Below are 57,267 nucleotides of genomic sequence, written 5' to 3' on the forward strand. Positions count from 1 at the left end.
TGACCCGATTTTTGCCACTGATTGCGGTATTGGCCCTGAGTGGCTGCGCGACGTCCGAAACCACCTACCTCAACAACGGCGAACAAGGCCTGGCCATTGATTGCTCCGGGGAAGCCAATTCCTGGGCGGCCTGCTATGAAAAGGCCGATGCCTCCTGCGCCGGTACCGGTTACCGCATCGTGGGCACCGACGGCACGCCGGCCCCCGAAGAAAGCGACAAGACCCTGGGGGTCGACGTCGGCAACTACAAGAACCGCAGCGTGGTGGTAGTCTGCAAGTAAGGCGCCCTGCCCCTACCTATTGAATGGAGTTAGCTTCTCAGCCGGAAATGCACGCGGTCGCGGCATTGCGTACATCAAAGGGGCGCAGCGGCACGTTGGAGATACGCTCATGGAGCTTGATCCCGCTGCCGCCGGAGCGCTCTTCGATATCGAATACGGCGGCCGGCCCCGATGACAGTTTCTGCGGCACGATCACCCGCACACCGTCTTTCTGTGGTTCGATCTGCAGGGCGCCGCGGCTGCCGGCGAGTTTTTCGCTCAGGCATTGCGCGTATTCATGAGGTTTCTTGCCGGAAATCACGTTCATGGTGGGCAGGGTCTCGTTGATGTCCGAGACACTTGCGCAACCACCTGTCGCCAACGCCATTGGCAGGACCCACACACCCCACTTCATACGAAACCTCCGATAAAGACCCTCCGACAGCGCAGAGGCGATTTTTCTCCGGGCCCGACAGCATTTATCGCTGAAAGAATGCCGGATAACCGTTTTTAATTGTCAAAGCGGGCTTAGACAGCCAGATAATAACGTCTGCGGGCTGATAAACTGCGCCCATTGCCCACTGCTATCGTTTTGATTTTGTAGAAAAAGCCCTTCTGGAGGCGCCCATGAAATTTATCCACCAGCGCGAGCACCTCAACGAAGACGACATCGTCGTCATTCAATGCTCGCAGATGTGCAACATCCGTTTGATGAACGACGCCAATTTCCGCAGCTTCAAGAATGGCGGCCGTCACACCTACCACGGTGGCGCGTTCGACACCTTCCCGGCCCGCATCACCGCGCCGAGCACCGGTTTCTGGAACATCACCATCGACACGGTCAACCGCCGGGCAATCAGCGTTACCCGCAAACCGACCCTGACCCATTCGATCAAGATCATCCGCCGCTCCAGCTCCAAACTGAGCTGAGTGACGTCCCCGCTCTTGAACAGAGCGTCAAACAGACAGGTATGACCGTGGCCCAGACAACCAAATACGTCATCAAATACAAGCTCAATGGCGAACGCCGCTTCGAATTCGCCCAACTGGAAAACGGCACCGAGGAAGAAGCGAAGGCGGCACTGGACGCTTTGCACGGCCAGGGCGAAGACGTCATCAGCGACATCAGTGTGAGCAAAGCGCTGTAACGCCATCCGCACGTTGAAATTCGGCCGCAAGCACCGGAGTGTCCGCATCATCAGAGCTTTCTAAACTGGTCCCTCAATCATGTGAGGCCCGGTAATGAGCGAGAATTACCTGAACAGACTGGATTGGCCTCTGCTTGAACAGCAACTCGATCAGGACGGCTGCGCGGTCATCCCGTCGCTGTTGAGCCACAAGGCGTGTGATGACATCAGCGCCTTGTACGCCCAATCCGAGCCTTTTCGTTCGCAAGTGATCATGGCCCGTCATGGTTTCGGTCGAGGCGAGTACAAATACTTCCGATACCCGCTACCGGACCTCGTGGCCCGGCTGCGCACTTCGCTGTACCCGCGATTGGTGCCGATCGCCAATCGCTGGCATGAGCAGATGGGCTTGCCGGGCCGGTTCCCTGACACTCATGAAGCCTTTCTCGAACGTTGTCATGCCGCTGGTCAGGAACGACCGACACCCTTGTTGCTGCAATACGGGCCGCAGGACTACAACTGCCTGCATCAAGATCTGTACGGCGAACACGTCTTCCCGCTGCAAATAGCGATTCTTCTGTCAGAACCGGGTGAAGATTTCACCGGTGGCGAGTTCGTGCTGACCGAGCAGCGCCCGCGCATGCAGTCACGCCCGCAGGTCATCGGCCTGAAAAAAGGTGACGGCTTGATCTTTGCAGTCAATCAGCGCCCGGTCAAAGGTGCGCGCGGTTACTATCGAGTGACCCTGCGCCACGGCGTCAGTCGCCTGCACAGCGGAAAACGGCATACCCTTGGCATTATCTTCCACGACGCATCATGAACCCCATGAATCCGACCACCTTTGACCTGTTTGCCGACGAAGTGCCCGAGCAGCAACCTCGGCGCGAGCGGATCGGCGAACAATCCTGGGTCTTGAGAGGCTTTGCCCTGCTCTGGCTGGAGCGCTTGTTGCCTGAACTAAAGGCGGTACTTGCGACTGCGCCGTTTCGGCAGATGGTCACGCCGGGCGGTTTCACCATGTCGGTCGCCTTGAGCAGCTGCGGTACATGGGGCTGGACCACCGACCGCAGCGGTTATCGTTATACCCGCAACGATCCGGAGACTGGCCGGCCCTGGCCACCCATGCCTGAAGTGTTCCTCCAACTGGCGCAAGCAGCGGCGCGGGAAGCAGGGTTCACGGAGTTCGTGCCGGACTCCTGCCTGATCAACCGCTATATCCCCGGTGCGAAAATGTCGTTGCATCAGGATAAAGACGAACAGTCCTACGCGGCGCCTATTGTTTCGGTGTCACTGGGGTTGCCGGCCATGTTCCTGTTCGGCGGCTTTGAACGCGGTGATAAAAGCCAACGGGTGCCGTTGTTGCATGGCGACATTGTGGTCTGGGGCGGTGTCGATCGCTTGCGTTATCACGGCGTCCTGCCGATCAAGGATGGCCAGCACCCGCATTTGGGTCAGCAGCGAATCAACTTCACTTTTCGCACGGCTGGATGATGCATTGGAGTTTGACCGCAAGCGCCGGAGTGTGGGCGTACTGGCGAGTGGTTAATCTGCGACAAACGGGTCAACGGATATAAAGCCATGACAAGCCAATCGACAAAAATCAGCACCGAAAACGATCCACGCTGGGCCGCTGTTGTCGCCCGCGATCCACAGGCGGACGGGCAGTTTGTCTACGCGGTGAAAACCACCGGGATCTACTGCAATCCCAGCAGCCTGGCACGCTTGCCCAAGCCGCAAAATGTCGAATTCTTCGAAACCGCCGAGCTGGCTCAAGCGGCGGGTTATCGTCCAAGCAAACGCGCGGCGAAGGATCAGAGCGAGATGGCCGCCCGGCATGCCGCCACTGTGGCCGCCGCGTGCCGTCAGATCGAAATCGCCGAAGAGCTTCCTGCACTGAACGAGCTGGCGGAGGCCGCGGGCCTGAGCAGCTTTCACTTCCATCGGGTGTTCAAGGCCGTCACCGGCCTGACGCCCAAGGGTTACGCCGCGGCCCATCGCTCACGCCGGGTACGGGAGCGGCTGGCGGATGGCGGTTCGGTCACTGACGCCTTGTACGATGCCGGCTTCAACTCCAACGGGCGTTTCTATGAGGCGGCGGATCAGGTGCTGGGCATGAAACCCGCCGATTACCGCGCCGCCGGCCAGAACAACGACATTCGTTTTGCCGTCGGCCAGTGTTCCCTCGGGGCGATTCTGGTGGCGCAAAGCGAGCGCGGAGTGTGCGCGATCCTGTTGGGTGATGATCCGCAGCAACTGGTCTGCGATCTGCAGGACAAGTTTCGCCGGGCCAATCTGATCGGTGCCGATCAAGCCTTCGAACAGTTGATCGCCAGGGTCGTGGGTTTTATCGAAGCCCCGGCCCTGGGCCTGGACTTGCCACTGGATGTGCGCGGCACGGCGTTTCAGGAACGGGTCTGGCAAGCCTTGCGGGAAATACCTGTCGGCAGCACCGCCAGTTACGCCGATATCGCTCAGCGCATCGGCGCGCCGAAAGCGGTTCGCGCCGTGGCACAAGCCTGCGGCGCCAACAGCCTGGCGGTGGCGATCCCCTGCCACCGCGTGGTGCGCAGCGATGGCAATCTATCGGGGTATCGCTGGGGGGTGGAGCGTAAACGGCAGTTGCTCGATCGAGAAAGCACCACCTCCCCCTTGCAGGAGAAGCCGGTCGACGCTCGATTGCTCGCGATGGACTCAAGAACGCCGCGTTGAGCCAATATATACACGTAATCGTTAACGACCATCGCGAGCAAGCTCGCTCCTACAGGGGGGGTGTGCCCAATCAGCGGTTCACATCCACCACAACCCGCCCACGCAATTGCCCGGCCAGCAGGCGTGGAGCGGCATCAATGGCCTCACTCAAGCCGATTTCGTGGCTGATCAACGGCAGCAGATTGAAATCCAGATCCTGCGCCAGGCGACGCCACGCTTCCACGCGCTTGGCTTTGGGTTGCGTCACACTGTTGATGCCGGCGAGGGTCACGCCTCGCAAAATGAACGGAGCGACCGAAGCAGGGAAATCCATGCCCTGGGCCAGGCCACAGGCGGCGACGGTGCCATTGGCATTGGTGCTGGCACAGGCGTTGGCCAGGGTGTAGCTGCCGACCGAGTCGATGACTGCCGCCCAGCGTTCCTTGGCCAGTGGCTTGCCAGGCTCGGACAGTGTGGCGCGATCGATGATTTCGCTGGCGCCCAATTGCTTGAGGTAGTCGTGCTCCGAGGTACGCCCCGTGGACGCGACCACCCTGTAACCGAGTTTGCTCAACAGTGCGATGGCGAAACTGCCCACGCCGCCATTGGCGCCTGTGACCAGCACTTCGCCTTGCTCGGGCGTCACACCGTTATGTTCCAGCGCGAGGATGCACAACATCGCCGTGTAACCGGCGGTGCCGATGGCCATGGCTTGCGCAGCGCTAAATGCCGTGGGCAGCGGAATCAGCCAATCGCCATTCAGGCGCGCTTTCTGCGCCAGGCCGCCCCAATGCCCTTCGCCTACACCCCAGCCATTGAGCAGGACCTGGTCACCGGCCTTGTAATCCGGATGCCCGCTGACTTCGACAGTCCCCGCCAGATCGATCCCTGGCACCATCGGGAATTTGCGCACCACCGGGCTGCTGCCGGTAATCGCTAGGCCATCCTTGAAATTCAGCGTGCTATACGCCACACGCACAGTCACGTCGCCCTCGGGCAGTTGATCGTCGTTGATCTGTTGCAGGGTGGCCCGGTAACCGCTGTCGTCTTTGTCGATCAAAATGCCATTGAACATGATTGCCTCCGGTGGGTTCACCTGTTTCGTGTGATTTAAATACCACATCGCAAAAAAATGCCGCACTCGACTTTAAGCCAATTCATGACACTACCGAGGCTGTAAACAAAACATGACTGGTCTTGGGTCAGCCATGCTGCTACAAATCCTGATCTACCGTCCCTGCCCGATTCCACCGTCGGAGAACACCCAAAATGAGCCAATGGCCAGACACCCGCATTCTTGACCTGCTAGGAATCGAACTGCCCATCATCCAGGGACCGATGGCCGGCGCCACCAACGCTTCCATGGTCATCGCGGCGAGCAACGCCGGTGGTCTGGGCTCCATGCCGGCAGCGATGCTGAGTATCGAGCAATTGCGCGAGGAGCTGAAAACCATTCGCCAACACACTCAGCGCCCGATCAACGTCAACTTCTTCTGCCATCAACCGCCGGAGGCCGACGAGCAACGGGCGCAAGACTGGAAGAGTCTGCTGGAACCCTACTACCGCGAATTGGGCGTTGACTTCGATGCGCCGACACCGGTGTCCAATCGTGCGCCGTTCGATGCCGCGGGCTGCGAAGTGATCGAGGAATTGCGCCCGGAAGTCGTGAGCTTCCACTTTGGCCTGCCGGAAAGATCCCTGTTGGACCGGGTAAAAGCCACTGGGGCAAAAGTGCTGTCCTCGGCCACCACGGTCGAAGAAGCCATCTGGCTTGAGCAGCATGGCTGTGACGCGATCATCGCCATGGGTTACGAAGCGGGTGGACACCGCGGGATGTTTCTCAGCGATGACCTGAACAGTCAGGTCGGGACTTTCGCACTGGTGCCGCAAGTCGTCGATGCGGTGAAAGTGCCGGTGATTGCCGCCGGCGGCATTGCCGATGCGCGCGGTGTGGCGGCAGCGTTCATGCTGGGCGCTTCGGCGGTGCAAGTCGGGACAGCGTATCTGTTTACCCCGGAAGCCAAGGTCAGTGCGTCGCATCACAAGGCGTTGCGTACAGCGAAAGAAAGTGAGACTGCCGTCACCAACCTGTTCACAGGGCGTCCCGCGCGCGGAATTCTCAATCGGGTGATGCGCGAACTCGGGTCGATGAGCGCCAAGGCACCGGCCTTCCCGCTGGCCGGTGGTGCGCTGATGCCGTTGCGGGCCAAAGGTGAAGCGGACTTCAGCAACCTCTGGGCCGGGCAGGCGTTCACCCTGGGGGTTGAATTAACGACTGCGGAACTGACCCGGCGGCTGGCCGAGGAAGGCTTGGCGAAATTACTTCGCCGCTGAACAAGCTCCCTCGCCACAAAAGCACAACCTCGTTAAGAGTTTTCTTACTTCAGATCAGCCAAGTTCCGTTCACAGGTATTTCGCTATATATTTAAATACATAGCGATTCCCCCCCGTGCAATATTCGCCTGTAACGGAGCCGTTTCATGACCCTGCGTGCCTCACGTTTTGCCCCCATCTTGCTGACTGTATTCGCCTTCGGCTCTGCCCAGGCCGATGAAGTCCAGGTGGCTGTCGCCGCCAACTTCACCGCGCCGATTCAGGCGATTGCCGCCGATTTCGAAAAAGACACCGGCCACAAACTGGTGACTTCGTTCGGCGCAACCGGTCAGTTCTATACCCAGATCAAGAATGGCGCGCCGTTCGAAGTGTTCCTGTCGGCGGACGACACCACCCCGGAAAAACTGGAAAAGGAAGGTGACACCGTCAAGGGTTCGCGCTTTACCTACGCCATTGGCACCCTGGCGCTTTGGTCGGCCAAGGAAGGCTATGTCGATGCCAAGGGCAATGTCCTGAGCGACAACCAGTACAGGCATCTGTCCATCGCCAACCCGAAAACCGCGCCTTATGGCCTGGCAGCCACTCAAGTACTGGCCAAACAAGGCCTGACCGACACGGTCAAGGACAAGATCGTTGAAGGCCAGAACATCACCCAGGCCTACCAGTTCGTGTCCACTGGCAACGCCGAGTTGGGCTTCGTGGCCTTGTCGCAGATCTACAAAGACGGCAAAGTCACCGGCGGCTCGGCCTGGATCGTTCCGGCCGACTTGCATAACCCGATCAAACAAGACGCGGTGATTCTCAACAAGGGTAAGAACAACCCGGCCGCCAAGGCACTGGTTGATTACCTCAAGGGTCCGAAAGCCGCTGCTGTCATCAAATCCTACGGTTACCAACTCTAAATGACGCTCACGAGTGCCGATTTTTCCGCTATCTGGCTGACCCTGAAACTGGCGTCCATGACGACCGTCATCCTGTTGGTGATCGGCACTCCGCTGGCGTTGTGGCTCTCGCGCACTCAATCCTGGTTGCGCGGTCCGGTCGGGGCGATTGTTGCCCTGCCCCTGGTGTTGCCGCCCACGGTGATCGGTTTTTATCTGTTGCTCGCGCTCGGCCCGAACGGGTTCGTCGGCCACTTCACCCAGTCACTGGGGCTTGGCACCCTCACCTTCAGTTTTGCCGGGTTGGTCATCGGCTCGGTGCTGTACTCGATGCCGTTCGTGGTCCAGCCGCTGCAAAACGCCTTTTCCGCCATTGGCACTCGTCCGCTGGAAGTGGCCGCGACGTTGCGCGCCAATCCCTGGGACACCTTTTTCAGTGTGACTCTGCCCCTGGCCCGTCCCGGCTTCATCACTGCGGCCATTCTGGGTTTTGCTCACACCGTCGGCGAGTTCGGCGTGGTGCTGATGATCGGCGGCAACATTCCCGACAAGACCCGTGTGGTTTCGGTGCAAATCTACGATCACGTCGAAGCCATGGAATACGCCCAGGCCCATTGGTTGGCCGGGGCAATGCTGGTGTTCTCCTTTGCGGTCCTGCTGGCGCTGTACTCCAGTCGCAAAACCAAAGCGGGCTGGAGCTGATCGATGATTAAAACGCGCCTGACGTTGAGTTACCCGGGGTTCGTCCTGGATGTCGATTTGCAGTTGCCCGGCCGTGGCGTTACGGCTCTTTATGGACATTCCGGTTCGGGCAAGACCACCTGCCTGCGCTGCATCGCTGGACTGGAACGGGCCGATCAGGGCTTTATCCAGGTCAATGACGAAGTCTGGCAGGACAGCGACAAGAAGCTTTTCGTCGCACCGCACAAACGTGCGCTGGGTTACGTGTTTCAGGAAGCCAGTCTGTTCCCGCATCTGTCGGTGCTGGCCAATCTGGAATTCGGTCTGAAACGCATCCCGAAACACCAGCGCCAGGTCGACATGGCCCACGCGACCGAATTGCTCGGGATCGGCCACCTGCTCGATCGCCATCCGCAACACCTGTCGGGTGGTGAACGGCAACGCATTGGCATCGCCCGCGCCCTGCTTACCAGCCCGAAACTGTTGTTGATGGACGAACCGCTAGCGGCGCTGGATGCCCGACGCAAAGGTGAGATCCTGCCTTACCTGCAACGGCTCCACGATGAACTGGACATCCCCGTGCTGTACGTCAGTCATTCCCAGGATGAAGTGGCGCGCCTGGCCGACCATATTGTATTGCTCAGCGACGGCAAGGCGCTGGCCAGCGGTCCTATCGGCCAGACCCTGGCCCGCCTCGACTTGCCCTTGGCGCTGGGCGATAACGCCGGCGTGGTGATTGAAGGTTGCGTCAGCGCCTATGACGCTCACTATCAGTTGCTGACCCTGCAACTGCCCGATACGGACCTGAAAATTCGCGTGGCACACACGCCGATGGCGGCGGGCCAGGCGTTGCGCTGCAAGGTTCAGGCGCGTGACGTGAGCTTGAGCCTGCACAGTGTCGAACACAGCAGCATCCTCAATCGCCTGCCGGTCACCGTGGTCAGTGAATTGGGTGCCGACAACGCTGCCCACGTGCTGGTGCGCCTGGATGCGGCGGGCACGCCACTGCTGGCGCGCATCACGCGCTTTTCCCGCGACCAGTTGAACATACATCCCGGCCAGCAACTCTGGGCGCAGATCAAGGCCGTGGCCGTCCTGGCCTAGGCGTAGCAGCACGGGTAAACGCGCTGGCACGACTGCTGAGGCGTGAGGTCAATGGCTGTAACGCCCCCGGATTCCTCGCCCAGGACAATCGCCATGCCCGATGCGCTGCCGCCCGATTTGCGTTATGTCGATGACACCCTGCCCGGCATCAGCCGCAAGAAACTGCGCGGCAAGTTCTGCTACTTCGATCCGGCTGGCCAGCGCATTACCGATCCGGACGAGATTCAGCGCATCAATTCCCTCGCGGTGCCGCCAGCCTACACCGATGTATGGATCTGCGCAGACCCTCGGGGGCATCTGCAAGCCACCGGCCGCGATGCGCGCGGTCGCAAGCAGTACCGCTATCACCCGCGCTGGCGAGAAGTACGCGACAGCGACAAGTACTCACGTCTGCGGGATTTCGGCCTGGCCCTGCCGAAACTGCGCAAGCAGCTGGAAGCGTTATTGGCCGCACCAGGTTTGAGCCGAGACAAGGTCATGGCCACCGTCATCACCTTGCTCGATGCCACGCTGATCCGGGTTGGCAACACTCAATCCGCACGGGACAACCGCTCCTACGGCCTGACCACCTTGCGCAGTCGTCATGTGGAAATCAACGGCAGCGCGATCCTGTTCCAGTTTCGCGGCAAAAGCGGCGTCGAACATCAAATCACCGTGAAGGATCGGCGCCTGGCGCGGATCATCAAGCGCTGCCAGGACATTCCGGGGCAAAACCTCTTTCAATACCTCGATGAAAACGGCGAGCGGCACACCATCACGTCCAACGACGTCAACAGTTACCTGCAAACCCTGACCGGTGCCGACTTCACCGCCAAGGACTATCGCACCTGGGCCGGCAGTGCCCTGGCGCTGGCGGTGTTGCGCAAATTGCAGTGGCAGCCGGAATCGGAGGCGAAACGGCATGTGGTGGAGATGGTGAAAAACGTTGCCAGACAGTTGGGCAATACCCCAGCGGTGTGCCGCAAATGCTACATCCATCCGGCGGTACTCGAGAGCTTTGTGCTGGGTGCCCTGGCCGAATTGCCCCGGCCGAGAACCCGCAAAGGCTTGCGCGCCGAAGAAGTCGGCCTGGCGATGTTGCTGGAGAAACTGGCATCTGAACCGACGAACTGACCCGCCTATTTTTTGCACGATTACAAATGACTTCTATAGTTGATCTGTACACGAATCAGCTGCGGTGAAGCCATGGAAGACATATTCGTCGTCAAGCGTTGCAACAAGATCATCATTCATGGCCGCCGGGCCGGAGAAACCGGTCACCCCCCCCCCGATGCCGCTGTCTGGTACCGCATAAACGATACCCGCACCAACGGTTTCATAGGTGACGGCTACGATCTTGAAGAAGACGCCCAACGCGTCTGCCGCCAGCTGAATGCCAGATCACAAGTCACGGCCCGACAAGGCTGAAGAGCCTTTGCGGGCCATTTTACGGGTCTATACTGAAAAGAGCTGAAGGATCAGCCCCCATCGGTAGAAAGCTCGCTCCCAGCGGGCTTTTTACTGTGCTGCCAGGTGCCTTCAACGGAGGTGTTTCCCATGTCCGAAAAAGAGTCCATCACCACCCTGCTTACCCTGCTTGATTCCCGTCAGGTTCGCCTGGCTGCGGCATGCAAGGAAATCGCTGATTGGGTCGATCATCAAGGCGGACATCCGACTGCCCTGAGGATTCGCGATCGCCTGAATGACATCGAAAAGGATACACCGCTGATCCGCAACACCTTGTCGTCGCTCAAACCTGTCGACCCACCGCTGCCACGGTTCAGATGAATCGATCCGGACAGTCGATGCGAAGATACGGTCTGACAGTGCAGGCATGATCGGCGACATTCTCGTCACCGAGTGTGTGCCTGCCCGATCATTTCGTGCTTCACCCCCAACCCAGCCAGGCGCTGGGATTTTTTTGTACCAAGACAGGCAACGAACGTCACCACTCGCGTGGGGTCCAACGATCACACGTCACGAGGAGACGTCCCGATGGTTACTCACTTCAAAGTCAGCGGGCATCTGGCCTGCGGTCACAAAGGCAACAACCTCACCTCGACCCGTGAACTCAACCGGGTCAAATGCAGAAGCTGCCGAAATACCGAAGCGTACAAAGAGGCGCGCAAAGCCCAACGCAACGCTGCCCGACGCGCCGCGCGCAAAACCAAAGCCACCCAAACCGTTACTGACTGGCGCCAGAGCTGGACCGAGCGCCTGACCGCCCTGCCCGGGTTGCAAAGACTGCCCCGTGGCTTTACCGGCCAACCTTTCGTATGACCGACGACTTGGGCGGTCGAGTCGATTCGACCCGACCGCCCGAGGCGTGCGAACCGGAAAATGGATTGAACAAGGCCGCTGCTATTGAGTGGTTGTATTGACGCAAGCTGGCTAAAGGATCTCGCGCAATGTCATGCGCTTGAAGGCCTCGACCAATCCCCGTCCTTCCTCAGGCGCGCAGGAGATCGCCAGGCGCATGGTCGCCTCACCCAAGCAGCGGCGTCGGCAAACTGGTGCTGTTGTCGGGTCGCGGTGAGCTCGAAGCGGAACAGGCCGAACGCGTGGTGCAAAACAGTGGCGTCGACTGGACCATCCTGCGTGGCAGCTGGTTCTGTCAGAATTTCAGCGAAGCGCACTTTCTCGAACCGATCCTGCAAGGCGAGCTGGCCTTGCCCGTCGGCGACATCGCCGAGCCTTTTGTCGACGTGGAAGACATCGCCGAGATCGCGGTCGCCGCGCTGATCCAGCCCAGGCATTGCGGCCAGTTCTATGAGCTGACCGGACCGAGAGCACTGACCTTTGCCGGCGCCGTTACCGAGATCGCCCGGGCGACAGATCGCGATATCAGTTTCGTCGCAGTACCGCCGGACGCCTATCGCCAGGCACTGGAGCAGGAACAGTTGCCGACTGAGTTGATCGACCTGGTGTTGTATCTGTTCACCACGGTACTCGACCGTCGCAATACGCCCGTTACTGATGGCGTGCAACGAGCACTGGGACGGCCGGCGCGAGACTTTTCCGATTATGTCCGACGCACCGCTAAGACGGGGATCTGGAACCATGAGGGTTGAGTGCCGACGTACTGCATTGGCGACAATCAGCTTCCTCGACTAGGGTCACCTTCGTGTCGAACTGCGATGCCTTTATTGGCAGGAGCCTGATAAGGAGGAAACAATGTCATCCATTCGTAGTGCGGAACAAACCTATCGCCAGTGGTCCAGCCCGATCCTGCTCGAACTCAAGGAGCGAGAACATCAACTGGCCCCGTCAGACCGCGAGGCGCTGCAAAATATTCTGCTGGAAAGGAGGCTGATTAATAGCGGCAATCCTAACGGCAGCGATCGACGCAAGACAGAACCTGGCACTGGCGGTTGAGTCGGAAATCGTAGAAAGCACGTAGACCAAAAGCCCGGCTAAACACCGGGCTTCTTGTTTTCCGCTCGTCAGGCGCGCAGCACCTTTCCCCTCACCGCTCTTCCAACGCTATACACCCCTTTGCTTGGAAGACTCAAATGATGAACAGAAAAATGGCTGCGCTCACGTTGGCGGGTCTGATGTCGAGCTGCTCGTTCTTTACGCAGGCTGCCGAGACGACAAAGCAGGGATCCGCTGTTCCCCCTGCTGCGATTCCCGGACTCAACCAGGCTCAGGGCGCTGAGTCCAACGAAGAAAAGGCCGATAAAATTGGCGAGGAAGCGGCAGGCTCAAATTCCGGAGCCGATTCACAAGCCCTGGAAAAAGAGGCGGAGTCCTCGAGTAACTCGAAGGACGACGGGGAAAAACAAGGGAAGTAGCAACTCGGAAGGCCGAGTACTCTCACCGCTCGACCCGCTCTATAATGCTCCCTGACTTCTGCACTCCTGTAGGGAGTTTTTCCTTGTCTGCGATTTACTGAGCAACCTTCTCCGCGCATCCTGGGCTAGTCTTTCCTCTCTTGAGCAAAATCGAACGATCACTCCTTTTTCCATTGCCTTTTGAGGGTTCGTAAACGTGAAAGGCAAATTGATTGGCACTACTGTCGTCGTGACCCTTTTGGCTGCCGTGACTTACGGGGTGAGCACGTGGGAGGCCAGCAAGAATCGGCGGCAGGAAGCACTGTGCAAGGTTGCACAAGAGCATCTCAAGACCGTGCAGATCGAAGCACGCGCCATGGCAACCGGTTTGTCCGTCGAAGGCTATGCCGAAGCGGAAAAAGCCGAGGTGGGCAAACTCATCACCGCGCTGGATACCGCCAACACCAAAGAGGAAGTGGAAGCAGTCATCACGGAGCACTCCGCCACGGTCCAGGCACAGGTTGCCGCAACGGATGCGGAAGTGAAATCCCGGGGCGACCAACCCTTTCTCGGGCAACAGCTCAAGGAACAGCGAATAACGACTGACGTGAAGCTGGAAATCCAGCGCGCCGAGAAAGCGGTCAGTACGGCGTGTGAATGAGGTGTGGGCGGTATTTGAAACTCTGAAAATAACGTCACGCATTTGCCTCACGATCAAGGACGTCCGCATTCCATTGATTGATACTCTTGCGAGCTGTAGTGGTCTAATGAAACCGGACACCCATTTAGACGAGAATGCTCGCCAGATCGAGGTGTCAGATGACCAAACAACGCCCTTCCTTTTCTGCTGAATTCAAACGCGAGGCTGCCGACCTCGTACTCAAGCAAAACTACAGCGACATCGAAGCCAGCCGGTCACTCGGCATTGGTGAGTCGGCACTGCGCCGCTGGGTTGACCAAGTTCAGAAAGAGCGCCAAGGCGTCACCCCTCAGAGCAAGGCGCTGACCCCGGAACAACAAAAGATTCAGGAGCTGGAAGCCCGGATCGCTCGACTTGAGCGATGGTACGGGAAGCCTAGTTTATCTTGCCGTTGGCTGACCTATAAAAAGGCCGTCATTGCGACGGCCTAGTTTCTCAGGATCGGAATTATTCGCCGCGATGGCTTTCCATGTCAGCAATGACCTGTGCAGATACGTCGAACACGAGGTGGTGGTTGTCGAACAGATCGTCCTGATCCGACACGAGGTCGACGGCGATATGCCCGCAGTTGAACATCAGCAATAGTTGATCGCCGTCCGGCAGCGTGACGATACGAATAGCTTCGGCTTCACCAGTGGTAGAGATGATGGCTTTGGCGATAAGCAGACGCGTGTGTGAATCAATGTGTAGGACTGGCATGGCGGTGTGCTCCACACTTAGCAGGAATTTGGCGGGCGCCCCTGCAAATGGGAAATCGGCGCACCTTTGAGTGTAGCGCACCGTCGGGAGTTCGGATCAGCGCCAGGAGTAGTTGATGCTTACTGTGGCAGTGGTAATTCATGTCGCCCCCTTGGACTACCGGGACGGCATCGTTCATGCTTCATGATTTTTCAATGTTGGGATTTGGGCATGTTGGAAAGGTAAGTTGTCATCAAATTCACTTGGGCAGGCGTGGTGAGGGTTCTATGTTTGTCGCCAGCCGGAGTGGTGCCCTTCTGCCTCTTGCTTTACGTGCCTTAGGGCAGCGCAAACACCCCAGCTTGGGTTCAGGCTGTCGGCTCTATTGCTGCGATTATTGCCGCGTGGCTGATTCCTTATCAGCACGAACAGGTACGAACACGAAAGCAGAAGGAAGACTTGCTTGCCTCTGTGGCTTGGTTGGCATTACGTGTGAAGAACTCCTTCGATCACATGGCGGACGTGATTGGCAGGTCAGAATCGAGGGCACGGGATAATTGGTTGTTCCTGGCACAACCCAACGATTGGGTAATACATCGGGATGCTGCTCGCGAATTTCCGCTCACGGGCTTCACAAGCGACGAAATAGCGTTGTTGCTTTCTCTTCGCTCGATAACAGAATTTGGTGCGTCGTGCGCCGAAACACTCAGAGCGTGGGACTTCGATGACAGCCCACATCTGGCCCACGATTTCCCACATAACGAAGGGATCGTATTTCATCGACCGCAGATTGATTGGGTTTTGCGCAATCTTTCACGGAATGCACCGGGCTAAGACCCTGCCTGACGGAAAGGGGACAAAACGCACTTTCTTACGAGATGCCACATTTCCTATGACAAACAACATTTTCTAAGAACAAGCGTTAGATCTTATGGAGCACACGGTTAATGTGTTCTCACTGCGCGTCCCTGGACCAAAACGTGTCCAGTTTAGGCGGTCATTTGTTTATCGGCATGTGGAGAAGACGGTACATCAAGCGCTGGTGCAGAAGCTTGCTCGGATGGTGAGCAGCCTCCATGCCGCACGGCTGCTCTTGGAGGAAGGATTTGTTCAAGAGCAGGCTGCTCTGCAACGAATTCTTGACGAAATCATTGAAGATGTTTCGTTTCTCTCCTTCTCGGTAATATCGGGAAATTCAGAACCGTCACACAAGAATTATCTTGAGTGGTTCTTTCAGGAGGAATTTGATCCCAATGACGCCGTCGTGTCGTCCAAGGCACGGCCATCGGTGCCGAGGCAAAAGATTCGGGCGTACTTGGATCGATGCGTAAGCGGCCCAAAAGGCTCAAGCAAGGACCTGGACGCATACAAAACTGTGAGCAAGGCATATTCTGGTTTCGTCCATGCCGCGTCACCGCAAATCATGGATATGTATGGCGGGGCTCCACCGAGGTTCCACATGCGCGGCATGCAAGGAACCGAGAGACAAGCGGAGCACAGTGCAGACCTTTGGAACTGCTTTTATCGGGGCATCATGGCTTGCTGCTTGTCAGCAAAGGCCTTCGGTGAAGAAGAACTATTTGTCTCGATTCGAAAATTCGAAGCTGAATTTTTGCGAGAAACCGGTAACGATTACCAGTCGAATGAGTGGCCAAGATGTAGGCCCCTGCCCTCAGTCTAAGCGGTCCTACATGAAGGTAGCCGCCGTGTGTTTAACAGACACGCAACAGACACGAAAACCGCCCGCCCAACAAAAAAGGCCTACGCCGCTAAGCGTAAGCCCTTGATATTCATGGTGCCCGAAGCCGGAATCGAACCGGCACGCCCTTACGAGCGGGGGATTTTAAGTCCCATGCGTCTACCAGTTTCGCCATTCGGGCGGTAGCGCGGTGAATCAGAGGGGGGAAATATATACATCCCGTCCCGGTGAAGCAAGGTCGGGAGTGCGATTTTCAAGACTAAATCTTGCTGATTCCGAAAAATAAAAAACTTCGCAAATCATGGACCTACGAAGTTTTCTTGCAGTGATCGACAAAGTCGGTACCAAATCGCTGCCGGGAGATTTTGCAATCCAGCGACAAATCCCCGTATTTCAATAGCCTGGCACTTACACTCCCCCCCGCACCGTCAAGAAACAAGTCCTCGCCGAACACAGGTATCGTCGCCACTTGTCAGTGGAATCGACATAGGTATAAACCTTTGGGCGAGGGAGTGATTCAACTGGTTATCAAGAACGGGTTCCCGACGGAAATAGCGACTCTGGCCAACGCCTATACTTTAACTATCATGGGCGTCGGTAGCGACGATATTTCGCAATGCAACGCCTGCCCCATTATCCTTTTCATTATCTCTAACCCGTTTGGATTGGCGTCGGCAGGCCATTGTCGAAGCCTTTTAAGGCCATATGAATGAAGTCTTCCGCGAAGCGCTCACCCAATGCCCCGCAGCGCAAGGAGTTGACACCCAGCACCCTTCCATTTGCCGTGGTCGGGATCGGTGCCTCCGCTGGCGGACTGCAAGCGCTCAAGTCGTTTTTTGAACACATGCCCGCTGACAGCGGCATGGCATTTGTCATTATTCTTCATCTATCGCCTAATCACGAAAGCGTCGCGGACCGGATTATCCAGGACGTCACCCAAATGCCGGTCCGCCAAGTGACTGACACGATTGGCATTGAAAAAAACACCGTGTACGTCATCTCTCCGGCCCATGACCTGAAGATGAACGATGGTTATCTTTCGGTGACATCCTCGGATCGCTTGCCTGGATCACACATTGCCATTGACCTGTTCTTTCGGGACCTGGCGGATGTACACAAGGAGCGGGCCTTTTGCGTGGTGCTCTCGGGCACTGGCTCCGATGGCGCGGTCGGTCTGTCGCGGATCAAGGAGCAAGGCGGTATCACGCTGGTCCAGGCCCCGGAAGATGCCGAGTTCGACGGCATGCCGCGGGCAGCCATCGACACGCAAATGGTCGATCTGGTGCTGCCTGTCGTGGAGATGCCGCAAAAATTGCTGGAGCTTTGGCGCAACTCGCAAGCCATCACCCTGCCGACCGCCAATGACCCGGAATTCAAGGCCCTGCCACCGTCTACCGAACGCGACGCCACCCTCGCCGAACAACTGCTACAAGACATTTTGCAGCAATTGCGCGTGGGTACTGGCCACGACTTCAAACACTACAAGCGTGCAACGGTACTGCGTCGCATTGAACGCCGCCTGCAAGTGACCGCTCAACCGGATTTGGCTGCCTACTACCAATACCTGCAAACCCACCCGGAAGAAACCAAGGCATTGCTGGGCGACATGCTGATCGGGGTCACCAATTTCTTCCGCGACCGCGATGCGTTCGAGGCACTGCAACGCGATGTCATTCCGAACCTGGTCACTTCGCTAAGAGAAACCCTGCCGTATCGAGAAGAAATCCGTGTCTGGTCGGCCGGCTGCTCGACGGGCGAAGAAGCCTACAGCCTGGCCATCCTGTTAAGCGACCAGCTGACGCTTGAAGCCAATCCTGCCAGGTTGCAGATCTTCGCTACCGACATCGATGATCGTGCCATCGCCTTTGGCCGTGCCGGCGCCTATCCCGAAGCGATCGTGACCGACGTTCCCCCTTCGCGTATGCGTCAGTACTTCACACGGGAAAACCAGCACTATCGCGTGCGCAAGGAAATCCGCGAAAAAGTGCTGTTCGCCAAACACAGCCTGTTGCTGGATCCGCCGTTCTCCCAAATCGATCTGATCGTCTGCAGAAACCTGCTGATCTATCTCGACCGCGAGGTGCAGCGCGACATCATGCAGATGTTCCATTTTGCCTTGAGGCCGGGCGGCTATCTTTTTCTGGGCACTTCCGAGTCCGCTGATGGTTGCCTGGACCTGTTTACCCCAGTGGACAAGCGTAACCGCATCTTCCGCGCCAAAAGCGTTTCGACCGGCGTCCGGCGTGCGCCAGCCATGCCTCGGGGTGGCTATGCACGGACCACAGCTGCCGCCAGCCCCATTGAAACGACGGTGCCACGCAAAGTCTCTTACGCCGATATTCACCTGCGAGCGCTGGAAAAGGCCGCCCCGCCGAGCATCATTGTCGACAGTAACGCCAACATCCTGCACATGAGCGAAGGCGCCGGGCGCTTCCTGCGCTACGTTGCCGGTGAGATTTCCCGCAATCTGCTGACGCTGGCTCACCCGGACCTGCGCCTTGAAATCCGCACTACCCTGTTCCAGGCAAACCAGGCGGGGGTGCCGGTCACGTCCCGCAAAGTCCGCTTCGAACGTGATCAGAATAACTACCTGATCGACCTGACGGCACACCCGCTCAACGATGAAAAAACAGAAACCGACTATGTGCTGGTGACCTTCGAGGAACGCAGTGTCGACCCTCAAGACCTGCGGGATGTCGCCGTTAATCAAACTGAAAACCAGATGCTGGTCAACCTTGAGCATGAGCTGCAACGTACCAAGCTGCACTTGCAGGAAACGATCGAGCAGTCGGAAGTCTCCAGCGAGGAACTGAAGGCCTCGAACGAGGAAATGCAGGCCATCAACGAAGAGCTGCGTTCGGCCACCGAAGAACTGGAAACCAGCAAGGAAGAATTGCAGTCGATCAACGAAGAGTTGCTGACGGTCAACTACGAACTCAAGACCAAGGTTGAAGAAACCGACAAGATCAACGACTACCTCACCAACCTGATTGCCTCCACCGACATTGCCACGGTGTTCGTCGATCGCAACATGCGCATCCGCTGGTTCACCCCGCGGGCCACTGACATTTTCAGCATGCTGCCCGTCGACACCGGTCGCTCGTTGCTGGACATCACCCATCGCCTCGAATATCCGGAACTGGCAGAGGACGCGGCGACCGTCTTCGAATCGCTGAACATGATCGAACGCGAGGTCAGCAGCAACGACCAGCGCTGGTATATCGCCCGCTTGCTGCCCTATCGCTCCAGCGAAGATCACATCGACGGCACGGTACTGACCTTTATCGACATCACCAAGCGTCGCACGGCGGAAGATGAGTTACGCCTGAATGAAGAACGCATGCGCCTGGTCGCCGAAAGCACACACGATTTCGCCATCATCATTCTCGATGAGCATGGCGTGATCACCGACTGGAACACCGGCGCCGAGCTGATATTTGGCTACACCAAAGCGGAAGTACTCGGCGCTTACTACGACCTTATCTTCTCGCCCGAGGATCGTGCCGCCGGCATACCGGCGCTGGAGTTGAAAGCAGCCCGTGAGCAGGGACGCGGCGAAGACGAACGCTGGCACCTGCGCAAGGACGGCAGCCGCTTTTATTGCAGCGGTGAAGTCACGCTGCTTAAGGGAGAGAATCTGGAGGGTTACGTCAAAATTGCCCGTGACCTGACCGGTCATAAGCGCATGCACGACGAACAAAGCCAGAAACTCGCCGAAACCCAGACCAGCAGCCACCTCAAGGACGAGTTCTTTGCAGTGATGTCTCACGAACTCAAGCACCCGCTCAATCTCATTCAGCTCAATGCCGAACTGCTGCGCCGCCTGCCCGTCACCAAAACCGCCGGGCCGGCCATGAAAGCCGTGAACACCATCTGCGATGCCGTTTCGAGTCAGGCGCGGATCATCGACGACCTGCTGGACGTCGCCCGAGTACGCACCGGCAAACTCAAGCTGAAAAAACAGGCAGTGGACCTGGGGCGAATTCTCCAGGATATCTATACCGTGGTGATCAATGACCAGCATCCGTGCGAGGTCACGCTGCATGTACCGCAACCGCCCGAGCCGCCCCTGGTGGTCGATGCCGACAGCACGCGCCTGGAACAGATCGTCTGGAACCTGGTAAATAACGCGTTGAAGTTCACACCCAAAGATGGTCGTGTCGAGCTGGTCGCCCATCGCGTCGAGGACATGGCCCAGCTGGACGTCATCGATAGCGGCGTGGGACTTGAAGGGGACAACCTGCACAAGGTGTTTGACCTCTTCAGCCAGGCGGACAACCAGCACACCAGCCATCAGCGTGAAGGCCTGGGCATAGGCCTGTCGTTGGTGCGGCAACTGGTGGAAGCTCACGGCGGCTCGGTGGATGTCACGTCCGAAGGCATTGGCCGAGGCTGCACCTTTACCATCCGGCTACCGCTTTCCCAGCCTTCACAGCAGCCTAGCGAGCACCCGGCCGTCGCAGAACCGGGACGTCTGGTTGGCCAGAAAGTCCTGCTGGTGGACGACTCCCGAGACGTCATGGAAGTCCTGCAGATGCTGCTGGAAATGGAAGACGCTCACGTGGAGGCTTTCAATGATCCGTTGCAAGCTCTCAAGGCCGCGAAGGACAGCAACTATGACGTCATCATTTCGGACATCGGGATGCCTGCCATGGATGGCCATCAATTCATCCAGGCCATCCGACAGTTTTCCCAACTGAAACACACCCCAGCCATCGCCCTTACAGGCTATACAAACAGCAATGACCAGAGAAAAGCCAGGCAGTCCGGATTCAACTACCACGTGAGCAAACCGGTTTCCCACGATGACTTCATTGACATCATCGACGAGGCTTGCAACGCTCGGCCTTATTGAGGGAGGTGGGGGAAAATCCCCATACCTGTAGGAGAGGTCACAGATTTGCGGTCAGCCAAAACCACTGTGGGAGCGAGCCTGCTCGCGAATGCGGAGTACCAGTCGACATCATCGTTGCCTGACACCCTGCTATCGCGAGCAGCTTTGCTTCTACAGGGGGGAATGCGTACGAGCATACACGCATGTATGAGTTGCCAATGCAGTTTCCTGCGGGCAATAAAAAACCCCGTAGATCATCGATCTACGGGGTTGTTTATAGTGGAGGCCGAGGTCGGAATCGAACCGGCGTAGGCGGATTTGCAATCCGCTGCATAACCATTTTGCTACTCGGCCTCAAAACATTTGCTGTCAGTAGCGCGACATCAAATGCGTACAAACTTGGAGCGGGAAACGAGACTCGAACTCGCGACCCCGACCTTGGCAAGGTCGTGCTCTACCAACTGAGCTATTCCCGCGTCTTGGTGTGGCGCATTCTATAGAATCCAGAAGCCCCGTCAACCCTTTGATTCAAAAAAGTTTTATTTCTTTTCAACGTCGGTCTTCAGATGCGGCCAGGCAGCCCGCAGGTACTGGACCATGGACCACAACGTCAGGCCGGCAGACACCATCAGCAAGGCGTAACCCAGCGCTACCCAGAAGCTGAAGCTCGACGGATTGGCCAGCAGGATCACCAGCGCCAGCATCTGCGCGGCGGTTTTCCATTTGCCCAGGTTCGACACGGCCACATGGGCACGCGCGCCGAGTTCGGCCATCCACTCACGCAGGGCGGACACCACGATCTCGCGACCGATGATCACGGCAGCCGGCAGCGTGAGCCACAGATTGCCGTGTTCCTGCACCAGCAGTACCAGTGCAACGGCAACCATCAACTTGTCGGCAACGGGATCGAGAAAAGCCCCGAACGGCGTGCTTTGCTCCAGACGGCGGGCCAGATACCCGTCCAGCCAGTCCGTGGCAGCGGCAAATGCGAAGACCGAGGCTGACGCCAGGTAGCTCCATTGGTAAGGCAGGTAAAACAGTAAAATGAAGATCGGTATGAGCAGGACGCGTAGAACGGTAATCAGATTAGGGATATTCATCGGCACAACTGGCTACGAGGTGAGGGGGCATTCTACTCGCTGTGCAGATTTGCATAAATCAACTCTGCGAGCTTTTTACTGATCCCGGGTGCTTTGGCGATCTCTTCGATGCTGGCACGAGACAGCTCCTGCAATCCACCAAAATGTTTCAACAAATCGCGTCGACGAGTGGGTCCGACACCGGCAACGCCCTCAAGCGTAGACGTTCGACGGGTTTTTCCGCGTCGGGCACGGTGCCCGGTAATGGCGAAGCGGTGAGCTTCGTCACGAATCTGCTGGATCAAATGCAGCGCGGGGGAATCTCCGCGCAAGGTGAATTCATGGGCGGCGTCATTAAGGTACAGGGTTTCGAAGCCGGCCTTGCGCGTGGCCCCCTTGGCCACGCCGAGAAGGATCAGGTCCGGCACCGCCAGCTCATTGAGCACGTCGCGGGCCATGGATAGCTGCCCCTTGCCGCCGTCCACCAGCAGGATGTCCGGCAGCTTGCCCTCCCCGTCCTTCAGCTTGCTGAAGCGTCGCGTCAGCGCCTGATGCATCGCCGCGTAGTCATCCCCGGCCGTCACGCCTTCGATGTTGTAGCGACGGTAGTCGGACTTGATCGGGCCTTCGGGGCCGAACACCACGCAAGACGCCACGGTCGCTTCACCGCTGGAGTGACTGATGTCATAGCACTCAAGTCGCTGCGGTGGCTCGTCCAGCTTCAATACGTCTGCCAGCGCGTCGAAGCGCGCCGTGATGTGCTGACGGTTCGCCAGACGTGCGCCCAACGCCTGCTCCGCGTTGGTCACCGCCAGTTGCTGCCAGCGTGCTCGTGTACCGCGCACCCGGTGACTGATGGTCAGTTCGCGACCACGTAGCTCTTCGATGGCCGCAATCAGGGTCGGAAAGTCCTCGTGAACCACGTTGACGATCAACTCGCTGGGCAAGTCGCGTTCAGGGCTGCTGATGAAGTACTGGCCAAGAAATGCTGCCATGACTTCGGAAACGTCCTCTTCAATACCGACTTGCGGGAAGAAGTTCTTGCTGCCCAGCACCCGCCCACCGCGCACGCTGATCAAATGCACGCAGGCGCCGCCGGGATTGACGAACGCCGCGATCACGTCGACATCACCGGTCCCACCTTCCATGCTCTGCTGGTCCTGCACCCGCCGCAGCAGCGAAATCTGGTCGCGCAACTCGGCGGCGCGCTCGAACTCCAGGTTGATCGCTGCCTCTTCCATGGCCGTTGATAACTCATCGGTCAGCGCATTGCTGCGACCTTCAAGAAACATCACCGAGTGCCGGACGTCCTCGGCATACACTTCGGGCTCGACCAGACCGACACAAGGCGCCTTGCAGCGCTTGATCTGGTATTGAAGGCAAGGTCGCGTGCGGTTCTTGTAATAGCTGTCTTCGCACTGGCGAACGAAAAACGTCTTTTGCAGCAGGCTCAGGCTTTCGCGAATCGCACCGGCGCTGGGATAAGGTCCGAAATACTTGCCCTTGGCCTTCTTCGCCCCACGATGGATGCTCAGACGTGGAAATTGGCCATCGGAAAGAAATACGTAGGGGTAGGACTTGTCGTCCCGCAGCAGGATGTTGTACGGCGGACGCCATTCCTTGATCAGCGTCTGCTCAAGCAGCAACGCCTCGGTTTCGTTGGCCGTGATGGTCGTTTCGACCTGGGCGATACGCGCCACCAGCGCGGCCGTCTTGGGCGCGAGGCCGGTTTTTCGGAAGTAGCTCGACAGGCGATTCTTGAGATTCTTGGCCTTGCCGACATACAGCAGGCGCGCATCGCTATCGAACATGCGGTACACACCGGGGCGCCCACTGACGGTCGACAGAAAGGCACTTGGATCAAAGGTATCAGTCATTTTCAGAGGCTGGCATCAACCATGCCGTGACGAACCGCCAGCAGCGTCAACTCGACATCACTGCTGATCGAAAGCTTTTCGAAAATGCGGTAACGGTAGGTATTTACGGTTTTTGGCGACAGGCACAGCTTGTCGGAAATGATCTGGACCTTCTGGCAACCAACGATCATCAACGCAATCTGGATCTCCCGCTCGGACAAGGCATCGAAGGGCGAATCGTTGGTCGGCTGGAAGGATTTGATCGCCAGTTGCTGGGCGATTTGCGGACTGATGTAACGCTGCCCGGCGAATACCAGGCGGATGGCCTGGACCATTTCCGGCAAACCCGCACCTTTGGTCAGGTAGCCCGCGGCACCGGCCTGCAACAAACGTGTAGGAAACGGATCTTCCTCACAGACAGTCACCGCGACGACCTTGATGTCCGGATGACTGCGCAACAATTTGCGAGTGGCTTCAAGACCGCCGATACCGGGCATCTTGACGTCCATCAAGACCACATCGGGTTTCAGTTCACGGGCCTTGAGCAGGGACTCTTCCCCCGATTCAGCCTGGCCGACCACTTGCAGGCCATCGATGTCAGCCAGCATTCGTGTAATGCCTGTACGAACGAGATCATGGTCATCGACCACTAGCACCCTAATCAAGCAGACACCTCGCGATATGGTCTTATTGAGTTGTCGACACCTTAGCAAAAAAGCTTCTGGCAGACCTAGCGGAAAGCGTCATATAAAAAGTTTCAATGTATCTTGTAAGCCCGGTGCCAAGCGTGTTTCAGCGATGCGGACCTTCGACGTCGCGCTGCATTCTCAGAGAACACTCGTCCGTTCCCACCACTTGCAATCCCTTTCTTTCATATAACGCCCGCGCCGGGTTGTTTTCAAAAACCGTCAAGCGCAATGCCGGGCGCCGTTCCTGGCCAGCCATGGCAAAAACCTGATCGATCGCCCAGGATCCGGCACCTTGCCGGCGAAACCCCTCGGAAATCTGCAATTCGCGGATGTAGAGTGCCCTGGCGTCTCGACTCAGGCTGACGTACCCCACTTTGTTCTCGCCGCGCATGATCAAGCGATTTTCGCGACCAGCCCAAGCGACGTCGAATGCTTCGTCCTGCCACAGCAGATCATGCTCGATGTAATAACGCAGCATATTGCTGCAGGTCAGTACACGGGCAAATTCAAGATCGCACTCAGTTGCTGCACGCCATTCAAATTCCATCACGTCTCGATTGCATTTTTGCGGGGGTACGAAGTGTGTCACAACCGCCGGGGCGCTCAAGCAATAGAAAACGCCATTCATGCCCGATAGCATTTTCTGATTGAATACTCGTACCGGGCTCTTGTAAGCTCGACGCATCCATCGGAGACAACCCATGCTCAACGCCCTCTCACAGCTCCATACCGCCAGCGCCCTGCGCTCGGTTGCGGCTGCCCGGGTGAATGACGTTTGTGTTCCGGTCAGCTTTTATTTTGGGTATTGGTTTAGCCACTGGCGCGCCTGATACCCACACGGCGCCCACTTTAAACGGGTCGCCACCAGAGAATTCTCAACCCCCGGTCGGCCTCCCGACCGGGGGTTTTGTTTTTTCAGCCCTGAACAATTTTTAGCAACACACCAGACATTTAGAGGATCAAGAACATGAACTACGCCACTTATTACCGTTACGACAGTTTTACCGCCTGGCGATTTACCACCCTCCGCTCGGGACAGCCTGCCGCCTCCGATCGGTCACCCACAGGTGGCAAGCACACACACGCAGCCAATCCGGCCAATTGTCGAACACCCCAGTAGGGCCGAGTGCGCGGGAACGAACCCGCTGACCGCCCAGGAAACCTGAATATGAACTCGTCCGTCTCTGCTTTGCCGCTGTCCACCTTGAGCCCTGCCAATGAAGCGCTGACCCTGCGTCTGCCCAGCTCGTTGCAACTCAAACAGCAACTGCCGCTCACCAACGCACTGACCCAGCAAGTCGCGGCCCACCGCCAGGCCGTTCGCGCGATCCTCAACGGTGAAGATTCCCGCCTGCTGGTCGTCGTCGGCCCCTGCTCGATCCACGACCCTGAATCCGCCCTCGAATACGCCGGCAATCTGGCCCGCCTGGCTGCCGAAGTCAGCGACGAAATGCTGCTGGTGATGCGCGCTTACGTCGAAAAACCCCGCACCACGGTCGGTTGGAAAGGCCTGGCCTACGATCCGCACCTGGATGGCAGCGACGACATGGCTGGCGGTCTGACCCTGTCCCGCCAGCTGATGCGCGAAATGCTCCTGCTGGGCTTGCCGGTGGCGACTGAACTGCTGCAACCCATGGCCGCCGGTTACTTCGACGACTTGCTCAGCTGGGTAGCCATTGGCGCCCGCACCACCGAATCGCAGATCCATCGCGAGATGGCCAGCGGCCTGAGCATGCCGGTAGGCTTCAAAAACGGCACCGACGGCGGTGTCGCGGTCGCCAGCGACGCGATGCGCTCGGCTGCCCATCCGCATCGTCATTTCGGCGTCGATAGCCAGGGGCACCCCGCGATCATCCAGACTCCGGGCAACGCAGACACCCATCTGGTACTGCGCGGCGGTCATCAGGGGCCTAACTACGACCGCGTGAGCGTGGCCAAGGTACACGGCGACTTGACTCGCCTGAAGATCCCGGCCCGGATCATGGTCGACTGCAGCCACGCCAATAGCGGCAAGGATCCGATGCGTCAGCCGGCGGTGTTCAATGACGTGCTTGAACAGCGCCTGCAAGGTGACCGCTCGCTGATCGGCATGATGGTCGAGAGCCATTTGTTCGAGGGCTGCCAGCCGCTGAGCCCATCGCTGAAGTACGGCGTGTCGGTTACTGATGGTTGCCTGGGCTGGAGTGGGACGGAACAGCTGTTGCGTCAAGCGGCAGGCCAGCTTCGCGCACTGCGTGATTAAGAGCGCTCGGCATGCTCAAAGGGTGGATAGGTGTTCCGACTGGCACCTTATCCACCCCACCTTTTCGGCGCTCTTCTATTCCGTTTTCGCCAGATGACCGCGTCCTTTTCATACATCGCGTCGACGTCCGAGTGTTTTAGAGTGAGGCGCAAGGCTCCTCCCTCTGACCGCTGAAAAAGGACAAAAACATGCAAAGGAATGCAGACACTCATTACCCGATCCTGCTGGTTCATGGGCTCTTCGGATTTGACCGGATCGGCACCTTCGAACTCTTCCATGACATCAAACAGGCGCTCCGAAACGCCGGAGCGCGGGTATTCGTACCGCACCTGTCGGCCACCCACAGTAACGAAGCACGGGGCGAACAGCTGCTGGCGCAAATCGTACGGGTGCTGGAAGGCACTGGTGCAAGCAAAGTCAACCTGATCGGTCACAGCCAGGGCGCACTGGCCGCTCGTTATGCAGCAGCGGTCGCAGCGCAATCGGTTGCTTCGGTGACGTCGGTCAGCGGACCAAACCACGGCTCCGAGCTGGCCGATTTCCTGCGCAAGGCGCTTACGCCCGCAAGCCTGCCTGAGCAGATAGCCGAGACGGTCGCGACCCTGTTCGCTGACTTTTTGTCGTTACTCAGCGGCAGGCGCAACCTGCCGCAAGACGCCGTCGCCGCACTCAATGCCCTGACCACGGAAGGCGTAGGCGCATTCAATGACAAATTCCCCCAAGGCCTGCCAAAAACCTGGGGTGGCAAGGGCTGCGGACAGGTCAACGGTGTTCGCTATTATTCCTGGAGCGGCATCTTGTCAGGAAAGCTCCTGGATGGTGGTTTGAACTCACTTGATCCATTCCACGGATTTCTGCGGGCCTTTTCCCGGTATTTCATAACCGAAGCCGGGCAAAACGATGGCATGGTCGGCCGCTACAGCTCCCATCTGGGGACGGTAATCCGTTCCGACTATCCGCTGGATCACCTGGGCACCCTCCGTCAGACAGGCTTCCCCCTCGCGAAACACATTGACCCGATCGATCTCTACGTGCAGCACGCCGAACGCCTGAAAAAAGCCGGTCTTTGATCCTGATGTCACTCACATGCCCCCTGTAGGTTCTTCGCAGCGGAAGTTAGAGGAGAAATAGCGCGCTGAATCCGGTAGGCTGCTCATTTTACCGAATATTGAAAGGAGTATTTTCCCATGGCTAGAGCCACTGCCCGCCACATCCTCGTTGCCAGCGAAGCCAAGTGCACCGAACTCAAGGCCCAGATCGAGGCTGGCGCAGATTTCGCCGAAATCGCCAAAGCCAGCTCCACTTGCCCTTCCAGCCGCCAGGGCGGTGACCTGGGTTCGTTCGGTCCGGGCCAGATGGTCAAGGAATTTGACACCGTGGTCTTCAGCGCACCGCTCAACGTCGTGCAAGGCCCGGTCAAGACCCAGTTCGGCTACCACCTGCTGGAAGTGACCAGCCGTCAGGACTGATCGACGCCTGGTTTTCCTTCACAGCGGCCCGCCTATTGGTGGGCCGTCGTGTTTCAGATACGTAATTCGGCTGGCGAGGGACGCGCCGCTAGCGTACAAATTGTCGTTAACGACCACCCGGCTCTAAGGCTGACAATGCGACTGGCTTTCCCTACTGTGTTATTCACTGCCGTGGCCCTGTTGTTGGGCGCCGCCGGTGTGAACGCCGCACCGCAACATGCGTTGACCGTTTACGGCGAACCGGCCAAATACCCTGCCGGTTTCAGTCACTTCGCCTACACCAATCCGCAGGCCCCCAAGGGCGGCACGATGCGTCGTTCGGCGATCGAAATCGGTCACTTCGACCATGTGTTGCCGTACATCGACAAAGGCATCGGTGTCACGCAGATCGATGGCCTGCTCTACTCCCCCCTGGCCCAGCGCTCGCTGGACGAGCCTTACACCGTTTATGGCCTGGTGGCGCAGAAAATGGAACGCTCCGATGACGGGCTGTCGCTGCGCTTCTACCTCAACCCCATGGCACGCTTTGCCGATGGCAAACCCATCACGGCCGAGGACGTGCGCTACACCTTCGATCTGTTGATGACCCAGGGCAGCCTGCGCTATCGCACGCAGTTCGCCGACGTCAAAGGCGTCGAAGTGGAATCGCCGCTGACCGTGCGTTTCGATTTCAAGAACAACGAAAACCGCACCCTGCCCCTGGACATCGCCACCCTGCCGGTATTTCCCGAACACTGGTGGAAAACCCGCGATTTCGCCGGTGGCGGCGGTTACGAAGCACCGCTGGGCAGCGGCCCGTACAGGGTGGGCAAGGTCGACTCCGGACGCAGCATCACCTTTGAGCGTAACGCCGACTGGTGGGGCAAGGACTTGCCGGTCAGTCGCGGCCTCTACAATTTCGATCATTTCAGTATCGAGTACTTTGGCGATACCGACGTTGCCCGTCAGGTGCTGCGCGGCGGCGCCTACGACTACAACCGCGAATTTTCCGCCACCGGTTACTCCATCGGCTATGAAAGCCCGGCCCTGAGCGACGGTCGCCTGCAAAAAGCCCACCTGGCCACAGAAGCACCGCAACCGAGCCAGGGCTTTGTGTTCAACCTGCAAAAGCCGATATTCCAGGATCGCCGGGTGCGCCAGGCGCTGGTCATGCTCTGGGATTTCGAATGGAGCAACCGGCAGATGATGCGCAATCTGTACATCCGCCAGCAGAGCTTCTTTTCCAACACCGAACTTGCCGCACGGCAACTGCCGGATGCCGGTGAACTGGCCATTCTCGAACCGCTGCGCGGACAAATCCCGGACGAAGTCTTTACCAAGGTGTTCGAAGCCCCGAAAACCGATGGCAGCGGCTTGATTCGCGATAAACAGCTACAAGCGCTGGACCTGCTCGAACAGGCCGGCTGGAAACCCAAAGGCGATCAACTGGTCAACGCCGACGGTGAACCACTGAGCTTCACGTTCCTGGTCAGCCAGAACGGCATGGACCGCTTGCTCCTGCCGTACAAACGCACGCTGAAGCAGATCGGCATCGACCTGAACATCCGTCGCATCGACGCGTCACAGTACGTCAATCGCCTGATGAGCCGAGACTACGACATGATCGTCACCGGCTACCCGGTCACCACTTCACCGGGGGGCGAACTGTTCAACTATTTCGGCTCCGCCGCGGCCACCGATCCCGGCTCCAACAACTACATGGTCCTGAAGAACCCGGCGGTGGACACCCTGATCAACGGACTGGTGCGCGCCGACAACAAGGCCGACATGTTGCGCTACGCCCATGCGCTGGACCGGGTGCTGCAATGGAGCTACTACTGGATTCCCAACTATTACCCGCCGGGAACGTCCACCGTGTGGTGGAATCGCTTCGGCATCCCCAACGTGCAGGCCAGCAATGACGAGGCCATCGAGAGCTGGTGGGAAGTAAGCACCACGCCGCTGACCAACCAGCAGATGACCGCCGAGCGCATTCGCCGTGGCAGCCCCGGAGGACCGCATTAATGTGGACTTACATACTGCGGCGCTTGCTGCTGATCATTCCGACGCTGGTAATCATTCTTCTGGTCAACTTCGTGATCGTCCAGGCCGCACCGGGCGGCCCGGTGGAACAGGCCATCGCCCATCTGCAAGGCATTGGCGGGGCCGGTGTCGGCGGCGGTTCCGGCGAGTCCATGAGTGGCACTTCCCGGGCCAGTCGCGGCCTCGATCCACAGCTGATCAAAGACATCGAAAAACAGTACGGCTTCGACAAACCGGCCCATGAACGGCTCTGGCTGATGCTCACCAGCTACGCGCGCCTGGACTTCGGCAAGAGCTTCTTCCGCGGCGCCACGGTCACCGACCTGATCCTGCAGAAGATGCCGGTGACCATTTCCCTCGGCCTTTGGGCGACACTGATCACCTACCTGGTATCGATTCCATTGGGCATCCGCAAGGCGGTGCATCATGGCAGTCATTTCGATATCTGGAGCAGTACGGCGATCATCATCGGCTACGCGATGCCGGCGTTTCTCTTCGCGATGTTCCTGATCGTGGTGTTCGCCGGCGGCACTTCCCTGAATTGGTTCCCGGTACGCGGGCTGGTGTCGGACAATTTCGAGTCGCTGTCGACCCTGGGCAAAATCGCCGATTACTTCTGGCACCTGGTGCTGCCGGTGACGGCGCTGGTGATCGGTGGTTTCGCCACCTTGACCATCCTGACCAAGAACTCGTTCCTCAATGAAATCACCCGGCAATACGTGGTCACCGCCCGCGCCAAAGGTTTGAGTGAGCGCCGGGTGCTGTATGGTCATGTGTTCCGCAATGCCATGCTGCTGGTGGTGTCGGGGATTCCCCAGGCCTTTATCAGTGTGTTTTTTGCCGGCTCCTTGCTGATCGAAGTGATCTTCTCCCTCGATGGCCTGGGTCGCATGAGCTACGAGGCCGCAGTTTCACGGGACTATCCAGTGGTGTTCGGCTCGCTGTTCATCTTCACCCTGTTCGGTCTCTTGATAAAACTGGTGGGCGACCTGTGCTACACCCTGGTCGACCCGCGTATCGACTTCGCCGCGAGGAATGCCTGATGTTCAAGCTTTCGCCGTTGGGCCGTCGTCGTTTCGAACGCTTCAAGAAAAACCGTCGCGGGTGGTGGTCGCTGTGGTTGTTTGTCGGCCTCTTCCTGTTGACCCTGGGGGGCGAGCTGATCGCCAACGACAAGCCGCTGATCGTCAGCTATCAAGGTTCGTTGTATTTTCCGGCCCTGAAGCGCTATACCGAGCAGGAGTTTGGCGGGCATTTGCCGTTCCAGGCCGATTACCGCAGCGACTACGTGCAAAACCTGATCAAGAAGGACGGAGGCTGGCTGTTGTTTCCGCCTATCCCCTTCAGCGACGACACACCTAACTATGACCTGAACAAACCCGCGCCGAGCCCGCCCTCGAACGTGAACTGGCTGGGCACCGACGATCAGGCGCGGGACGTATTGGCCCGGGTGATTTTCGGCGCCCGGGTATCGATTCTGTTTGCCCTGATGCTGACCTTCGTCAGCGCACTGATCGGCATTGCTGCCGGCGCCCTGCAAGGCTATTACGGTGGCTGGGTCGACTTGCTCGGCCAGCGCCTGCAAGAGGTCTGGTCCGGGTTGCCGGTGTTGTATCTGCTGATCATTCTGTCGGGGTTTGTCGAACCGAATTTCTGGTGGTTGCTGGGGATCATGGCGCTGTTTTCCTGGCTGGCACTGGTGGACGTGGTGCGCGCCGAGTTCCTGCGCGGGCGCAACCTTGAGTACGTCAAGGCCGCCCGGGCCTTGGGCCTGACCGATCGCAAAGTCATCGTGCGGCATATTCTGCCCAACGCCATGAACGCGACCTTGAGTTACCTGCCGTTCATTCTGACCGGGGCCATCTCGACCCTCACGGCGCTGGACTTCCTCGGTTTCGGCATGCCGGCCGGCAGTGCATCCCTGGGCGAACTGATCGGCCAGGGCAAGCAGAACCTGCAAGCACCGTGGCTGGGGCTGACGGCGTTTTTCACCCTGGCGTTGATTCTTTCCTTGTTGGTGTTCATCGGCGAAGCCTTGCGCGACGCGTTTGACCCGCGATCTTGATCCCCGATTTTGAGAGGCGGACTGTTGATATGAGTAACCTGATCGAAATCCGTGACCTCAGCGTGGCCTTCAGCGGCCAGACCGTGGTGCGCAATCTGTGCCTGGACATCCGCCCCGGCGAATGCCTGGCCTTGGTGGGCGAATCGGGTTCGGGCAAGTCGGTGACCGCCCACTCGATCCTGCAATTGCTGCCCGAATGCGGGACTCAAACCACAGGCAGCATCCGTTATCGAGGTCAGGAGATTGTGGGCGCAGACGCCAAAAGCTTGCGTCAATTGCGTGGCAACCGCATCGCCATGATTTTCCAGGAGCCGATGACCTCCCTGAATCCGTTGCACAGCATCGAAAAGCAGATCGGCGAAACCTTGCTGGTGCACAAAGGCATGGCAGGCAACGAAGCGCAGGCGCGGATTCTTGAGTTGCTGCACCTGGTGGGGATCCAGAAACCCAAGGAACGGCTCAAGGCTTACCCCCATCAATTGTCCGGCGGCCAGCGCCAACGGGTAATGATCGCCATGGCCCTGGCCTGCGAGCCGGAGCTGTTGATCGCCGACGAGCCCACCACCGCACTGGACGTCACCGTGCAGCGCAAGATTCTGCTGCTGCTCAAATCCTTGCAGCGGCGGCTCGGCATGTCGCTGCTGCTGATCAGCCACGATCTCAACCTGGTACGCAGCATTGCCCAGCGCGTCTGTGTGATGAAGGCCGGGGAAATCGTCGAGCAGGCCAGCTGCGAAACCATTTTCACCGAACCGAAACACCCCTACAGCTGCGTGCTGCTCAATGCCGAACCGGAAGGCGAAGCGCTGCCCCGTGACGAGCGTGAAAACGTGCTTGAGGTCAACAATCTTCGGGTGCAGTTTGCGGTGAGTGGCGGGTTGTTCCGGCGCAAGACTTACTTGAACGCCGTGGACGGCATCAGCCTCAATGTTCAGCGCGGCAAGACCCTGGGCATTGTCGGCGAATCCGGCTCCGGCAAATCCACACTGGGCCAGGCGATTCTGCGCCTGCTCGACTCCGAAGGCGGCATTCGCTTTCAGGGCGAGGCACTGGACGGCCTGACGCAGAAACAGTTGCGGCCGTTGCGCAAGCAAATGCAGGTGGTGTTCCAGGACCCGTTTGGCAGCCTCAGCCCACGGATGTCCGTGGCGCAGATCATCAGCGAAGGCCTGGAGGTGCATAGCCAGTTGAGCGTCGAGCAATGCAACGCCGAGGTGATTCGGGCCTTGCAGGAAGTCGGCCTCGACCCGCAAAGCCGCCATCGCTATCCCCATGAATTTTCCGGCGGCCAGCGCCAACGCATCGCCATCGCCCGGGCTCTGGTCTTGAAACCGGCGCTGATTCTGCTGGACGAACCGACCTCGGCGCTGGACCGCACCGTGCAAAAACAAGTGGTCGCCCTGCTCCGCCAGCTTCAGGAAAAACATGGCCTGACGTATCTGTTCATCAGCCATGACCTGTCGGTGGTGCGCGCCCTGGCCCACGACATGATCGTGATCAAGGACGGCAAGGTGGTGGAAAGCGGCGCCAGCCATGATGTGTTTGGTTCACCGCAGCATCCGTACACCAAGGAGCTGTTGGCGGCGGCGCATCCGGGGCAGGCATAATCCCGTGACAGGCTTTTGACCGGGTCGCGGCCTTCGCGAGCAGGCTCGCTCCCACAAGGGATCTGCGCCTTTCACAAATCCCTTGTGGGAGCGAGCCTGCTCGCGAAGAGGCCGGCACAGGCAACATTCAATCAGGATCAGCACCCATGAACACCACCGAAAGCCTCAAGGACTACCAGCGCGTCCGCCTGCTGGCGATCCGTTCGTTGTTCGAGATCATCGAGCAGTCGAGTGAAGGCACGGTGATCGTCGACCGCGATGCCAACATCGTCTGGATGAACGAACGCTACGCCCGGCGTTTTGGCCTGCAATCGGCCGAGGGTGCCATCGGCAAGGCCTGTGAAAGCGTGATCCCCGGCAGTCTGTTGCGCGAAGTGGTGCGCACCGGCCGACCGATTCTGCTCGATATGCAGGACACCCCCAAGGAGCCGCTGGTGGTGATGCGCCTGCCGATTCACGACGACGCCGGCGAAGTGATCGGCGCCATCGGCTTTGCCCTGTTCGACGAACTGCGCAGCCTGTCGCCGATGCTCAAGCGCTACATGAGCATGCAGGAAGAACTTGCATCGACCCGCTCATTGCTGCGAGCACGGCAGACCAAATACAACTTCGCCCACTTCATTGGCACCAGTGCCGCCAGCCTCGAAGTCAAACGCCGTGCCCGCCGCAGTGCCAGCACCGAATCACCGGTGTTGCTGCTCGGTGAAACCGGCACCGGCAAGGAATTGCTGGCCCAGGCGATCCACAATGCCTCGCCGCGCGCGCACAAGGCGTTTGTCAGCATCAACAGCGCGGCCATCCCCGAATCGCTACTGGAAGCCGAATTCTTCGGTACCGCCCCTGGCGCCTTTACCGGTGCCGACCGCAAGGGCCGCGCCGGCAAGTTGCAAATCGCCCAGGGCGGCACGTTGTTCCTCGATGAAATCGGTGACATGCCGTTACCGCTGCAAAGCAAACTGCTGCGGGTACTACAGGAGAAGGAATTCGAGCCGGTCGGCTCCAACGACGTGATCCAGAGTGATGTGCGGGTGATCGCCGCCACCTCTACTGACCTGGAAGCCGCGATTAAACGCGGCGAGTTTCGCGCCGATCTGTATTACCGCCTCAATGTCCTGCCGATCCAGGTCCCGCCGCTGCGCGACCGCCTCGACGACCTGCCCGCCCTCAGCGAAGCGATCCTTGAAGAGTTGCGCAGCCAGCACGAACTGAACAGCGAAGCGCTGGAACTGTTGGGGCAGCACGCCTGGCCGGGAAACATTCGCGAGCTGCGTAACGTGCTGGAACGGGCAGCGTTGCTCAGTGATGACCTGCGGCTTACGGCAGCGGATATTCGTGCGGCGATCGGCACGTTCACCCCGGTTCAACGGGTGGTGCCGTTGACCCTCGAACCGTTGGAGCATGAAACGTTCAGCGCGGCACGGGAGCGGTTTGACCGGCAGCTGATCGAAACCACCCTGGCGCACTGCGGGGGCAAGGTGATTGAGGCGGCGGCGCGCCTGGGGCTTGGGCGGTCGACGCTGTACAAGAAGATGGTGGCGTTGGGGATTGCAGAGTCTCCATAAAGAGACATTAATCTCCATTAGTAGATATGGCCTCTTCGCGGGCAAGCCCGCTCCCACAGTGACCGCGTTATTCTGGAGTATCGATGAACCTGTGGGAATGGGCTTGCCCGCGAAGAGGCCAGTTCGGACAACGGAAGTCTCAAAACAGAGACAAACCTATCAAAACCGACTCACCATCAACAAATATATCCATATATTTCAATAACTTACCAATCTGGCACGAAACTCGCTACAGCCGTCTCCTACAACGTTTCACCCCTACAAAAATAACAATCCCAGGAGACACACCATGAGTGTGATCATTGCCTTGGCAGCCCTCGCGCTGCTGATGCTGGCTGCTTACCGTGGCTACAGCGTTATCCTTTTTGCCCCGATTGCCGCCCTCGGCGCCGTCCTGCTGACTGACCCATCCGCCGTTGCACCCGCCTTCACCGGCGTGTTCATGGAGAAAATGGTCGGCTTCATCAAACTGTACTTTCCGGTGTTCCTGCTCGGCGCAGTGTTCGGCAAGCTGATCGAGTTGTCGGGTTTCTCGCGCTCCATCGTCGCTGCGGCCATTCGGCTGCTGGGTACCCGTCAGGCGATACTGGTGATCGTATTGGTCTGCGCCTTGCTCACCTACGGTGGCGTGTCGCTGTTCGTGGTGGTGTTCGCGGTTTATCCATTCGCCGCTGAAATGTTCCGCCAGAGCAATATTCCCAAGCGCCTGATCCCGGCGACCATCGCCCTCGGCGCGTTCTCGTTCACCATGGATGCCCTGCCCGGCACCCCGCAGATCCAGAACATCATCCCCAGCACCTTCTTCAACACCACCGCCTGGGCGGCACCGTGGCTGGGTGTGATCGGCACGATCTTCGTGTTCTGCGCCGGCATGCTGTTTCTCCAGCGTCAGCGCAACAAGGCCCAGCGCACGGGTGAAGGCTATGGCAGCGACCTGCGCAACGAGCCGGAAACCGCCGCCGACATCAAACTGCCCAACCCGTGGATCGCTCTCTCCCCGCTACTGGCCGTGGGCATCATGAACCTGCTGTTCACCCAGTGGATTCCACAGTGGTACGGCAAGACCCACAGCCTGGCGCTGCCGGGCATGGCAGCCCCGGTCACCACCGACATCGCCAAACTCACCGCGATCTGGGCGGTTCAGGCCGCACTGCTGGTGGGCATCATCATGGTGCTGCTGTTCGGCTACAAGGCGATCAGCCGCAAACTGGCCGAAGGCAGCAAAAGTGCGGTCAGCGGTGCCTTGCTGGCAGCAATGAACACGGCCTCGGAATATGGTTTCGGCGCGGTGATCGCGTCCCTGCCGGGCTTCCTGGTGTTGGCCGACTGGCTCAAGAACATTCCCGATCCGCTGGTCAATGAAGCGATTACCGTCACCTTGCTGGCCGGTATCACCGGTTCCGCATCGGGCGGCATGAGCATCGCCCTGGCGGCGATGTCCGAGCAGTTCATCAGCGCCGCCCACGCCGCCAATATTCCGCTGGAAGTGCTGCACCGGGTGGCCTCGATGGCCAGCGGCGGCATGGACACCCTGCCGCACAACGGCGCGGTAATTACCTTGCTGGCGGTCACCGGCCTGACCCACCGCGAAGCTTACAAAGACATTTTCTGTATTACGCTGATCAAGACACTGGCGGTTTTCGTGGTGATCGGTACTTTCTACGCCACTGGCATTGTGTGAGGTATTCATGACGACTCTTTCGGGCAAGACCGCACTGGTCACCGGCTCCACCAGCGGCATCGGCCTGGGCATCGCCCTGAGCCTGGCCAAGGCCGGCGCCAACCTGATCCTCAACGGTTTCGGCGATGCGTCCAAAGTGATCGCCGAGGTCGAACAGTTTGGTGGCAAGGTCGGCCATCACCCGGCCGACGTCAGCGACCCGGCGCAGATCGCCGACATGATCGCCTACGCCGAGCGTGAATTCGGCGGTGTCGACATTCTGGTCAACAACGCCGGCATCCAGCATGTGGCGCCGGTAGACGAGTTCCCGGTGGAACGCTGGGATTCGATCATTGCGATCAATCTGTCATCAGTATTTCACAGCACGCGCCTGAGCCTGCCGGGCATGCGCGCCAAGGGCTGGGGCCGGGTGATCAACATTGCCTCGGTGCATGGCCTGGTGGGCTCGACAGGCAAGGCCGCTTATGTGGCGGCCAAGCACGGCGTGATCGGGCTGACCAAAGTGGTCGCCCTTGAAACCGCTACCAGCAACGTGACCTGCAACGCGATCTGCCCGGGTTGGGTGCTGACGCCGTTGGTACAGAAGCAGATCGATGATCGCGCCGCGACCGGCATTGATCCGCAACGGGCCCAGCATGATCTGCTGGCGGAGAAACAACCGTCGCTGGAATTCGTGACCCCGCCGCAGCTGGGCGAGCTGGTGCTGTTCCTGTGCAGCGAAGCCGGCAGCCAGGTGCGGGGCGCGGCGTGGAATGTTGATGGTGGGTGGTTGGCGCAGTAACACTCCATTAGACCGCGTTTTCGTTCTTCGCGAGCAGGCTCGCTCCCACAGGGGATCGCATTTCAATGTGGGAGCGAGTTCGCGAATGGATCTGCAGATAGAAGAAGAGGCAAATCATGTCCGACATTCTCTGGCAACCCTCCGCCGAGCGCATCGCCAAGACTCGTATGGAGGCCTTTCGGCGTGCCATCAATCAGCGGCACCACCTGCACATCGACGACTATCCCGCCCTGCACCAATGGTCCATCGATCACCGCCAGGACTTCTGGCAGGCGATCGTCGACTTCTTCGATATCCGCTTCCATCAGCAACCCGACGCGGTGTTGGTGGAAGGCGCGCAAATGCCCAGTGCCCAATGGTTTCCCGGTGCGACCTTGAACTTCGCCGAACACTTGCTGCGACGCCGCGACGATGCCGTGGCGGTGGTGTCCGTGGCGGAAAACGGCCAGCGCGAACACCTGACCTGGGCTGAATTGGCGGAACATGTCGCCGGTTTTCAGAGTGGACTCATCGCGGCCGGTGTCGGCATTGGTGACCGGGTCGCTGCCTGCATGCCCAACACCTGGCAAACCTTAGTGGCCATGCTTGCCACCACCAGCCTCGGCGCGATCTGGTCCTGCTCTTCGCCGGACTTCGGCACGCAAGGAGTGATCGACCGTTTTGGCCAGATCGAGCCGAAAGTGCTGCTCACCTGCGCCGGCTACCGTTACGCCGGCAAAGACATCGATCAGACGGTCAAGGTCAACGAAATCCTCGAACGCCTGCCGTCGTTGCGGCAGTTGGTCATCGTGCCTTACGCACGGCCCGATGCGCACATCGAAGACTTCCGCACCCAGGCCAACGTCACGTTATGGGACGATTTCTACTTCCCCGGCGGCGAGCCGGACTTCGTCGCCGTGCCTTTCGACCATCCGCTGTACATCCTCTACTCCAGCGGCACCACCGGCGTGCCCAAGTGCATCATCCACAGCACCGGCGGCGTACTGCTGCAGCACGTCAAGGAACACGGCCTGCATTGCGATCTCGGCCCCGGCGAACGTTTGTTCTACTACACCACCTGCGGCTGGATGATGTGGAACTGGCTGGTTTCGGCCCTGGCGGTGGGCAGTGCCGTGGTGCTGTATGACGGCTCACCGTTTCATCCGGATTCCGAACGCTTGATCGACCTGATCGACGACGAGCGCATCAGCGTTTTCGGCACCAGTCCCAAATACCTGGCGACGCTTGAAGGCAACGGCGTCAAACCCATGCAAAGCCATGACCTGAGCAGCCTGAAAACCCTGCTCTGTACCGGTTCGGCGCTGTCGCCCCAGAGCTACGACTACGTCTACCGCGACCTCAAGGCGGATGTGTGCCTGGCTTCGATGTCCGGCGGCACCGATATCGTTTCGTGCTTTGTGAACGGCAATCCGTGGCAACCGGTGCGCCGCGGCGAAATACAGGGCAAGAGCCTGGGTATGGCCGTCGAAGTCTGGAACGACGAGGGTCAGCCAGTCATTGGTGAAAAAGGTGAGTTGGTGTGCACCCGGCATTTTCCGGCGATACCCATCGGCCTGTGGCACGACCCCGACGGCGAGAAACTGCGGGCCTCGTATTTCAGTCAGTTTCCCGGGGTCTGGGCCCAGGGCGATTATGCGGAACAGCTGCCCCACGGCGCGATGATGATCCACGGGCGCTCCGATGCCGTACTCAACCCCGGCGGCGTGCGCATTGGCACGGCGGAAATCTACCGCCAGGTGGAAAAAGTCCCGCAGGTACTCGACAGCGTGGCCATCGGTCAGCAATGGCAGGATGACGTGCGGGTCGTGCTGTTCGTACGCCTGCGCGACGGCGTGGAACTGGATGAAGCGTTGCAACAACAGATCCGCCAGGTCATCCGCGCCAACACCACGCCGCGCCATGTGCCGGCGAAGATCGTCGCGGTCACGGACATCCCACGGACCATCAGCGGCAAAATCGTCGAACTGGCGGTGCGCAATGTGGTGCATGGGCAGAAGGTGAAAAACACCGATGCACTGGCCAATCCCGAAGCGTTGGAGCAATTCCGCAACCGCCCTGAACTCCTGGATTGAATTCGCAGATCCCCTGTGGGAGCGAGCCTGCTCGCTCCCACAGGGGGGGATGTGTCAGTCCACCAGGCCCCAGTCACCCGGCGAGACTTCGGCGTGAAGCTTCAGTCGCAAACGAAGGTTGTTCACTGAATCCGCATGTTTCAATGCTTCTTCCTCTTCAACCACCCCTTCTGCAACCAACTCGAACAGCGCCCCGTCGAACGTCTGCATTCCCAGTGCCGCTGATTTTTCCATCACGCCCTTGAGCTCGGAAAACTGGTTGAGCCGGATCAAATCGCCAATGGTCGGCGTCCCCAGCAGCACCTCCACCGCCACCCTTCGCTGGCCGTCGCGCGTACGAACCAAGCGTTGGCACACGCAGGCCTTGAGGTTGTTGCCCAGATCATGGAGCAATTGCCCCCGGCGCTCCTCGGGGAAGAAGTTGATGATGCGGTCCAGCGCCTGGTGGGCGTTGTGAGCGTGCAAAGTGGAGATCACCAGATGCCCGGTGTCGGCAAACGCCAGCGCGTGCTCCATGGTTTCGCGGTCGCGGATTTCGCCGATCAGCACCACGTCCGGTGCCTGACGCAGGGTGTTTTTCAACGCGCAATGGAAGCTGCGGGTGTCGACGCCGATCTCGCGCTGGCTGATGATCGATTGTTGGTGCCGGTGGATGTATTCGATCGGGTCTTCGATAGTAACGATGTGGCCACGGCTGTGACGGTTGCGGTAATCGATCAAAGCCGCCAGCGACGTGGATTTGCCCGAGTCGGTGGCGCCAACGAACAGCATCAGGCCTTGCTTGAGCATCACCGTTTCCTGCAGCACCGATGGCAATTTGAGGTCTTCAAAACGCGGTATGTCCAGCTTGACGTTGCGCACCACCATTGACACATCGTTGCGCTGCTTGAAGATATTGACCCGAAAGCGTCCGACGCCCGTTCGGGAGATCGCCAGGTTCATTTCCAGTTCGCGGTCGAACTCCAGACGCTGTTCGGCGTCCATGATGGACGCGGCAATCGCCGCAATCTCCCCCGGTTTGAACGACTGGTCCGCCAAGGGGGTGAGGACACCGTCGAACCGTGCATTCGGTGGTGCACCGGTGGACAGATAAAGATCAGAGCCATCCTGGCTGGCCAGGCGTTTTAACAACGCATCGATTTCCATGGCAAAAAGCATCCGCGAAGCATTCAATTGACAGAAATGACCCACACGGGTCAGTACTCAGCAAGCATAGTAGACACCGCCATACCGACTTGAACGCAGGACACCTTGATGAATGCATCACCAACCGGCAGCGATGCCCAGGCCTTGATTGCCCGACTGGACTGGGCAAGCACGCCGCTGGGCGAGGCCAGTACCTGGCCGCAAAGCCTGCGCACCGCCGTGGACATCGTGATCCATTCGCCGATGCCGATGCTGTTGCTCTGGGGGCCGCAGCTGACGCAGATCTACAACGACGGCTTCGCCCTGCTCGCCGGCAGCAAGCATCCGCACGCTTTCGGACAGCCGACGCACCAGATCTGGCCAGAACTCCAAGACTTTACTGACCCGATTTACAGTGCCGTCCTACAAGGTCAGGTGCGGACCTACAGCGAACAACGCTTTACCTTGCAGCGCGATGGCAAGGACTCCGATTTCTGGCTCGACCTGACCTACAGTCCCATCCGCGACGAGAACACCCAGGTCGCCGGAATTCTGGTCACCGCCATCGAAACCAACGAACGCCGGCGCATCGCCCTGGAACTGGAACAACGCTCGGCCGCCAGCCTCAAGGCACAGCAGGAAACCGAAGAACGCTTGCAACTGGCCCTCGCCGCGACCGACGCAGTGGGAACCTGGGACTGGGATATCAGTGAAGACCGTTTCATCGCCGATGCCCATTTCGCCCAACTGCATGGCATCGATCCCGCCATGGCCGGGCAATTGCCGATCAGCGCCTACCTGCACGGCGTCCACCCCGAAGACCGTGCCCTGATCGCCCGCAGCATCAAGCACTGCATTACCCATGGCACTGAGTACGCCGAGGAATATCGCCTGTTGCAACCCGACGGCCAGTTGCGCTGGGTGTTCGCCCGCGGGCGTTGCTACAAGGACCACCATGGCCGGCCGATCCGCTTTCTCGGCGCCGCACTGGACCTGACCGAGCGCAAAAACACCGAGCAGGCCCTGCGCCAGAGTCAGACCGAGCTGCAGCTGATCATCAACGCCATGCCGATCCTGATCAGCTACGTCGACCGCGAAGAGCGCTTTCGCTTGAACAATTCCGCTTATCTGGACTGGTACGGCCTGACGCCCCAGGAGCTCTACGGCAGAACCATTCGCGAGGTATTGGGCGATGAGGCCTACGCCTTGCGCGCCGAGCATATTGCCCAGGCGCTGACCGGCAAGCCCTGCTGTTTCAGCATCGACGCACCGCACCGTGACGGCAGCATCCGCCATGCCCTGATGAATTATTTGCCGCGTCACGGCGCGGACGGCGCGGTGAACGGTTTTTACATTTTCGTGATCGACGAAACCGAACGCAAAAACACCGAAGAAGCGCTGCGCAACCTCAACGAAACCCTCGAAGAACGGGTCGCCGCCCGTACCCAGCAACTGGCCGAAACCAACCAGCGTCTGCAAAACGAGATGTTCGAACGCGAACGCGCCGAAGACGCTTTGCGCCATGCGCAGAAAATGGAAGCCGTCGGCCAGCTCACCGGTGGCATCGCCCATGACTTCAACAACATGCTCACCGGCATCATCGGCAGCCTCGACCTCATGCAACGCTACATCGCCGATGGGCGAACCGAGGACATTGCCCGTTTCGCCGAAACCGCCGTGTCCTCGGCGAAACGGGCCGCCGCCCTGACCCATCGTTTGCTGGCGTTCTCCAGGCGCCAATCGCTGGATCGCAAGCCTCTGAACGCCAACGACCTGATCCATTCCCTGGAAGATCTGTTCCGCCGCACCAAGGGCGACCACATCCAGCTCAAGTTGCAACTGGCCGAAGACGCCTGGTCGGTCAGCACCGACGTCAGCCAACTGGAAAACGCCCTGCTCAACCTGGTCATCAACGCCAGGGACGCCATGCCCAATGGCGGTGAACTGCGTATCGAAACCGCCAATGTCTACCTCGACAGCAGCGACATCAACATTCTGGAACCGGTCAAGGCCGGCGATTACCTGATGATCGCGGTCAGCGACAACGGCACCGGCATGACGCCCAAGGTATTGGCCAAGGCGTTCGATCCGTTTTTCACCACTAAACCCATTGGCCAGGGCACCGGGCTCGGGTTATCGATGATCTACGGATTCGCCCAGCAGTCGGGCGGCCATGTGAGTCTGTTCAGCATGCCCGGACAGGGCACCAACGTGCGCCTGTATCTGCCGCGCTTGCATGCCGTGCAAGCGCAAGACGCTCCGTCACCGGACATCGGCGAAGCGCCACCGGCGATTGCCGGGGAAACGGTGGTCCTGGTGGAGGATGATCCGGCGGTGCGCATGCTGGTACTCGACCTGCTCAAGGAGCTTGGCTATAAGGCCCATGAAGCCGAAGACGCGAAGACCGCCTTGCCCTTGCTCGAATCCGATTTGCGGGTCGATCTGCTGGTCACCGATGTCGGCCTGCCGGGGATGAATGGCCGGCAGTTGGCAGAGATTGCCCGTCAGCATCGCCCGGACCTGAAAGTGCTGTTCATGACCGGTTACGCGCAAATGGCGGCCGAACGCCAGGGCTTCCTCGAGGAAGGCATGGACATGGTGGCCAAACCGTTCTCCATTGATCTGTTGGCCAACAAGATTCGCACGATGATCGGCCAACCCGAGTGAGTTAAGGCATAATCGCGCGCCCCGTTGTCGTCACCATTGCCATCACCGTTGCAAGGTATCCGCCCCATGAAAGCTCAAGCCCGCCATATTCTGGTGAAAACCTCGGAAGAAGCCGAGCAGCTCAAACAACGCATCGCCAAGGGTGAAGCGTTTGACGTGCTGGCCAAGAAGTACTCCACCTGCCCGTCCGGCAAACGCGGCGGCGATCTGGGTGAAGTACGTCCGGGACAGATGGTCGGGGAGATTGACGCGGTGATTTTCAAGAAGCCGCTGCGGGTGGTGCATGGCCCGATCAAGAGCAAGTTCGGGTATCACCTGGTGCAGGTGTTTTACCGGGATTGACGGGTTGGCCTCAGGGCCTCATCGCTGGCAAGCCAGCTCCCACAAGGACCGCGCAAGACCTGTGGGAGCTGGCTTGCCAGCGATCCAATGGCGCAGCCAACGGCCATTCTCCGCTTATCTCGGAATCAACGCCCCCGGCACCTGAATCACCCGACTCGCCAACCGATGCCCCGCCTCGGCAGCCTCCGCCGGGCTGCCACCCTTGAGCCGACTGGCCAGATACGCCGCGCTGAACGAATCCCCTGCCGCCGTGGTATCCACCACGCGCTCGACCTTCTGCGCCGGCACTTCGAATGACTCGCCATCACAACGAATCAGACAGGCCTCGGCGCCGCGCTTGAGTACCACCTCAGGTGTGCCAATCTGCTCATACGCGGCAAACACCGCTGCGCAATCGGCGAAATGGAACAGCGCCTGTTCGTCATCCACGGTCAGCAGCGCCAGGTCGACATAAGGCAGCACGCTGCGATAAGCCGCCCGCGCCTCTTCGACCGAAGCCCAAAGGCGTGGCCGGTAGTTGTTGTCGAAGACGATCCGCGCATCGCGTTGCCGGGCCTCGATCAGGGTTTCCAACAGTCTCTCCCGACCTTGCACGCCCAATACCGCCAGGGTGATGCCGCTGAAATACAACACGTCGTAGTCCGGCAGAGCCGCCAGGATCGGTTCGGCCGCCGGGGTGGTGAAGCAATCGCGCACCGCCGCCTCATTGCGCCAGTAAAGAAAGCGCCGCTCGCCAGCAGCGTCGGTCTGGATGCAGTACAGACCGGGCAAGCGGCCAGGCAAGCGCTGGACCATGTCCAGGCCAATGTTTTCCGCGGCCCAACTCTGGCACATGGCATCGCTGAAACTGTCATCGCCCAGGGCGGTGACGTAATCCACGCTGCCGGCCACACCCAGCTCGCGGGACAGATAGACCGCCGTGTTCAAGGTGTCGCCGCCGAAGCTTTGTTGCAGGCTGCCGTCGGCGCGATGCTGCAACTCGATCATGCATTCGCCGATCAGGGCGATACGCGGGGTGTTGGGGCCGAGGGTGTTGATGGTGTTCATGATGTGGGGTCTCTGGTGTTTCTTTGTTGTCTGGGCGGCCGTCTTCGCGAGCAGGCTCGCTCCCACAGGGTCAGCGCAAAACCTGTGGGAGCTGGCTTGCCAGCGATGGCCTCAACGCGCTCGCAAGTCTTAAAAACAGGTTTCCATGGTCTCGATGACGTTCAACTGCTCATCCACCAGACACCCCGTACGCCACTTGTCGAACGTCAGGCACGGGTGCGAGGTGCCGAACGAAATGATGTCGCCCACCCGCAACTCAACCCCCGGCGCCACGGTCATGAACGCATGCTGGTCCATCACCGCCGTCACTTTGCAGGCACCGACATCGTCGCCTTTAGCCGGCACCACGCCAGCCTTGTAACGCAGCAACGGCACCGGCAAACCGGCGTCGTAGGCCACGTCGCGCTTGCCCAAGGCGATCACGGCGAAGCCCGGTTCCGGCAGCGACTGCACGTGAGCCCAGACTTCCAGCGCCGGACGCAGACCTTCGTGCAGGTCGCTGCGGCGGTCCAGCACACAGCATTGCGCTTCTTTATAGATGCCATGGTCATGGGCCACATAACTGCCCGGACGCAGCACACTGAGGAAACGCCCGGCGGCGTTCTGGGCTTCGAACTCCTCGGCAATCAAGTCATACCAGGCGGAGCCGGACGCTGTGATGATCGGTTTGGCGATGGCGAATGCGCCGCTGTCTTGCAACTGCACGGCCAGGCGAACCAGGGAACCAGCGAACGCACGGATACCGCTCACGGCGTGATCACCGTGAATCACCCCTTCGTAACCTTCAATGCCCGTCAGGGCCAGCGCCGGTTGCGCGGCGATGGCCTTGGCCAGGTCGAGGACTTCCTGCTCGCTGCGGCAACCACAACGGCCGCCAACCACGCCGTACTCGATCATCACGTTCAAGCGCACACCACGGCTCGCGAAATACGCCCCGAGATCAGCGACGTTGTCCGGGTGATCGACCATGCAATAGAAGTCGAATGTCGGATCGGCCAGCAGATCGGCGATCAATGCCATGTTCGGCGTGCCCACCAGTTGGTTGGCCATCAGTACCCGACGAACACCATGGGCATAGGCCGCACGGGTTTGCGTGGCGCTGGCCAGGGTAATGCCCCAGGCGCCGGCGTCCAGTTGTCGGCGAAACAGCGCCGGGGTCATGCTGGTCTTGCCGTGGGGCGCCAGCTCCGCGCCGCTGTTGCTGACAAAGTCCTGCATCCAGCGAATGTTGTGTTCCAGCGCATCGCGATGCAGCACCAGGGCCGGCAGGCTGACGTCACGGACCAGGTTGGCACCGGTCTGGGCAAAGCCCTTTTCCACGGCGGCAGTATGGGGGGCAGAAGACATGGTCGAACTCCTCACATTCGCGGCTGCAGGCAGCCGCTGTTATTCGTTGATACGACGGGCCAGGCTGTTCGCGCTTTCGATCAGCACCCGGCGGTAGTCGTTGTAATGAGTCTTGGCATCGGCGCGCGGCGCGACGATGCACAAGGTGCAAATGGCCACGCCATTCGGGTCTTTGACCGGGGCGGCGAAGCAATGGGTAAAGGTGTCGGCCACGCTGTCGAAAGAGAAAAAGCCGTCGATGCCGGCCTGACGAATTTCCTTCAGAAACTGCGCAAGCTCCAGGCGATCGCCGTTGGGCAGGATGAAGTCATCGTGGTCGATCAGGTCGACGATTTCCTGGTCGCTCAGGTGCGCCAGCAACAGGCGCCCGGACGCGGTCCAGGGGATCGGCGCGTTTTCGCCGATGTCCGAGGAAATGCGGAAATGCCGCTCACCCTCCTTCATCAGCGCCACGGTGTACTTGCGTCCGTTGAGCAGGCACATCTGCGCGGTCTCGCGGGTCTGGCTGACGATGTCCTGCAAGGCATGATCGGCCTCGCGGGTCAGGTCGAAATGGCGCAAATGTGCCTGGCCGAGGAAGTACAGCTGACGGCCGAGGTACACGTGGCCGTCCTTGCCGACCGGCTCCAGGATCCGTCGTTCCAGCAGCGAGGCAACCAGTTCATAGACCGTGGATTTGGGGCTGCCGATGCCACTGGCGATTTCGTTTGGGCGCAGGGGCTGGCCGATCTCCTTGAGGAAATCGAGGATATCGAACGCCCGGTCCAGACCGCGTGCCCGGCGCTTGATGGTGTCTTCGGTCATATCAGTGGTTCCCCTTCAAATTCGCCGGGAGTTTACCGCGAGTGTTGCGACGACAGTCAGGCCGCCATCGCCAGCAGGCTGGCTCCCACCTTTGGAATGCGTTCCCCTGTGGGAGCCAGCCTGCTGGCGATGAAGCCACCTCGGTTCAGGCCTTTTTCTTGTACGCGATGCAATCGATCTCGACCTTGCAGTCGACCATCATGTTCGCCTGCACACAGGCCCGGGCCGGGGCGTGTTCGGGTTTGAAGTACTCGGAGAAGACCTTGTTGAAACTGGTGAAATCCCGCGGATCGTCCAGCCACACCCCGGCACGCACCACATCTTCCAGGCCATAACCGGCCTCTTCGAGAATCGCGATCAGGTTCTTCATGGTCTGGTGGGTCTGCTCGACGATGCCGCCAACGATGATCTCGCCATCCAACGCAGGCACCTGGCCGGAGACGTGCAGCCAGCCATCGGCTTCAACGGCGCGGGCGAAAGGACGAGGCGTACCGCCAGCGGCGCTGCTGCCGGTGCCGTAACGAGTGATGCTCATGGGTGTTTCTCCTGATTGAAAATTGAAAGTTCAAAAACGCGTGCTTTTGAGAAATTCCGCCAGTCGTGGCGATTGCGGGCGCTCGAACAGTTCCTTGGGCGGTCCCTGCTCTTCGATGCGCCCCTGATTCATGAAAACGATCTTGTCCGAAACCTCGAAGGCAAAACGCATTTCGTGGGTCACCAGCAGCATGGTCATGCCGTCATCCGCCAGGCCCTTGATCACATTGAGTACTTCGCTGACCAGCTCCGGGTCCAGGGCCGAGGTGACTTCGTCGAACAGCATCAGGCTCGGGTTCATCGCAATCGCCCGGGCGATCGCCACGCGCTGCTGCTGGCCACCGGACAACTGACCCGGATAGTGATCGCGGCGCTCCAGCAGGCCGACCCGCTCCAGCCATTTTTCTGCCAGGGCCACGGCTTCGTCCTTGTGCAGCTTTTTCACCTTGAGCAAGCCCAGGGTGACGTTCTGCAACGCGGTCAGGTGCGGGAACAGGTTGAACTGCTGGAACGCCATGCCGGTCATGGCGCGATGGCGGGCGATGACTTTTTCCGGGTGGCGGATACGTTTGCCATTGATCTCGTCATAGCCGATGGATTCGCCGTCGAGCAGGATCTGCCCACCCTGGAACTCTTCGAGCATATTCACGCAACGCAGCAGCGTGGTCTTGCCCGAACCGCTGGAACCGATCAGCGTCACCACGTTGCCGCGCTGCATGCTCAGGTCGACGCCCTTGAGTACTTCGAGCGGGCCGTATTGCTTGTGCAGGCCACGAATGTCCAGCAAAGGTTGGCCGTTTTGTGGGTTGATTGGAGTCTGAGTCATGGCAAGGCCACCCGCTTTTCAATGTGCCGGCCGAGTAATTCGATGCCGTAGTTGATGACGAAGAACAGAAAACCGGCGAACAGGTAGAACTCCAGGGTCATGAAGGTCCGGGCGATGATCTGTTGGGTGCTGAGCAGCAGCTCGGCCACGCCGATCACCGACAGCAGCGTCGAGGCCTTGACGATCTCGGTGGACGAATTGACCCAGGTCGGCAGGATCTGCCGCAGCGCCTGGGGCAGCAGCACGTAGCCGAGGGCCTGATAAAACGTCAGGCCGATGGCCTTGCTCGCTTCCATCTGCCCGCGCGGCAGTGCCTGCAACGCACCGCGCACGATCTCGGCGACGTGGGAGCCGCAGAACAGCGTCAGCCCCAAGGCACCCGCCTGGAAGGCGCTGATCTGCCAGCCCAGCGCCGGCGCCATATAGAAGCAGGCCAGCACCAGCACAAACACCGGCGTGCCGCGAATCACATCGACGTAAAAACGAAACGGTGCGCGCATCCAGAACTTGCCGTAGGTCAGCACCAATCCGGCGAAAACACCGAGTACCGTGCCGAGCAAAATCGCCAGCGCCGACACCTGCACACTGGTCAAGAAGCCTTGCCACAAGGGCTCCCGTGCAACCCACAACTCATGCAACCAACTGGGGGATTCGTACATGGGGCCTCCTATCGGCGGATCGCCAGACGCTGTTCGAGGTATCGCAGCATCATGGCAATGAGGTAACAGGCCGCCACATACAGCGCCGTGGTCACCAGCCAGGTTTCAATCACCCGGTAGCTCTCGACATTGATCTTGCGCGCGTAATAGGTCAGCTCCGGCACGGCAATCGCCGCCGCCAGCGAAGTGTCCTTGAACAGCGAAATGAAGTTGTTCGACAAGGCCGGCAGCACGTTGCGCAACATCACCGGCACGGTGACGTAAGCCTTGACCTGCCACTCGCCGAGGCCAATCGCCAGGCCGGCTTCGCGCTGGCCCTTGGGAATGCTCAGCAGGCCGCCGCGAAACACTTCGGTCAGATACGCCCCGGCATACAGCGACAGGGTGATGACGAACGAAGGAATCTTGTCCAGGCGAATGCCCAGGCTCGGCAAGGCGAAATAGATCAACAGAATCAACACCAGAATCGGCGTGTTACGGATCACCGTGACATACACCGAAGCCAGCACCCGCAACGCGCGGTGCTTCGACAGCAAAGCAAACGCCATCAGCAGGCCGATCACGCAGCCGATGGCGATCGACACCAGCGCCAGTTCGAGGCCCAGACCGAGCCCCGCCAGCAAGGTGTCGAAATCGCGCCACACGGCGGCAAAGTTCAACTGATAGTTCATGGTCGGCAGTACCTTGAGCGGGGCGATTCACCGCCCCGCTCTCACGGGATCATTGGAATTCGACGGGGAAACCAATCTTCGGCGACGGCAGATCGACACCGAACCATTGCTTGAAGGACGCCGCGTAAGTCGGGAACTCAACGCCGGTCATGGCTTCATGCAGGGTGGTGTTGACGAAATTCAGCCAGTCCTGATCGCCGCGCTTGACCGCACAGGCGTAGGTTTGCGGGCTCCAGGCATAGGCCGGGCTGCGATAGCGGCCAGCGTTCTGCACCATCAGGTATTTCACCGACGACTGATCGGTGGCCGCCGCGTCGGCGCGTCCCGAGTTCACCGCCTGATACATCAGGTCCACGCTGTCGTACTGATCGACCTTGGCCTTGGGCAACGCCTGATGCACCAGTTCTTCGGCATACACGTTTTGCAGCACAGCCACGGTGACGCTGTCACCAGCGGCCTGCATGTCGTCGATTTCCTTGTACTTGCTGTTGGCCGGCAGCAGCAGGCCCACACCTTCACGGTAGTACGGCAGGGTGAACGCCACTTGCTGGGCACGGCTGGCGGTCACGGTGATGAACTGGCAGCTCATGTCGACCTTGTCGGTCAGCAGGTTGGGAATCCGCGCATCGGATGACTGCACCACAAATTCGACCTTGCTCGGATCGTTGAACAGCCCCTTGGCAACCATCCGTGCGATATCGATATCGAAGCCCTGCAACTTGCCGTCCGCGCCCTGGAAGTGCCACGGCGCATTGGTGCTGCCGGTGCCCACAATCAGTTTGCCGCGGGCCAGAACGCTATCGAGCTTACTGTCCGCCGCCTGGGCCACGCCCATGGCAGCAGCAGAGGCTGCGAACAGAAAAACACACGCTTTGAACAAGGAAGGTCGACGCATGGCAAGCACTCCTGGATGTTGTTTATTCCGCTATACCGGAACCGAGTATGTAACAACGGAATAGACAGCAGAAAGTGTGCCACAGGTTGTGGGCGGAGTCTTGGGGAGATTGAAATGTGTTTTGAATCAGATGGATGCGTGAAAACGCAAAGCGGTGTTACGAAAGGTGCAGCTTCGGATGCGCTACCTTCGGCTACGGATAGCGGGTATCAGGTTCACAATTGGTGCATGCGTGCTACATAACGAACATTTGATCAGTGTGGGTTCAGCGGCTTTGCGCATCTTTGTAAACATCTCCGCGCTCTCTTTTTCCAACCGCCACTACCGTTACCACCACAACCTCATCTTTGACTCGATAAACCAGTCGATACCCGGCACTCCGGAGCTTGATCTTGTAAGCATTTCCCAGTCCGCTGAGGCGATCTGCCGGAACGTGCGGATTAACAAGTCGCTCCCGTAGCTTCTTTTTGAATTGCTCTCTCAGGTTCTCCCCAAGCTTTTTCCATTCCTTCCAGGCTTTTTCAGAAAACTCCAGTTCATAGGTCATCAACTGAAACCTTTATGGTCGGGTCGTTTTCTCGCTCCTTGCATAAAGCGATCAGTTCCAGATCCTCCAGCCGATTCATCATGGCCTCATACTCTTTGGCGGGGACGCAATAAAAGGCAGGTTCGTTACGATTCAGGATCGCAACAGATGAACCGCCGCCCGCGGCCACCGTACCCATCGGGTTTCTTTTCAGTTCCGAGATGCTCGCCACGACCTGCGAAAGCACTATATGTGTCATGAAACAGTTCCTTGGGATGCTTTTAGAGACACTCAAAATAGCACTCCAAAACGCATCGGAGTGCGATCTGTATGGATGAATTTCCCTGATTTCGACACGGTTTAGGTTCCCCTTTGCGATTGCTCACGACGACTGCACAAAAATTATCACGTCATGGCTTTCCGTATTTCCGGGTTTCCTGTGAGGCCGGCCTTATAAAACGGTAAGAAATATCCGAGTTGGACAACCCCCCATCCGGCTGCTTTATTCAATACCCAAGTGATAAGCACTCTTAACAGCGGCGACGCTTCTGGCGTGAGTTGTCCCGGGAGGGTTCATGTCCTTCAAAGTCATGATGGTGTTCGGCACACGACCCGAAGCCATCAAGATGGCCCCCCTTGCACGGGTCCTGCGCAACTGGCCCGGTATCGAACTGAACATCTGCTCGACCGGCCAGCACCGGGAAATGCTCACGCAGGTACTCGACTCCTTTGAGCTGTCGGTCGATGAAGATCTGCAGGTAATGACTCAGGGGCAAACGCTCAATGGACTCTCCGAACAGCTGCTGGAGCATCTGGACAAGGCTTACGAACGGGTGCATCCGGACATCGTGCTGGTTCACGGCGACACCACCACCAGCTTCATCGCCGCCCTCGCCGCTTTCAATCGCCAATTGCCCATCGGCCATGTCGAGGCCGGTTTGCGCACCGGCAACTTGCGTGCGCCCTGGCCGGAAGAGGCCAATCGACGCCTGACCGGCGTCCTCGCCGACCTGCATTTCACGCCGACCACCAAGGGCGAAGCGAACCTGCTGGGCGAAGGCGTGCCCAAGGCCCACATCGAAGTGTCCGGCAACACGGTGATCGATGCGCTGCTGTGGATGCGCACCCATCAGCAGGACATCCATTGGCACCCGGCCGCTGACTCGCCGTTGGCGGTACTCGATGACAAGCGGCGCATGGTGCTGATCACCGGGCACCGTCGGGAAAACTTCGGTGGCGGCTTTCGCAACATCTGCCTGGCGCTGGCCCATCTCGCCGAGCGCTACCCGGACGTGCAATTCGTCTACCCGGTGCACCTCAATCCGCAGGTGCAAAAAGCTGTCTATAGCCTGCTTTCGGACAAGCCCAACATTTACCTGGTCGCGCCGCAGGATTACCAGCATTTTGTCTGGCTGATGGACCGTGCGCATTTCATCCTCACCGACTCCGGCGGCATCCAGGAGGAAGCCCCGGCCATCGGCAAACCGCTGCTGGTACTGCGCGATGTCACCGAACGCCCTTCGGTACTCGAAGGCGGCACCGTGTTGTTGGTCGGTACCGATACGGATCGCATCGTCAAGGAAGCCAGCTTGCTGCTCGATGACGACGCCACCTTCCAGCGCATGAGCCGAATTTACAGCCCTTACGGCGACGGCCACGCCAGCGAGCGGATCGCCAACCGGCTCTGCGCCTGGCTGAAACAACACTCGCCGTCGGGTAAAGCGGTATGAGTTTTGGCCTGGTCGACTTCTTTGCCTATGTGCTGTTCGGCCTCAAATACCTCGCGATCATCCTGGCGCTGTTGATGTTCGTGCTAGGGCTCGATGACCTGTTCATCGACGTGGTGTACTGGACCCGCAAGCTGATCCGCCGCTGGCGCATCTATGAAAAATTCAAGCGCGCCGACGAGCAGCGGCTCTACACCAAAAGCGAAAAGCCACTGGCGATCATGGTGCCGGCCTGGAACGAAGTCGGCGTGGTCGGTGAAATGGCACGCCTGGCTGCCACGACGCTCGATTACGAGAACTATCAGATTTTCGTCGGCACCTACCCCAACGATGCCGAAACCCAGGCCGATGTCGATGCGGTCTGCCAGCACTATCCGAATGTGCACAAAGTGGTCTGCGCGCGCCCCGGTCCCACCAGCAAGGCCGACTGCCTGAACAACATCATCGACGCCATCCTGCGTTTCGAAAACGAGGCGAAGATCCAGTTCGCCGGCTTCATTCTGCACGATGCCGAAGACGTGATTTCACCCATGGAGTTGCGCCTGTTCAACTACCTGCTGCCGAACAAGGACCTGATCCAGATCCCGGTCTACCCCTACGCGCCGGAATGGAAAGGCTTCACCGCCGGGCATTACGTCGACGAGTTCGCCGAGAACCACGGCAAGGACGTTATCGTGCGCGAAGCCTTGACGGGCCAGGTGCCCAGCGCCGGTGTCGGGACCTGTTTCAGCCGCAAGGCCATCAGCGCGCTGCTGGAAGATGGCGATGGCATTGCCTTCGATGTGCAGAGCCTGACCGAGGACTACGACATCGGCTTTCGCCTCAAGCAAAAAGGCATGATCTGCATCTTCGCCCGCTACTCGGTAAGCAACCCGAAACTGGCGCTCGAACAACCCTGGGTGTTCGGCATGGATCGCGCGTTTTCCCAGGTGATCTGCGTGCGCGAGCATTTCCCCCGGGACTGGCAGCATGCGATCCGGCAAAAATCGCGCTGGATCGTCGGCATCGTATTCCAGGGCACCAAAAACCTCGGTTGGAGCCCCATAGGATTACTCAACTATTTTCTGTGGCGCGACCGGCGCGGCATGATCGCCTACCTGCTGAGTTTCCTGGTCAACCTGTTGTTCCTCTTGTTGCTGGCCATGTGGCTGGTAACGGTCATCGCACCGAACGCCTGGCGTTATCCGTCGATTCTCGCCGACAGCCCGCTGCTCACGACACTGCTCTGGCTCAATGGTCTGATGCTGCTCAACCGGCTGTTCCAGCGCGGCTGGTTCGTCACCCGTTATTACGGGTTGGGTGAAGGCCTGCTGTCGGCACCGCGGATGATGTGGAGCAACTTCATCAACTTCTTCGCCAATGTGCGGGCGCTACGCCAGGTCATGGAAATGGGCGATTCCCGTCGCGTGGCCTGGGATAAAACCACCCATGAATTCCCGGCCCTGACCAAGGCCCAGCGCACGCCGCTGGGTCATCGTCTGGTGGAAAAAGGCCTGCTGAGCGAAGAACAACTGGAAGCGGCGATCACCAACCCGGTACGCCGGCGCCTGGGTCACGAACTGTTGTTGCGCGGGCACATCGACACCACGCAACTGGTGCAAACCCTGGCCGAGCAACTGGACATGGAATGGGCGCCGCTCAACCCGTTCAAGCTCGACAAACGCCTGATCGACCTTGTGCCGCGCAAGGTCGCTTCCCACTACGGCGTACTGCCCGTGGCCGAGGAAGGCGACACGCTGTTGCTGGCCTCCGAAGGGCCGGTCAGCCAGGTGTCGCTGGGCGCCATCGGCCGCCAGTTGAAGCGCCCGGTGTGCTGTCGTCTGGCACCCCAGGGCCGGGTCACGCTGGGGATACGCCACTGGTACGCCAGCCCCCGGCAAAATGTCGACGTCCATCACATGCTCGAGGTGCTTGAGCGTCATCAGGATGATGAAGCCTTGCTTGAACGCGTCAGTCATCATCAGGTGTTGCTGGGCAATCTGCTGCAAGTGCGAGGCATGGTCCCGCCGAGCCTGTTCAGTCAGGCCCTGATCGACTTCGATGCCGAGCACATGTCGCTGGGCCAGCACCTGATCTCCCGCGGCATGATCACCCAGGAAGTACTCGAACAGGCGTTGGTTGAACAAGCCAGCGAGCAGCAGGCCGCCTACCGCATCGCCCGGGAGGTTGAATGAAACCTCATGCCGTGTTCGTCGGTTGCCTGCTGCTGAGCCTGAACGCCGCCTGGGTTCAAGCCGAACCGCTGACTGACTTCGAACAATTTCGCAGTTTCCCCTACATGGACCGCAGCTACCGCGAAGCGAAAAAAGGCAACTGGGCCGAAGTCGAACGACTGATGCGCCACCTGCTGGACATAGTGCCGAACAACGATGAAGCGCGGGCGCTACTGGTCGAAGCGCTGGCCAAACAACGGCGCTACAAGGACGCACTGCAAGCACTGCCGGATAACCCGCAAAACAGCGATGCCTTGCTCAACCTGCGCCTGACGTGGATCGAACAGGATCCGCCCGGCAGTGGTCAGGTCGAACAATGGATGGCCGCCAGCAACCTCAACCAACGCATCCGCCTGTGGCAGGCCTACAGCCTGAGCCTGGCCAAATTTGGCGGCGCGGGCCGGGCTCACGATTGGCTGGCGCAATTGGAGTCCAAAGGTGACGACCGGATTCTGCACCTGGCGCTCTCCAATTGGTCCGAGCAACTGCGCGACTGGAACGGCACCATCGAACAACTCGCGCCGTTGGCCGCCAACAATCAACTGGGTGCCGAAGACTGGCAACGGCTGGCCAATGCGTATGTGCAACGGCTCGACGAACAACCGCTGGAACAACTGCTGCAACAGGCACCCTCCCCGGAGGCGGCACGCAAGACTCGCCTGGCGATGGTCGATCGCGCGATAGCCGTGGGGCACACCGAACAGGCCCAGCGCTGGCTGCAATCGCTGCCGCCGGACGATCTTGCCGACCCCGCGCAACGCCAACGTCTGTGGGAGTTGGCGCGGCACACCGGCGACAGCACAACGGTGCAGCGCTTGAGTGGTGAATTGCAGCGGCCGTGCCTGGAGACCACCGAATGGCTGTCCCGTCGCGATCCGGATGCGGCGCTCACGCAATTGCGTGGCTGCCCACCCGACGCTGATCCCGAGACCTGGCTGATCCTTGCCCAACGCCTGCACGCCACCGAACTCCTGCAAAGCACGCGCCTGCCGCAGCCCTGGGATAGCCGGCGCCAGCAGCGCCTGCTGGAGATCTGGCAGCAAGAAGGTCAAAGCGACAAAGTCATGGCCTGGCTCGCCAGCCAGCCGCAGACCGCCGAGGTGGTCAAGCGCCGGGCCGAACTGGTTCAGGCGCTGGGGCGCACTACCGAAGCGGCGACACTCTGGGAGCGGCACTACCAGCAAACCGGCAACCTTCGCTCGCTCGATCAGGCCACATACCTGGCGCTGAATGCCGGACAGCGCGAACACGCGCAGCAACTGCTGGAAAACGCTTACGACCGTCATGGCGGCAAGCTCCCCGACGCCCTGTTGCAACGGCTGGCGACCCTATATGCCTCGTCGTCGCCGACGCCTGCACAGCAATGGCGCATCGTGTCGCTGCTCAATCGTGTCGACCCCGCCACCCGCGGCCAATTGTTGGCGCAACTGGCCGAGAGCGGCCAATGCGCCGCCGTGCAGCAAGCGATCGGTGCGCAACCCCGGACCGCCGGCGACTACCACGCACTGGGACGCTGCGCCATGCCGGATCGCCCTGGCATGGCGGTTGTCTATTACCAACAGGCGGAAAAATCCGGCGATCGAAGTAGCCGCGTGCCCTTGGCCTATGCCCTCGAAGCGGCCGGCGATTCGGCCGCAGCCTTGGCAATCTGGCGCAGCCTGCCCGATGCTGAACTCAGCGACAACGCCCGCCTCACGGCCAGTCGCAGCGCCCTGAATGCCGGGGACCTGTCAGCCGCCGAACGCTACTGGCAGCAAAGCCGCAGCCGTGGCCCCAACGAATGGGCGCTGGCTGCCGCGATTGCCGATGCGCAGGGCGATCATGGCTTGGCCCTGCAACGACAACGCTCCGCCCTGCAACGGTCAGCGGATGCCGGGCACTTCTACGCCGCGTCGGTCACCGCACAGAAGGCCGGCGAACCTGCGCAAAGCACCGCTTGGCTGGCCGAGGCAGTACGACTCGAACCGGATAACCCGCGTTACCGCGCCGATTACGGCATGCGCCTGGCCGGTGCTGACACC

At 59.5% G+C, this 57,267-nt stretch carries 52 protein-coding genes, 3 tRNA genes and 4 pseudogenes (2 of these 59 cut by a window edge); 37 read left to right on the forward strand and 22 right to left on the reverse strand.

Annotated elements, in window-relative coordinates; translation table 11 throughout:
* On the forward strand, nt 1-281 hold the 3' portion of the coding sequence (locus FFS64_RS16840) for a hypothetical protein (protein ID WP_137806317.1). 1 nt of this gene lie to the left of the window's left edge; the window shows 281 of its 282 coding nt (coding positions 2-282); only part of the start codon is in view: it crosses the left edge, with 2 bases visible at nt 1-2; the stop codon is at nt 279-281.
* Nucleotides 282-318: 37 nt separating this feature from the next.
* Here the strand turns inward: FFS64_RS16840 and FFS64_RS16845 are convergent, their stop codons facing one another.
* Complete coding sequence (locus FFS64_RS16845) at nt 319-675, reverse strand: hypothetical protein (protein WP_095194735.1); 357 nt, start codon at nt 673-675, stop codon at nt 319-321.
* Between the two features lie 212 nt (nt 676-887).
* On the opposite strand from FFS64_RS16845, the gene FFS64_RS16850 reads away from it, so the two are divergent.
* The 5 genes and pseudogenes from FFS64_RS16850 to ada form a co-directional block, all read left to right on the forward strand.
* Nucleotides 888-1,190: a DUF1883 domain-containing protein gene (locus tag FFS64_RS16850; RefSeq protein WP_057400164.1), complete on the forward strand. Its 303-nt coding sequence runs from the start codon at nt 888-890 to the stop codon at nt 1,188-1,190.
* 47 nt (nt 1,191-1,237) lie between these two features.
* Nucleotides 1,238-1,408: a hypothetical protein gene (locus FFS64_RS31305; protein ID WP_171017096.1), complete on the forward strand. Its 171-nt coding sequence runs from the start codon at nt 1,238-1,240 to the stop codon at nt 1,406-1,408.
* Nucleotides 1,409-1,502: 94 nt separating this feature from the next.
* A complete protein-coding gene (locus FFS64_RS16855) occupies nt 1,503-2,207 on the forward strand; it encodes a 2OG-Fe(II) oxygenase (RefSeq protein WP_137806318.1) in 705 nt (234 codons plus the stop codon).
* A gap of 5 nt (nt 2,208-2,212) precedes the next feature.
* Nucleotides 2,213-2,878 (forward strand): DNA oxidative demethylase AlkB, encoded by a 666-nt coding sequence (gene alkB, locus FFS64_RS16860; protein ID WP_137806365.1) that lies wholly within the window; start codon nt 2,213-2,215, stop codon nt 2,876-2,878.
* Nucleotides 2,879-2,965: 87 nt separating this feature from the next.
* A pseudogene (gene ada / locus FFS64_RS16865) lies at nt 2,966-4,024 on the forward strand (bifunctional DNA-binding transcriptional regulator/O6-methylguanine-DNA methyltransferase Ada); the annotation flags it as partial.
* A 142-nt stretch (nt 4,025-4,166) separates the two neighbouring features.
* Here ada and FFS64_RS16870 read toward each other — a convergent pair.
* Nucleotides 4,167-5,150, reverse strand: a complete 984-nt coding sequence (locus FFS64_RS16870; protein WP_137806319.1) for an MDR family oxidoreductase — start codon at nt 5,148-5,150, stop codon at nt 4,167-4,169.
* A gap of 194 nt (nt 5,151-5,344) precedes the next feature.
* Here FFS64_RS16870 and FFS64_RS16875 point away from each other — a divergent pair, with 194 nt between their 5' ends.
* The 8 genes from FFS64_RS16875 to FFS64_RS16910 all read left to right on the forward strand — a co-directional run bounded on the left by FFS64_RS16875 (nt 5,345) and on the right by FFS64_RS16910 (nt 11,334).
* Nucleotides 5,345-6,409 (forward strand): nitronate monooxygenase family protein, encoded by a 1,065-nt coding sequence (locus FFS64_RS16875; RefSeq protein ID WP_137806320.1) that lies wholly within the window; start codon nt 5,345-5,347, stop codon nt 6,407-6,409.
* A 146-nt stretch (nt 6,410-6,555) separates the two neighbouring features.
* Complete coding sequence (gene modA, locus FFS64_RS16880) at nt 6,556-7,311, forward strand: molybdate ABC transporter substrate-binding protein (protein ID WP_137806321.1); 756 nt, start codon at nt 6,556-6,558, stop codon at nt 7,309-7,311.
* Complete coding sequence (gene modB, locus FFS64_RS16885; protein WP_137806322.1) at nt 7,312-7,992, forward strand: molybdate ABC transporter permease subunit; 681 nt, start codon at nt 7,312-7,314, stop codon at nt 7,990-7,992.
* A gap of 3 nt (nt 7,993-7,995) precedes the next feature.
* The gene (modC, locus tag FFS64_RS16890) at nt 7,996-9,075 is read left to right on the forward strand and encodes a molybdenum ABC transporter ATP-binding protein (protein WP_137806323.1); all 1,080 of its coding nucleotides are present in this window, start codon (nt 7,996-7,998) and stop codon (nt 9,073-9,075) included.
* 93 nt (nt 9,076-9,168) lie between these two features.
* Nucleotides 9,169-10,188, forward strand: a complete 1,020-nt coding sequence (locus FFS64_RS16895; RefSeq protein WP_137806324.1) for a DNA topoisomerase IB — start codon at nt 9,169-9,171, stop codon at nt 10,186-10,188.
* Nucleotides 10,189-10,260: 72 nt separating this feature from the next.
* On the forward strand, nt 10,261-10,482 hold the full coding sequence (locus tag FFS64_RS16900; protein WP_137806325.1) for a hypothetical protein: 222 nt from the start codon (nt 10,261-10,263) through the stop codon (nt 10,480-10,482).
* Between the two features lie 129 nt (nt 10,483-10,611).
* Nucleotides 10,612-10,842: a hypothetical protein gene (locus FFS64_RS16905; protein WP_008055683.1), complete on the forward strand. Its 231-nt coding sequence runs from the start codon at nt 10,612-10,614 to the stop codon at nt 10,840-10,842.
* Between the two features lie 207 nt (nt 10,843-11,049).
* Complete coding sequence (locus FFS64_RS16910; protein ID WP_137806326.1) at nt 11,050-11,334, forward strand: hypothetical protein; 285 nt, start codon at nt 11,050-11,052, stop codon at nt 11,332-11,334.
* A gap of 111 nt (nt 11,335-11,445) precedes the next feature.
* Here the strand turns inward: FFS64_RS16910 and FFS64_RS31735 are convergent.
* Nucleotides 11,446-11,547: pseudogene (locus FFS64_RS31735) on the reverse strand (TetR/AcrR family transcriptional regulator); the annotation flags it as partial.
* A 2-nt stretch (nt 11,548-11,549) separates the two neighbouring features.
* On the opposite strand from FFS64_RS31735, the pseudogene FFS64_RS16920 reads away from it, so the two are divergent.
* The 5 genes and pseudogenes from FFS64_RS16920 to FFS64_RS16945 form a co-directional block, all read left to right on the forward strand.
* A pseudogene (locus FFS64_RS16920) lies at nt 11,550-12,125 on the forward strand (NmrA family transcriptional regulator); the annotation flags it as partial.
* 103 nt (nt 12,126-12,228) lie between these two features.
* Nucleotides 12,229-12,429 carry a hypothetical protein gene (locus tag FFS64_RS16925; protein WP_095194721.1) on the forward strand — a complete coding sequence of 67 codons (201 nt, stop codon included), beginning with the start codon at nt 12,229-12,231 and terminating at the stop codon, nt 12,427-12,429.
* Between the two features lie 140 nt (nt 12,430-12,569).
* Complete coding sequence (locus tag FFS64_RS16930) at nt 12,570-12,848, forward strand: hypothetical protein (protein WP_137806366.1); 279 nt, start codon at nt 12,570-12,572, stop codon at nt 12,846-12,848.
* A gap of 196 nt (nt 12,849-13,044) precedes the next feature.
* Entirely contained in the window at nt 13,045-13,488 is a 444-nt protein-coding gene (locus FFS64_RS16935) for a hypothetical protein (RefSeq protein ID WP_256660471.1), read from the forward strand.
* Nucleotides 13,489-13,646: 158 nt separating this feature from the next.
* Nucleotides 13,647-13,889: pseudogene (locus FFS64_RS16945) on the forward strand (transposase); the annotation flags it as partial.
* Between the two features lie 85 nt (nt 13,890-13,974).
* Here FFS64_RS16945 and FFS64_RS16950 read toward each other — a convergent pair.
* Nucleotides 13,975-14,226 (reverse strand): hypothetical protein, encoded by a 252-nt coding sequence (locus FFS64_RS16950; RefSeq protein ID WP_137806329.1) that lies wholly within the window; start codon nt 14,224-14,226, stop codon nt 13,975-13,977.
* A gap of 910 nt (nt 14,227-15,136) precedes the next feature.
* On the opposite strand from FFS64_RS16950, the gene FFS64_RS16955 reads away from it, so the two are divergent.
* Nucleotides 15,137-15,886 carry a hypothetical protein gene (locus tag FFS64_RS16955; protein WP_137806330.1) on the forward strand — a complete coding sequence of 250 codons (750 nt, stop codon included), beginning with the start codon at nt 15,137-15,139 and terminating at the stop codon, nt 15,884-15,886.
* A gap of 112 nt (nt 15,887-15,998) precedes the next feature.
* Here the strand turns inward: FFS64_RS16955 and FFS64_RS16960 are convergent.
* Nucleotides 15,999-16,085 (reverse strand) — tRNA-Leu (locus tag FFS64_RS16960).
* Between the two features lie 528 nt (nt 16,086-16,613).
* Between FFS64_RS16960 and FFS64_RS16965 the strand changes: the two genes are divergently transcribed.
* Nucleotides 16,614-20,759 (forward strand): CheR family methyltransferase, encoded by a 4,146-nt coding sequence (locus tag FFS64_RS16965; protein ID WP_137806331.1) that lies wholly within the window; start codon nt 16,614-16,616, stop codon nt 20,757-20,759.
* A gap of 259 nt (nt 20,760-21,018) precedes the next feature.
* On the opposite strand, the gene FFS64_RS16970 is transcribed toward FFS64_RS16965, so the two are convergent.
* The 6 genes from FFS64_RS16970 to FFS64_RS16995 form a co-directional block, all read right to left on the reverse strand.
* Nucleotides 21,019-21,092, reverse strand: a tRNA-Cys gene (locus tag FFS64_RS16970).
* Between the two features lie 46 nt (nt 21,093-21,138).
* Nucleotides 21,139-21,214 (reverse strand) — tRNA-Gly (locus tag FFS64_RS16975).
* Nucleotides 21,215-21,277: 63 nt separating this feature from the next.
* Complete coding sequence (gene pgsA / locus FFS64_RS16980) at nt 21,278-21,838, reverse strand: CDP-diacylglycerol--glycerol-3-phosphate 3-phosphatidyltransferase (RefSeq protein WP_137806332.1); 561 nt, start codon at nt 21,836-21,838, stop codon at nt 21,278-21,280.
* Between the two features lie 32 nt (nt 21,839-21,870).
* Nucleotides 21,871-23,694, reverse strand: a complete 1,824-nt coding sequence (uvrC, locus tag FFS64_RS16985) for an excinuclease ABC subunit UvrC (RefSeq protein WP_137806333.1) — start codon at nt 23,692-23,694, stop codon at nt 21,871-21,873.
* Between the two features lie 2 nt (nt 23,695-23,696).
* On the reverse strand, nt 23,697-24,338 hold the full coding sequence (gene uvrY / locus FFS64_RS16990) for a UvrY/SirA/GacA family response regulator transcription factor (protein WP_008015884.1): 642 nt from the start codon (nt 24,336-24,338) through the stop codon (nt 23,697-23,699).
* A 127-nt stretch (nt 24,339-24,465) separates the two neighbouring features.
* Entirely contained in the window at nt 24,466-24,909 is a 444-nt protein-coding gene (locus FFS64_RS16995) for an N-acetyltransferase (protein ID WP_137806334.1), read from the reverse strand.
* Between the two features lie 621 nt (nt 24,910-25,530).
* On the opposite strand from FFS64_RS16995, the gene FFS64_RS17005 reads away from it, so the two are divergent.
* The 11 genes from FFS64_RS17005 (at nt 25,531) to FFS64_RS17060 (ending at nt 39,863) form a co-directional block, all read left to right on the forward strand.
* Entirely contained in the window at nt 25,531-26,604 is a 1,074-nt protein-coding gene (locus FFS64_RS17005; protein WP_137806335.1) for a 3-deoxy-7-phosphoheptulonate synthase, read from the forward strand.
* A 188-nt stretch (nt 26,605-26,792) separates the two neighbouring features.
* Nucleotides 26,793-27,674 carry a triacylglycerol lipase gene (locus FFS64_RS17010; RefSeq protein WP_137806336.1) on the forward strand — a complete coding sequence of 294 codons (882 nt, stop codon included), beginning with the start codon at nt 26,793-26,795 and terminating at the stop codon, nt 27,672-27,674.
* A gap of 117 nt (nt 27,675-27,791) precedes the next feature.
* A complete protein-coding gene (locus tag FFS64_RS17015; RefSeq protein WP_137806337.1) occupies nt 27,792-28,073 on the forward strand; it encodes a peptidylprolyl isomerase in 282 nt (93 codons plus the stop codon).
* A gap of 135 nt (nt 28,074-28,208) precedes the next feature.
* Complete coding sequence (locus FFS64_RS17020) at nt 28,209-30,077, forward strand: extracellular solute-binding protein (protein WP_137806338.1); 1,869 nt, start codon at nt 28,209-28,211, stop codon at nt 30,075-30,077.
* Nucleotides 30,077-31,138, forward strand: a complete 1,062-nt coding sequence (locus FFS64_RS17025) for a microcin C ABC transporter permease YejB (protein WP_137806339.1) — start codon at nt 30,077-30,079, stop codon at nt 31,136-31,138. The genes FFS64_RS17020 and FFS64_RS17025 overlap by 1 nt, the downstream gene beginning before the upstream one ends.
* Complete coding sequence (locus FFS64_RS17030; protein ID WP_137806340.1) at nt 31,138-32,160, forward strand: ABC transporter permease; 1,023 nt, start codon at nt 31,138-31,140, stop codon at nt 32,158-32,160. Before FFS64_RS17025 ends, FFS64_RS17030 begins: the two co-directional genes overlap by 1 nt.
* 29 nt (nt 32,161-32,189) lie before the next feature.
* Complete coding sequence (locus FFS64_RS17035) at nt 32,190-33,767, forward strand: ABC transporter ATP-binding protein (RefSeq protein ID WP_137806341.1); 1,578 nt, start codon at nt 32,190-32,192, stop codon at nt 33,765-33,767.
* A 146-nt stretch (nt 33,768-33,913) separates the two neighbouring features.
* A complete protein-coding gene (locus tag FFS64_RS17045) occupies nt 33,914-35,329 on the forward strand; it encodes a sigma-54-dependent Fis family transcriptional regulator (RefSeq protein WP_137806343.1) in 1,416 nt (471 codons plus the stop codon).
* A 289-nt stretch (nt 35,330-35,618) separates the two neighbouring features.
* On the forward strand, nt 35,619-37,010 hold the full coding sequence (locus FFS64_RS17050) for a GntP family permease (protein ID WP_137806344.1): 1,392 nt from the start codon (nt 35,619-35,621) through the stop codon (nt 37,008-37,010).
* A 7-nt stretch (nt 37,011-37,017) separates the two neighbouring features.
* Nucleotides 37,018-37,791: a 3-hydroxybutyrate dehydrogenase gene (gene hbdH, locus FFS64_RS17055; RefSeq protein WP_137806345.1), complete on the forward strand. Its 774-nt coding sequence runs from the start codon at nt 37,018-37,020 to the stop codon at nt 37,789-37,791.
* 116 nt (nt 37,792-37,907) lie between these two features.
* Nucleotides 37,908-39,863, forward strand: coding sequence for an acetoacetate--CoA ligase (locus FFS64_RS17060; protein WP_137806346.1), 1,956 nt, complete (start codon nt 37,908-37,910; stop codon nt 39,861-39,863).
* 54 nt (nt 39,864-39,917) lie between these two features.
* Here FFS64_RS17060 and FFS64_RS17065 read toward each other — a convergent pair whose 3' ends face one another.
* A complete protein-coding gene (locus FFS64_RS17065) occupies nt 39,918-41,009 on the reverse strand; it encodes a PilT/PilU family type 4a pilus ATPase (protein WP_137806347.1) in 1,092 nt (363 codons plus the stop codon).
* 108 nt (nt 41,010-41,117) lie between these two features.
* Between FFS64_RS17065 and FFS64_RS17070 the strand changes: the two genes are divergently transcribed.
* Nucleotides 41,118-43,655: a PAS domain-containing protein gene (locus FFS64_RS17070; RefSeq protein ID WP_137806348.1), complete on the forward strand. Its 2,538-nt coding sequence runs from the start codon at nt 41,118-41,120 to the stop codon at nt 43,653-43,655.
* Between the two features lie 66 nt (nt 43,656-43,721).
* A complete protein-coding gene (locus FFS64_RS17075) occupies nt 43,722-43,997 on the forward strand; it encodes a peptidylprolyl isomerase (RefSeq protein ID WP_137806349.1) in 276 nt (91 codons plus the stop codon).
* Nucleotides 43,998-44,111: 114 nt separating this feature from the next.
* Here FFS64_RS17075 and FFS64_RS17080 read toward each other — a convergent pair whose 3' ends face one another.
* The 10 genes from FFS64_RS17080 to FFS64_RS17125 all read right to left on the reverse strand — a co-directional run bounded on the left by FFS64_RS17080 (nt 44,112) and on the right by FFS64_RS17125 (nt 51,565).
* A complete protein-coding gene (locus FFS64_RS17080; RefSeq protein WP_137806350.1) occupies nt 44,112-45,044 on the reverse strand; it encodes a sugar kinase in 933 nt (310 codons plus the stop codon).
* Between the two features lie 129 nt (nt 45,045-45,173).
* Nucleotides 45,174-46,391 (reverse strand): amino acid deaminase, encoded by a 1,218-nt coding sequence (locus FFS64_RS17085; protein WP_137806351.1) that lies wholly within the window; start codon nt 46,389-46,391, stop codon nt 45,174-45,176.
* A 39-nt stretch (nt 46,392-46,430) separates the two neighbouring features.
* Nucleotides 46,431-47,195 carry an IclR family transcriptional regulator gene (locus FFS64_RS17090; protein ID WP_095194701.1) on the reverse strand — a complete coding sequence of 255 codons (765 nt, stop codon included), beginning with the start codon at nt 47,193-47,195 and terminating at the stop codon, nt 46,431-46,433.
* A 145-nt stretch (nt 47,196-47,340) separates the two neighbouring features.
* Nucleotides 47,341-47,730 carry a RidA family protein gene (locus FFS64_RS17095; protein ID WP_137806352.1) on the reverse strand — a complete coding sequence of 130 codons (390 nt, stop codon included), beginning with the start codon at nt 47,728-47,730 and terminating at the stop codon, nt 47,341-47,343.
* 30 nt (nt 47,731-47,760) lie between these two features.
* Nucleotides 47,761-48,555: an amino acid ABC transporter ATP-binding protein gene (locus FFS64_RS17100; protein WP_137806353.1), complete on the reverse strand. Its 795-nt coding sequence runs from the start codon at nt 48,553-48,555 to the stop codon at nt 47,761-47,763.
* Nucleotides 48,552-49,214: an amino acid ABC transporter permease gene (locus FFS64_RS17105; RefSeq protein ID WP_095194698.1), complete on the reverse strand. Its 663-nt coding sequence runs from the start codon at nt 49,212-49,214 to the stop codon at nt 48,552-48,554. The genes FFS64_RS17100 and FFS64_RS17105 overlap by 4 nt, the downstream gene beginning before the upstream one ends.
* A gap of 8 nt (nt 49,215-49,222) precedes the next feature.
* Nucleotides 49,223-49,885, reverse strand: coding sequence for an amino acid ABC transporter permease (locus FFS64_RS17110; RefSeq protein ID WP_137806354.1), 663 nt, complete (start codon nt 49,883-49,885; stop codon nt 49,223-49,225).
* Between the two features lie 49 nt (nt 49,886-49,934).
* Nucleotides 49,935-50,780, reverse strand: a complete 846-nt coding sequence (locus tag FFS64_RS17115; RefSeq protein WP_095194696.1) for a transporter substrate-binding domain-containing protein — start codon at nt 50,778-50,780, stop codon at nt 49,935-49,937.
* Nucleotides 50,781-51,045: 265 nt separating this feature from the next.
* Complete coding sequence (locus FFS64_RS17120) at nt 51,046-51,327, reverse strand: type II toxin-antitoxin system RelE/ParE family toxin (protein WP_137806355.1); 282 nt, start codon at nt 51,325-51,327, stop codon at nt 51,046-51,048.
* Nucleotides 51,317-51,565, reverse strand: a complete 249-nt coding sequence (locus tag FFS64_RS17125; RefSeq protein ID WP_137806356.1) for a type II toxin-antitoxin system Phd/YefM family antitoxin — start codon at nt 51,563-51,565, stop codon at nt 51,317-51,319. Before FFS64_RS17125 ends, FFS64_RS17120 begins: the two co-directional genes overlap by 11 nt.
* A gap of 316 nt (nt 51,566-51,881) precedes the next feature.
* Here FFS64_RS17125 and wecB point away from each other — a divergent pair, with 316 nt between their 5' ends.
* The 3 genes in view from wecB to FFS64_RS17140 are tightly spaced (each overlapping or abutting the next) and all read left to right on the forward strand, a layout consistent with a single transcriptional unit that may run on beyond the window.
* Nucleotides 51,882-53,036 (forward strand): non-hydrolyzing UDP-N-acetylglucosamine 2-epimerase, encoded by a 1,155-nt coding sequence (wecB, locus tag FFS64_RS17130; protein ID WP_137806357.1) that lies wholly within the window; start codon nt 51,882-51,884, stop codon nt 53,034-53,036.
* Nucleotides 53,033-55,207: a cyclic di-3',5'-guanylate-activated glycosyltransferase NrfB gene (gene nrfB, locus FFS64_RS17135; protein WP_137806358.1), complete on the forward strand. Its 2,175-nt coding sequence runs from the start codon at nt 53,033-53,035 to the stop codon at nt 55,205-55,207. Before wecB ends, nrfB begins: the two co-directional genes overlap by 4 nt.
* On the forward strand, nt 55,204-57,267 hold the 5' portion of the coding sequence (locus FFS64_RS17140) for a phage receptor (protein ID WP_137806359.1). It continues 1,089 nt past the right edge of the window; only the first 2,064 of its 3,153 coding nucleotides appear in the window; the start codon lies at nt 55,204-55,206; the stop codon falls past the right edge of the window. The genes nrfB and FFS64_RS17140 overlap by 4 nt, the downstream gene beginning before the upstream one ends.

It is taken from the genome of Pseudomonas sp. G(2018) (assembly GCF_005502415.1).
In the GTDB taxonomy this organism is placed as follows: Bacteria; Pseudomonadota; Gammaproteobacteria; order Pseudomonadales; family Pseudomonadaceae; genus Aquipseudomonas.

Bases quoted from the DNA above. Each gene is read 5' to 3' on its own strand.
- FFS64_RS16845 (WP_095194735.1), bottom strand. From the start codon at position 675: ATGAAGTGGGGTGTGTGGGTCCTGCCAATGGCGTTGGCGACAGGTGGT.
- FFS64_RS16930 (WP_137806366.1), top strand. From the start codon at position 12,570: ATGAACAGAAAAATGGCTGCGCTCACGTTGGCGGGTCTGATGTCGAGC.
- FFS64_RS16850 (WP_057400164.1), top strand. From the start codon at position 888: ATGAAATTTATCCACCAGCGCGAGCACCTCAACGAAGACGACATCGTC.
- FFS64_RS17080 (WP_137806350.1), bottom strand. From the start codon at position 45,044: ATGAACACCATCAACACCCTCGGCCCCAACACCCCGCGTATCGCCCTG.
- FFS64_RS17025 (WP_137806339.1), top strand. From the start codon at position 30,077: ATGTGGACTTACATACTGCGGCGCTTGCTGCTGATCATTCCGACGCTG.
- FFS64_RS17090 (WP_095194701.1), bottom strand. From the start codon at position 47,195: ATGACCGAAGACACCATCAAGCGCCGGGCACGCGGTCTGGACCGGGCG.
- FFS64_RS16910 (WP_137806326.1), top strand. From the start codon at position 11,050: ATGGTTACTCACTTCAAAGTCAGCGGGCATCTGGCCTGCGGTCACAAA.
- FFS64_RS16855 (WP_137806318.1), top strand. From the start codon at position 1,503: ATGAGCGAGAATTACCTGAACAGACTGGATTGGCCTCTGCTTGAACAG.
- FFS64_RS16995 (WP_137806334.1), bottom strand. From the start codon at position 24,909: ATGGAATTTGAATGGCGTGCAGCAACTGAGTGCGATCTTGAATTTGCC.
- wecB (WP_137806357.1), top strand. From the start codon at position 51,882: ATGTCCTTCAAAGTCATGATGGTGTTCGGCACACGACCCGAAGCCATC.
- FFS64_RS17065 (WP_137806347.1), bottom strand. From the start codon at position 41,009: ATGGAAATCGATGCGTTGTTAAAACGCCTGGCCAGCCAGGATGGCTCT.
- FFS64_RS17100 (WP_137806353.1), bottom strand. From the start codon at position 48,555: ATGACTCAGACTCCAATCAACCCACAAAACGGCCAACCTTTGCTGGAC.
- FFS64_RS17120 (WP_137806355.1), bottom strand. From the start codon at position 51,327: ATGACCTATGAACTGGAGTTTTCTGAAAAAGCCTGGAAGGAATGGAAA.
- FFS64_RS17005 (WP_137806335.1), top strand. From the start codon at position 25,531: ATGAACTCGTCCGTCTCTGCTTTGCCGCTGTCCACCTTGAGCCCTGCC.
- FFS64_RS16905 (WP_008055683.1), top strand. From the start codon at position 10,612: ATGTCCGAAAAAGAGTCCATCACCACCCTGCTTACCCTGCTTGATTCC.
- FFS64_RS16955 (WP_137806330.1), top strand. From the start codon at position 15,137: ATGGAGCACACGGTTAATGTGTTCTCACTGCGCGTCCCTGGACCAAAA.
- modA (WP_137806321.1), top strand. From the start codon at position 6,556: ATGACCCTGCGTGCCTCACGTTTTGCCCCCATCTTGCTGACTGTATTC.
- FFS64_RS17110 (WP_137806354.1), bottom strand. From the start codon at position 49,885: ATGAACTATCAGTTGAACTTTGCCGCCGTGTGGCGCGATTTCGACACC.
- FFS64_RS17020 (WP_137806338.1), top strand. From the start codon at position 28,209: ATGCGACTGGCTTTCCCTACTGTGTTATTCACTGCCGTGGCCCTGTTG.
- FFS64_RS17035 (WP_137806341.1), top strand. From the start codon at position 32,190: ATGAGTAACCTGATCGAAATCCGTGACCTCAGCGTGGCCTTCAGCGGC.
- FFS64_RS17010 (WP_137806336.1), top strand. From the start codon at position 26,793: ATGCAAAGGAATGCAGACACTCATTACCCGATCCTGCTGGTTCATGGG.
- alkB (WP_137806365.1), top strand. From the start codon at position 2,213: ATGAATCCGACCACCTTTGACCTGTTTGCCGACGAAGTGCCCGAGCAG.
- uvrC (WP_137806333.1), bottom strand. From the start codon at position 23,694: ATGACTGATACCTTTGATCCAAGTGCCTTTCTGTCGACCGTCAGTGGG.
- FFS64_RS16875 (WP_137806320.1), top strand. From the start codon at position 5,345: ATGAGCCAATGGCCAGACACCCGCATTCTTGACCTGCTAGGAATCGAA.
- FFS64_RS17070 (WP_137806348.1), top strand. From the start codon at position 41,118: ATGAATGCATCACCAACCGGCAGCGATGCCCAGGCCTTGATTGCCCGA.
- FFS64_RS17095 (WP_137806352.1), bottom strand. From the start codon at position 47,730: ATGAGCATCACTCGTTACGGCACCGGCAGCAGCGCCGCTGGCGGTACG.
- modB (WP_137806322.1), top strand. From the start codon at position 7,312: ATGACGCTCACGAGTGCCGATTTTTCCGCTATCTGGCTGACCCTGAAA.
- hbdH (WP_137806345.1), top strand. From the start codon at position 37,018: ATGACGACTCTTTCGGGCAAGACCGCACTGGTCACCGGCTCCACCAGC.
- FFS64_RS17045 (WP_137806343.1), top strand. From the start codon at position 33,914: ATGAACACCACCGAAAGCCTCAAGGACTACCAGCGCGTCCGCCTGCTG.
- FFS64_RS16950 (WP_137806329.1), bottom strand. From the start codon at position 14,226: ATGCCAGTCCTACACATTGATTCACACACGCGTCTGCTTATCGCCAAA.
- FFS64_RS16900 (WP_137806325.1), top strand. From the start codon at position 10,261: ATGGAAGACATATTCGTCGTCAAGCGTTGCAACAAGATCATCATTCAT.
- FFS64_RS17115 (WP_095194696.1), bottom strand. From the start codon at position 50,780: ATGCGTCGACCTTCCTTGTTCAAAGCGTGTGTTTTTCTGTTCGCAGCC.
- FFS64_RS17015 (WP_137806337.1), top strand. From the start codon at position 27,792: ATGGCTAGAGCCACTGCCCGCCACATCCTCGTTGCCAGCGAAGCCAAG.
- FFS64_RS17125 (WP_137806356.1), bottom strand. From the start codon at position 51,565: ATGACACATATAGTGCTTTCGCAGGTCGTGGCGAGCATCTCGGAACTG.
- nrfB (WP_137806358.1), top strand. From the start codon at position 53,033: ATGAGTTTTGGCCTGGTCGACTTCTTTGCCTATGTGCTGTTCGGCCTC.
- pgsA (WP_137806332.1), bottom strand. From the start codon at position 21,838: ATGAATATCCCTAATCTGATTACCGTTCTACGCGTCCTGCTCATACCG.
- FFS64_RS16965 (WP_137806331.1), top strand. From the start codon at position 16,614: ATGAAGTCTTCCGCGAAGCGCTCACCCAATGCCCCGCAGCGCAAGGAG.
- FFS64_RS17075 (WP_137806349.1), top strand. From the start codon at position 43,722: ATGAAAGCTCAAGCCCGCCATATTCTGGTGAAAACCTCGGAAGAAGCC.
- modC (WP_137806323.1), top strand. From the start codon at position 7,996: ATGATTAAAACGCGCCTGACGTTGAGTTACCCGGGGTTCGTCCTGGAT.
- FFS64_RS17050 (WP_137806344.1), top strand. From the start codon at position 35,619: ATGAGTGTGATCATTGCCTTGGCAGCCCTCGCGCTGCTGATGCTGGCT.
- FFS64_RS17060 (WP_137806346.1), top strand. From the start codon at position 37,908: ATGTCCGACATTCTCTGGCAACCCTCCGCCGAGCGCATCGCCAAGACT.
- FFS64_RS17030 (WP_137806340.1), top strand. From the start codon at position 31,138: ATGTTCAAGCTTTCGCCGTTGGGCCGTCGTCGTTTCGAACGCTTCAAG.
- FFS64_RS16895 (WP_137806324.1), top strand. From the start codon at position 9,169: ATGCCCGATGCGCTGCCGCCCGATTTGCGTTATGTCGATGACACCCTG.
- FFS64_RS17105 (WP_095194698.1), bottom strand. From the start codon at position 49,214: ATGTACGAATCCCCCAGTTGGTTGCATGAGTTGTGGGTTGCACGGGAG.
- FFS64_RS16870 (WP_137806319.1), bottom strand. From the start codon at position 5,150: ATGTTCAATGGCATTTTGATCGACAAAGACGACAGCGGTTACCGGGCC.
- FFS64_RS17085 (WP_137806351.1), bottom strand. From the start codon at position 46,391: ATGTCTTCTGCCCCCCATACTGCCGCCGTGGAAAAGGGCTTTGCCCAG.
- FFS64_RS16925 (WP_095194721.1), top strand. From the start codon at position 12,229: ATGTCATCCATTCGTAGTGCGGAACAAACCTATCGCCAGTGGTCCAGC.